We start from the raw sequence: 41,741 nt of genomic DNA, 5'->3' as shown, positions 1-41,741 counted from the left end.
AACTCTCCGTGAATGTTGTCCCGTAATCGGGAAACCATCACGAGAGCGGAACCCCCCGAGGAATAATCGGGAGATTCACAGCGTCCTCGCTGATGTGCCCACCAGGCAGAACCTGATAGGACTTTTTCAAAGGAACCTCGTCCCAACCCATACGGATTGGAGACGGGGTATCAACATATCTGGCGTTGATTTTTGGCACGCTGTTGAGTTCTCAAGGAACGGACGCTTCCTTTGTACTCACCCTCTCGGGCTTTCCTCCGGGCGCTTCCCTTCGGTCTTGCGTTTCCGACTCTATCAGACCGTTTCCGGCTCCGATTCCCTGTCGGGGGGTTTGTCTTTGGCCTGAGACTTTCCGTCCCGCGGCCTTTCGACATTCACTACGTTAGCCGATTCCCAGCGCAACTCATAATCGAGTCCGCGAGTTCGAAATTCGGCATGCGAACATGACGAATTCGCCCCCGCTGAGGGGAAGTCGTAGGTAGTGGTTTGGCCGCCTCCGGCTGCTGGCTGAAGGCCGTACCCGGTTCAAGCGGCTTGGGCCACGTTACGGATCCCGTGGAAGCGAGTCAAGTTGGGCGGCGACGGGGCGTATGGGCCCGATAAGGGCTGACGGTCGGGTCGTTGGCGATCCAGAAGCGCCACGGGTGGACGCCCCCTTCACCGGCCACTCCGGTCCGAGGACCACTGCATACCTGGTCGGGGGGTGCCGGTGTACCCGCGAGCACACGGAACGGCCCGTCCTCGGGGCCGCAGGCATCCGCTCCGTCGAGGGCGCGGTCCACCCCCAGGGCCGTGGCCAGCCGGGCCGGCCCTTTGGCCAGTTCCTTGTCATTTCGGGCCGAGAGTCGACGTTTGCGGGCGTGCTCGACCCCTTCGGTGATCTCGCCGGCCCGGAGCAGGACCCCGCTCGCGCTCCCCTCGGGGCCGCAGACGAAGTTCATGCAGTGCCACATGCCGTAGGTGAAGTAGACGTACACATGGCCGGGCGGACCGAACATCACCTCGTTGCGTGCCGTGCGGCCGCGGTAGGCGTGTGATCCGGGGTCGCCGGGGCCGTCGTAGGCCTCGACCTCGGTGAGGCGCACTTCGATCGGCCCGTCCGGGGTCGTGCGTACAAGGGTGCGCCCCAGGAGGTCCTGGGCCACGTCCAGGACAGGGCGGTCGAAGAAGTCCCGGCTGAGGGGCGTACGGTCAGGGGCCGCGATCATGGCGTACGAGCGTAGTCGAGACCCGCTGTCTGTCAGCGGGGTGGTCAGGGGGCGCCTCGCTTGGAAGGGTGAGGGCGCGGAACCGACCGCGGTCGGATTGCGTTTGTAGGGATCAAGGAATGCAGACGGCATCAGGACGTAACAGGCGTTGCCTGGGGAGGAAGTGACATGGGGTTCAAGCGGCTGCTTGCGAGCATGGGAGCCGGTGGGGCTTCGGTCGAGACGGTGCTGACGGAGGTCAACACCGTTCCGGGCGGCGTCGTGCAGGGCGAGGTGCGGATCCAGGGCGGGTCCGTGAATCAGGCGATCGAGGGTCTGTCGGTCGGTCTGCAGGCCAGGGTCGAGGTCGAGGGCCACGACGACCAGGAGCACAAGCAGGACATCGAGTTCACCAAGGTGCGGCTCGGTGGCGCTTTCGAGCTGCAGGCCGGTGCGGTGCACGCGGTGCCGTTCGGGCTGGAAATCCCCTGGGAGACCCCGGTCACGACGATCGACGGGCAGCAGCTGCGCGGGATGAACATCGGTGTGACCACCGAGCTGGAGATCGCGCGTGCGCTGGACTCCGGTGACCTGGACCCGATCAACGTGCACCCGCTGCCGGCGCAGCAGGCGATCCTGAACGCGTTCCTCCAGCTGGGCTTCCGCTTCAAGAGCGCCGACATGGAGCGCGGCCACATCCGGGGTACGCGGCAGAAGCTGCCGTTCTACCAGGAGATCGAGTTCTTCCCGCCGTCGCAGTACCGCGGGCTGAACCAGGTCGAGCTGAGCTTCGTCGCCGACGAGCGCGAGATGGACGTCATCCTGGAGATGGACAAAAAGCCGGGTCTGTTCAGCGAGGGCAGCGACTCGTTCCGCGCCTTCAAGGTGGGCCTGAACGACTACCAGGGCACGGACTGGGCCGCGTACCTGAATCAGTGGCTGTCGGAGGTCGGCAGCAAGCGCAGCTGGTTCTAGGCTCGGCCGGGAACCGTCGCAGACAGATCAGGAGGTACTGAGGTGTCCGAGCTCAAGAGGCCGCCGCTCCCGCATGACTTCCATCCGCCCGTGCCGTCCTTCACGGTCACGAGTGAGGACGTCGAGCCGGATGCGGTGCTGAAGGACGCTCAGGTCCAGGCGGCCGGGAACACCTCGCCTCAGCTGCGCTGGGAGGGCTTCCCGCCGGAGACCAAGAGCTTCGCCGTGACCTGCTTCGATCCGGACGCCCCCACGGGGAGCGGCTTCTGGCACTGGGTCGTGTTCGACATTCCGGCCACGGTGACGGAGCTGCCGACGGGTGCAGGCACCGGAAAGTTCGAGGGGCTGCCCGACGGCGCGATCCAGGCGCGTAACGACTACGGATCCAGGGACTTCGGTGGGGCCGCCCCGCCGCCCGGTGATCCGGCGCACCGCTACGTCTTCACGGTGTACGCGGTGGATCAGGAGAAGCTCGGTCCGGACTCGGACGCGTCGCCCGCGGTGGTGGGCTTCAACCTGCGGTTCCACACGCTCGCGCGGGCCCAGTTGCTCGGTGAGTACGCGGCTCCCGCGGCAGACTGACGTTCGCTGAACGTTTGCCCGCCTCTGGTCTTGGAATTGATCAGGGGCGGGCATTTTTTTATTGCGTTGTCCATCTCGGCGTGCCCGGCCAGAGTTGATCCAAGCCCGCCAGGGGGTGGGCCGGTGCGCATGGGAGGTGGGCTGGATGCGGGACACGCTGGTGCTGAACGCGAGCTTTGAGCCGCTGTCGACGGTGACGTTGAACCGAGCCGTCGTTCTGGTGCTGCAGGACAAGGCCGTCGTCGAGCAGGCCCACCCCGAACTGCGTATGCGCGGAGCCGAGCTCGACATACCCGTGCCCCGGGTGATCAGGCTCTGCCGCTATGTACGGGTGCCGTTCCGAAGACAAGCGCCGTGGTCACGGCGGGGTGTCCTGGTGCGGGACCGGCACCGGTGCGCCTACTGCGGCAGGCGGGCGACGACCGTGGACCACGTGGTGCCGCGGGCGCAGGGCGGTCAGGACTCCTGGCTGAACACGGTCGCCTCGTGCGCGCAGGACAATCACCGCAAGGCTGCCCGTACGCCGGAGCAGGCCGGGATGCCGCTGCTCAGGCAGCCGTTCGAGCCGACGCCCGCGGACGCGATGCTGCTGGCCCTCGGCCAGGACGACTTCGAGGCGCTGCCGGAGTGGCTGGGGCAGCCCGCCGCCTAGGCGTGTACGTGACTGGGGCCCGCCTTCCGTGGAAGGCGGGCCCCAGTCACGTACACGCTCAGTCGGTGATGGGCGGCTTCTCGCGGCGCTCGGTCCCGCCGGAGCCGGAGCCGCCGGAGGAACCGCCGCTGCCCGAACCGCCGCCGATTCCACCGAAGTTGCCGAAGGCCCCCGACAGGCCCTTGAGCGCGTCGCCGATCTCGCTGGGCACGATCCAGAGCTTGTTCGCGTCGCCCTCGGCGATCTTCGGGAGCATCTGGAGGTACTGGTAGGCGAGGAGCTTCTGGTCCGGGTCGCCGGCGTGGATCGCCTCGAAGACCGTACGGACGGCCTGGGCCTCACCCTCGGCGCGCAGGGCCGCGGCCTTGGCCTCGCCTTCGGCGCGCAGGATCGCGGACTGCTTCTCGCCCTCCGCGGTCAGGATCTGCGACTGGCGGATGCCTTCCGCGGTGAGGATGGCGGCGCGCTTGTCACGGTCGGCGCGCATCTGCTTCTCCATCGAGTCCTGGATGGAGGTGGGCGGCTCGATGGCCTTGAGCTCGACGCGATTGACGCGGATGCCCCACTTGCCGGTGGCTTCGTCGAGGACGCCGCGCAGGGCCGCGTTGATCTCCTCACGGGAGGTGAGGGTCCGCTCCAGGTCCATGCCACCGATGATGTTGCGCAGCGTGGTGACGGTGAGCTGCTCGATCGCCTGGATGTAGCTGGCCACCTCGTACGTGGCCGCGCGGGCGTCGGTGACCTGATAATAGATGACCGTGTCGATGTTGACGACCAGGTTGTCCTGGGTGATCACCGGCTGGGGCGGGAACGGTACGACCTGTTCACGCAGGTCGATGCGGTTGCGGATGGTGTCGATGAAGGGGACGACGATGTTCAGGCCCGCGTTGAGTGTCCGCGTGTAGCGGCCGAAGCGCTCCACGATCGCGGCACTGGCCTGCGGGATGACTTGGATGGTCTTGATCAGGGCGATGAAGACCAGCACCACCAGAATGATCAGGACGATGATGATCGGTTCCATCGTTGCTCCCCGTACCCTTCTCGCCTCGGTTTTTCCGGAAGATCTTATGAGTGTTGAAGATCTTGCTCGTGAGTCTGACAGACCGTCGTCTGCCGCGTAGGGCGTTCGGTTCACTTGCGTCGTGCGAGGTCACATGACGATCGCGGTGGCTCCTTCGATCTCCACGACGTCCACTTCCTGGCCCACCTCGTAGGCCTGTCCGGCGTCGAGGGAGCGTGCCGACCAGACTTCTCCGGCGAGCTTGATCCGGCCGCCCGCGCCGTCGACGCGTTCCAGAACGAGGGCCTGTTTGCCTCTCAGGGCGTCCACGCCCGTGGCGAGTTGGGGCCGCTGGTGGCTATGGCGGGCCGCGATGGGTCGTACGACGGCGATGAGGGCGACCGAGACGGCGGCGAAGACGAGTACCTGGAGTACGACGTCACCGCCGAGCCCCGCAGTGCCGGCCGCGGCGACGGCGCCCACGGCGAACATTCCGAACTCCGGCATCGCCGTCACCACGAGCGGGATTCCGAGCCCGACCGCGGCGATCAGCCACCACACCCATGCATCGATGTCGTCCACATGGTCATGGTAGGACCGCGGCTCACTGGCGGACAGGGCGCGCGATCACGCCCGTCCGCGCGGGCGCGGCGCGGCCGCGCGCGGATCGGGCGTAAGAGGCGGCGGATCCGCGCGTCAGGAGAGCGGAAGGCCGTGCGCCGTCCAGCGCTCGCCGACCTGCTCGACGACGAGCGGCAGGCCGAAGCAGAGCGAGAGGTTGCGCGAGGTGAGTTCGAGCTCCAGCGGGCCGGCGGCGAGCACCTTGCCCTGCCGGATCATCAGGACGTGGGTGAAGCCGGGGGCGATCTCCTCGACGTGGTGCGTGACCATGATCATGGAGGGGGCGATCGGGTCGCGGGCCAGCCGGCCGAGGCGGCGGACGAGGTCCTCGCGGCCGCCGAGGTCGAGGCCGGCGGCCGGCTCGTCCAGGAGCAGCAGCTCGGGGTCGGTCATCAGCGCGCGGGCGATGAGGGTGCGCTTGCGCTCGCCCTCGGAGAGGGTGCCGAACTTGCGCTCCAGGTAGTCGCTCATGCCGAGGCGGTCGAGGAAGGCGCGGGCGCGCTGCTCGTCGATGTCCTCGTACTCCTCCTGCCAGCCGGCCGTCATGCCGTACGCGGCGGTGAGCACGGTCTGCAGGACGGTCTGGCGCTTGGGGAGCTTCTCGGCCATGGCGATGCCGGCCATGCCGATGCGCGGGCGCAGCTCGAAGACGTCGACCTTGCCGAGGGTGTCGCCGAGGACGGTGGCGGTGCCCGAGCTGGGGAAGAGGTAGCTGGAGGCGATGTTCAGGAGGGTCGTTTTTCCGGCGCCGTTCGGTCCGAGGATGACCCAGCGCTCGCCTTCCTTGACCGACCAGGAGACCTGGTCCACCAGAGCCCGGCCCTCTCGGACCACGGATACGTCCTCAAGCTCCAGAACATCGCTCATGAGCGCGCTGTCTCCCATTGCAGTCTCGGCCGTCGCTTACGTCTGTGGACGCAGCCCCCAGGGAAAACCTACGCCACCGGTCGGGCGGTCCCATCCATCGGTCGGTCCTTAGGCTGGGGGCATGCTCTCGGAACCACGCTCAGGACGCCTGGCCGCATGGGGAAATGCCCTCTTGGCCGGACTTGTTTCGCCGGACGACGCCGTCCTCGCCATCGTCGGTGAGGACGCCGTGCACCGGGTCGAGGGGCTGCCCGGTGAGGCGGCGCCCGTCGGACTGACGCTCGCCCTCGGCCGGCTGCGCGCGCTCGGGGTGACCGGGCTTCGGGTGGCGCTGCCCGCGCCGGGCCATCCGCTCGGGCTGAGTGGACCGCCCGACTTCAATGCGCGAGCGCTCGACGCCGAGGAGGCGGTCGTCTGCCACGGGGTCGGGCTCGGGCTGGTGCCGGAGGTGTACGAGGCGGGGCCGGACGGCGATCTGCATGTCGAGGTCGTCTGGCACTGCCTCGACGTGCGGGAGGCGCCGCCGGCCGATGTGCCCTCCCTCGGGGAGGCCGAGCGGGAGCTGGCGGAGGCGCTGCGGGAGGCGACGGAGGTGTTGTCCCGGCTGGACGTGGCCGGCTCGGGACCCGTCGCGGAGGCCGCGGTCGAGGCGTACCGGGCACGGGCCGAGCAGGGACGCGAGGTGCTGGCGCCCGGCTATCCGCCGCGTGCGGTACGCGTGTTGGAGCTCGCCCAGCGAGTGGGGCTGCTGATCTCGGTCGCCTACGAGAACGGGCCCGGCGGGGCGGTGAGCGCCTCGGAGATCGCCGCGAGGTCGCTGACGCTGCGGCCGGTGGAACGGACGGCTCGGCGGGCGCAGGTGGCCGCGTACAACGCGTTCGTGGAGGAGCGGGAGCGGGGCGTGCGGTGAGGTTCGCCGCCTGAGCGCCGAGGGCTTCACCCCGGGGTGGACTTTTCGAGCTGGGGTGCGCTGAACGCGGGGCGGCTGCGGTCCTTCGCGCCGGGCCCGGGGTGCTCTGAGGGTGGGGCCCCTCGCGTCCGGGTGCCCGGAGCGGAGGCAGCTGTTGCCGGATCCGCGTACGGAAGCGCCCCCGGGAACCGAGGGTTCACGGAGGCGTTCGCCGGTGGAACGGGTCAGTCGTTCGCGTTCAGGTTGCCGAACGTCGGGTTCAGCAGGCCGATGACATTGGCGCTGAGGCCCGAGACGGTGACCGGGACGTGGACGGGGACCTGTGCGACGAGGCCCGAGCCGACGCCCGGCGACTTCACGGCCGCGCCGTCGGCATCCGAGTCGGCGACAGCCGAGCCGGCGGAAGCGCCTGCGGCGATACCGGCGACGGTCAGGGCCACGGCTGCCTTCTTGGCGATGTTCATGAAAAGCGTTCCTCCTGGAATGGCGGGTCCGACCCGGCCGCGGGTCGTACGTGGAGAAACGCCTGGAAGATCGCAGATGGCACGGAGGGCCGCGGTGAAGGGCCCGTTCGGGCCATTGCGATGATCGGCCGACAACCTGACCGGCCTCCCAGGAGCGCCTGGGAGGCCGGTGGTCACCGCGAGGTCCGGACGGACGTCAGCGGTTGACGCCCAGGTTGCCGAAGGCGGGGTTCAGAACGCCGATGACGTTCACGCTGTTGCCAACCGCGTTCACCGGGATGTGGATCGGGGCCTGCACGAGGTTGCCCGAACCGACACCCGGGGAGCCCACGGCCTTGCCGCCGGCCCACGCACCACTGTCCGTGGCGGAGGCCATACCGGCACCGGCGGCGACGAGGCCGCCCGCAACCATCGCGACAGCCGTGGCCTTCTTCAGGTTCTTCACTTCTCAAGCCCTCCCTAGCGATCACCGCGGCAAGTCGCCGCAGCACGCCCTGAAGAACGGCCGGAGGTCGCGGAGGATGCGCCATTCGGGGGACATCCACACGACGGTATGAATCTCAGTCCGGAGCGAAACCCTCCCAATTGCTGCACTCCGGCCACTCCCGAGGGAGTGCGCCGGAGTGCGGATCAACAGGTAATCAGCTGGTGATCAGCCTGCCGCCCCATGCCGTACGGCCCACAGGGCGGCCTGGGTGCGGTCGGCGAGGTCGAGCTTCATCAGGATGTTCGACACGTGGGTCTTGACGGTCTTTTCGGAGAGGACGAGTGCGCGTGCGATTTCCCGGTTGGAGCGGCCGTCGGCGATCAGACCGAGCACCTCGCGCTCCCGCTCCGTGAGCGAACCGCCTCTCCCCTGGCTCGAGTTGGCCTCCTCCTGGGAGAGCAGGGCACCCGCGACCTCGGGCTGGAGCAGGATGTGCCCGGCGTGCACCGAGCGGATGGCACCGGCCAGGGCGTCGGGGTCCACGTCCTTGTACACGTACCCCGCGGCGCCGGCACGCAGGGCCGGGACCACCGTGCGCTGCTCGGTGAAGCTGGTGACGATCAGCACGCGTGCGGGGTTGGCCAGTTCGCGGAGCTTGCGCAGCGCCTCGACGCCGTCCATACCCGGCATCTTGACGTCCATGAGGACGACGTCGGGTTTCAACTCCTCGGCGCGGGCGACGCCTTCGGCGCCGTCGGAGGCCTCTCCCACCACCTCGATGTCGTCCTGCACTTCGAGGAACGTGCGCAGGCCCCGGCGGACCACCTGGTGGTCGTCGACCAGCAACACCTTGATTGCGTCAGCCACCAGGGACCTCCATCTCGATCCTCGTGCCCTTCCCGGGCGCCGATTCCACTGTGAGTGCTCCGCCTACGCCGTTCGCCCGGTCCCGCATGGAGACCAGGCCGAGGTGGCGTCCCGCGCTGCGTATCGCGTGCGGTTCAAAGCCCCCGCCGTCGTCTGCGATGCGCAGGACGGCGCCCGGGCCCCGCTTCAGCAGGGTCACGTCGACCTGGACCGCTCCGGAGTGGCGCAGCGCGTTGTGCAGCGCTTCCTGGGCGACGCGCAGCAGGGCCTCCTCCTGCGCGGCCGGCAGGGCGCGGACCCCGCAGCTGGTGAAGGTCACGCGCGCGGAGTGGGCGCGGTCGAGGACCTGGACATGGGTGCGCAACGTGGCGACCAGGCCGTCCTCGTCGAGTGCCGCGGGGCGCAACTCGACGACTGCGGCGCGCAGTTCGTCGGCGGCTTCCGCGGCGAGCGCGGCCACCTGCTGGAGCTCGCCCTTGGCACGCGCCGGGTCACGGTCGACGAGGGCGGCGGCGGCCTGCGCGGTGAGGCGGAGCGAGAAGAGCTTCTGGCTCACCGCGTCGTGCAGTTCATGGGCGAGCCGGGAGCGCTCCTCGGCGATCGTGAGCTCGCGGCTGCGCTCGTAGAGGCGGGCGTTGGTCAGGGCGATCGCGGCGTGCTGGGCCAGGATGGTGAGGAGCTCCTCGTCCTCCTCGGTGAAACCGCAGCGGCCGTCCGCGCGCGAGCCCCGGGGATCGGCGGCCTGCGCGCCGGCCGGCCGCACCTTGTTGGCGAGGAACAGGGCGCCCATGACCTCGTCGCCGTCCCGGATGGGCAGGCCCAGGAAGTCGGACATGTTGGGGTGGGCCGCGGGCCAGCCCTCGAAGCGGGGGTCCTTGCGCACGTCGGCCAGGCGCTCGGGGCGGGCCTCGTGCAGCATCGCGGCGAGGATGCCGTGCTGGCGCGGGAGCGGGCCGATGGCCTTCCACTGGGCGTCGCTCACGCCGTCGACGACGAACTGCGCGAAGCCGCCGTGGTCGTCCGGGACGCCGAGTGCCGCGTACTCGGCGTCGAGCAGCTCGCGGGCCGAGGCGACGATCGTCTTGAGGACGTCGCGCACCTCCAGATGCCTGCTCATGGCCAGCAGCGCGGAGCTCACCGCGTACAGGCCGGACCTGGGGCCTTGACTCATGACCTCAAGGTACCGGCGGGGTGTGACAGTGCGTATCCGACCTGTGGGGGCGGTTGCCTAGGCCGGTGGCCCTAGGTCTTGCGACGGTCGGCGGTCCTAGGGCGAAGGGCCCTGGATCATTGCGGCCCGCGCACGACGCGGCGGAAGCGTCCCGGTCCCTACGTTGAGGAGACGTTGAAGAGGCGTGGAAACCACGTCGGGGACACCCGCCGGAGCGGCGGTCGCGGGACGAGGGGACGGATGTCATGCCGGTAGCGATCATCACAGGAGCGTCGAAGGGGCTGGGACGTGCGCTGGCGGCGGCCCTGGCGGAGCGCGGCTGGGATCTGGTGCTCGACGCCAGGACCGCGGACGTACTGAAGGAGACGGCGAAGGACCTGTCCGCGTACGGGACCCGGGTGGAGGCGCTGGCCGGGGATGTGACGGACGCCGGGCACCGTGCCGAGCTGGTGGCGGCGGCCCGGCGGCTCGGGGGCGTGGACCTGCTGGTGAACAACGCGAGCGCGCTGGGCGCAGAGCCGCTCGTCCGGCTGGAGGACCTGACCCTGGACGGGCTGCGGCGCGCCTTCGAGGTGAACGTGGTGGCCGCGCTGGGCCTGATCCAGCAGGCACTGCCGGCGCTGCGGGACGCGGCGGCGGGCGCGGTCGTCGACATCAGCTCGGACGCGGCGGCGGAGGCGTACGAGACATGGGGCGGCTACGGGGCGTCCAAGGCGGCTCTGGACCATCTGTCGGCGGTGCTCGGGGAGGAGGAGCCCGGGGTGCGGGTCTGGGCGGTCGACCCCGGCGACATGGGCACGGACCTGTACGCGGCGGCCGTACCGGACGACGATGATCCGCGGCCGGCGCCCGCCGAGGTGGTCCCGGCCTTTCTGCGGCTGCTCGACGCGCGCCCGGCCAGCGGCCGCTATGGCGCTCCGGCCCTGCTGGCGGCGCGGTGACGACCGCGATGGGGGTCTCGCCGTTCGAGCACAGCCGGGCGAGGGTTCCGGAGGAGCTGTCGGCCCGGGTGCCGGCCGAGCAGCGGGGGCCCGGCCTGGAGCGCGACGCGGTGCGCCTCCTCGTCTCGCGCGGGACCCGGGTGTCGCATCACGACTTCGTCGAGCTGCCCCGGCAGCTCAGGGCCGGGGACCTGCTCGTCGTGAACACGTCTCCCACGCTGGCCGCCGCCGTCGACGGGCGTCTCGGGCACGCGCGCGTGGTGGTGCATTTCTCCACGCGGGGCGATGACGGGCGGTGGGCCGTCGAGCTACGGGATCCGGACGGGCGGGGCACCACGCGCGCGCGTGCGGGTGGGCCCGCGGGGACGAAGGTGCGCCTTCCCGGGGACGTACGCCTGGTGCTGGAGGAGCCGCTGGCGGCGCGGAGTGAGCGGCTGTGGTGGGGGCGCGTGTCGGATCCCGATGTGCCGGGGCTGCTGCGGCGGCACGGGCGGCCCATTCGCTACTCCTATACGGAGAGGGATCAGCCGCTGTCGGCGTACCAGACGGTGTTCGCGCTGCCCTCCGGTGACGGTGCGGGCAGCGCGGAGATGCCGAGCGCGGCGCGGCCCTTCACCGCGCGCCTGGTGGCGGAGCTGGTGAGCCGGGGTGTGCAGTTCGCGCCGATCACCCTGCACACCGGTGTGGCGTCGGTCGAGGCGCATGAGCCGCCGTATCCGGAGAGGTACGAGGTGTCGGCGACGTCGGCGCGTCTGATCAACGCGGCGAAGGCTGCTGCCGGGCGGATCATCGCGGTCGGTACGACGGCGGTGCGGGCCGTCGAGTCGGCGGCCGGACCGGACGGGGTGGTCGGGGCGCGGCGGGGCTGGACCGATCTCGTGGTCACTCCGGAGCGCGGGACGCGCGTGGTCGACGGGCTGCTGACCGGGCTGCACGAGCCGGAGGCCTCGCATCTGCTGATGCTGGAGGCGGTCGCCGGGCGGGCGGCGATCGACCGCGGCTACGAGGCGGCGCTGCGCGGGCTCTACCTCTGGCACGAGTTCGGGGACGTGCACCTCATACTTCCGGACGACTCCCCTCACGCAGTGCATTGCTCCAGCAACCCCTGGTGAGACTGTTACCCGGCCGATGTGAGCCCGCGCATAGGACGCACATCACGTACGAACGGGCATAGGAGATAAAGGGGACCTTGTGAGCGGGGCAGACGTACTGTTCTGCCCTATTTTGACCCTCTGTGCTCCACTACCCGGCTTCGTACGTCACACCTTTGCCTCAGGATTTTGCTGCCGCTAAGAATGGCTGCCGTCGCTCAACGCCGCGGGTTTCGCCCCGCGGCGTTTGTTCCGGAAACACTCTGTCCCCACCGGACCGAGAGCGACCTCCGCGCTATTCGAAGAGGTCCATCAGTCATGCCCAAGAAGATCAACACTCCTGGTCATAGTCCCGCGCTGACCAAGACCCACAAGCTTTCGATCGCCGGTGTCGCGGCCCTCGGTGCCGCCGCCCTCGCGTTCACCGTGGTGCCGGCCAACTCGCACACCACGACCACCGACGCCGCCGCCTCCTCCGCCTCCGTGGCCTACAGCGAGGGGCAGATCAAGGACGTCAAGGCCAGCGTCACCGACCAGCTGGCCGGCGCCAGCGTCAAGGCCGAGGCCGTCGCCGCGAAGAAGAAGGCCGCGGACGACGCGGCCAAGAAGAAGGCTGCCGACGCGGCAGCGAAGAAGAAGGCGGCCGACGCGGCCGCCAAGAAGAAGGCCGACGACGCGCGCAAGGCACAGGCCGCGAGCCGCTCCGCCGCGCGCCCCCAGATCAAGGCCGTCGCCGCCAAGACGTACACGAACAACCTCGACGGCTGGATCCGTCAGTCGCTCGACATCATGAAGCAGAAGGGCATCCCGGGCTCCTACAACGGGCTGTACCGCAACATCATGCGTGAGTCCTCGGGCAACCCGAACGCCATCAACAACTGGGACGTCAACGCGATCAACGGCATCCCGTCGCAGGGTCTGCTCCAGGTCATCCCCCCGACGTTCAACGCGTACCACGTCTCCGGCACGTCGACGAAGATCACCGACCCGGTCGCGAACATCACGGCCGCCGCCAACTACGCGGCCGACAAGTACGGCTCGATCGACAACGTCAACAGCGCCTACTGAGTCTCGCGGGCATCGCGCGGACCTCTGAGGGTCTCGGTACAGACGCGGAAGGGCGGCACCCCGGTGGGGGTGCCGCCCTTCAGTCGCGCGTACGGCTACTTGCGCATGACCTCGGGCTCGTGGCGGCGCAGGAAGCGGGCCACGAAGAACCCGCAGAGCGCGCCGAGGGCGAGCAGGGCCACCATGTCCATGCCCCAGGCTCCCGCGTCGTGGTCCCAGAGCGGGTCCGTGCTGCCCGGGTCGTCCGCGTTCGGACTGATGTTGTTGAAGTCCAGCGTGGCACCGGCGGCGCCGACCGCCCAGCGGGACGGCATCAGATACGAGAACTGATCGACGCCGACCGTGCCGTGCAGGATGAACAGGCAGCCGGTGAACACGACCTGGATGATCGCGAACATGACCAGCAGTGGCATGGTCTTCTCGGCGGTCTTCACCAGCGAGGAGATGATCAGGCCGAACATCATCGAGGTGAAGCCGAGCGCCATGATCGGGATGGAGAGCTCGAGCAGCACCGCTGTCTTGCCCTCGCCCAGGATCAGGCCCTTCTCGGGGATGGTGCGGCTGGAGAAGCCGATCGCGCCGACCATCGCGCCCTGCAGCACCGTGACCGTGCCGAGCACGATCACCTTGGACATCAGGTACGCGGAGCGTGACAGGCCGGTCGCCCGCTCCCGCTCGTAGATCACCCGTTCCTTGATCAGTTCGCGGACGGAGTTGGCGGCGCCCGCGAAGCACGCGCCGACCGCGAGGATCAGCAGCACGGTGGTGGCCGTGCCGTTCGGGATGTGCGCGCCGGTCTTCGGGTTCACCGCCGGGTTCACCAGCAGGGTCTTGTCCGGGTCGATGAGCAGGCTCACCGCGCCGAGCACGGCCGGCAGGATCACCGTCAGGGCGAGGAAGCCCTTGTCGGACGCGATCACCGAGACATAGCGCCGGACCAGGGTCATCAGCTGCGAGCCCCAGCCCTGCGGCTTGGGCGGCTTCATCGCCTGCGGCGGTGGCATGTGCACCGACTGCGGAGCGACGGCGTCGATGTCCGCGGCGTACATCTGGTAGTGCTGCGAGCCCTTCCAGCGGCCCGCCCAGTCGTAGTCGCGGTAGTTCTCGAAGGCGGAGAAGACATCGGCCCAGGTGTCGTAGCCGAAGAAGTTCAGCGCCTCCTCGGGAGGTCCGAAGTAGGCCACCGAACCGCCGGGCGCCATCACCAGGAGCTTGTCGCAGATCGCCAGCTCGGCCACGGAGTGGGTGACCACGAGGACCGTACGGCCGTCGTCGGCGAGGCCGCGCAGCAGCTGCATGACATCGCGGTCCATGCCCGGGTCGAGGCCGGAGGTCGGCTCGTCCAGGAAGATCAGCGACGGCTTGGTGAGCAGCTCCAGGGCCACCGAGACACGCTTGCGCTGGCCACCGGAGAGGGAGGTGACCTTCTTCTCCTTGTGGATGTCCAGCTTGAGCTCGCGCAGCACCTCGTCGATACGCGCCTGGCGCTCCTGGCCCGTGGTGTCCGCGGGGAAGCGCAGCTTGGCCGCGTACTTGAGGGCCTTCTTGACGGTCAGCTCCTTGTGCAGGATGTCGTCCTGCGGGACCAGACCGATGCGCTGACGCAGCTCGGCGAACTGCTTGTACAGGTTCCGGTTGTCGTAGAGGACGTCACCCTGGTTGGCGGGGCGGTAGCCCGTGAGCGCCTTCAGGAGCGTCGACTTGCCGGAGCCGGACGGGCCGATGACCGCGACGAGCGACTTCTCCGGGACGCCGAAGGAGACGTCCTTGAGGATCTGCTTGCCGCCGTCGACCGTGACGGTCAGGTGGCGGGCCGAGAAGGACACCTCACCGGTGTCGACGAACTCTTCGAGACGGTCCCCGATCAGGCGGAACGTCGAGTGGCCGACACCGACGATGTCGTTCGGGCCGAGCAGCGCCGAGCCGCCCTTGGTGATCGGCTGGCCGTTGACGTACGTGCCGTTGTGCGAACCGAGGTCACGGATCTCGTAGCGGCCGTCGGGCGTCACGTGGAACTCGGCGTGGTGCCGCGAGACCTGGAGGTCGGAGACGACCAGCTCGTTCTCCAGCGCACGGCCGATGCGCATCACGCGGCCGAGGGAGAACTGGTGGAACGTGGTCGGGCTGCGGTCGCCGTAGACCGGCGGCGCCCCCGCGCCACCACCGGGTCCCTGCTGCTGCGGCACGCTCGCGGCCCCCTGCGGCGACTGCGGCCAGCTCTGCTGCGGCGCCTGTTGCTGCGGCGGTGCCTGCTGAGCCCAGCCGGGTGCCGCGCCCTGCGCCGCGTACGGCTGCTGCTGGGGCTGCGCCTGCTGCGGTGCCGCGACCGCCGCGGCGGAACCCGAGAGGTTCACGCGCGGGCCGTCGGTCGCGTTGCCGAGGTGTACTGCCGAGCCCGGACCGATCTCCATCTGATGGATCCGCTGGCCCTGCACGAAAGTGCCGTTGGTACTGCCGTGGTCCTCGATGACCCAACTGCGGCCGCCCCAGCTGATCGTGGCGTGACGCCAGGACACCCTGGCGTCATCGAGCACGATGTCCCCCTGCGGATCACGTCCGAGGGTGTATGGCCTGGACGCGTCGAGCGTCCAGGTCCTGCCATTCAATTCCAGTACGAGTTCAGGCACTCCATGCCCCACTGAGTTGTCCCCCGAAGTTCCCCCATCACAGGGAGTCTAGGGATGTCGAACATCGTGGGGAACTATTTCAGTAGGAGCCCCCTGACCGAAAGTCGGGCCCTGTGAAGACTGGGTACGGGCGGCTTGTCCGTTCCCGTTGACGGGGTTGAAACCGGCCCGGAGAGTGGTAATCCCACGCGAGGGGGACATCCGCGGTGGATCGCCGCGGCGCGGACCGGGGGGCTGACGATGGGCATCGAGACCGCGCAGCACAGCAGGGGGGTGCCGTGGGGAGACGTCCTGTTGTCCGCGGTCGCCGCGGTGAGCTGGGCATTGATCGGGATGGCGGGTACGGCCGCGCTGGGCCTGCATCTGCTGGAGGCGGACTCGGCCGGCTCGCTCGGGCCGATGACCGCGGCGGTGGTGGCCCTGGGGGCGGGTGGTTCGGTGACACCGTCCGGGGACGTCTCCGCCTTCGGTCTGAAAGGGGCGGAGGCCACGACCGCCCTCCAGATCACGCCACTGGGCGTGGGGCTGGTGGGAGCGCTCCTGCTCTCCTGGTTCTTCCTGCGTTCCTTGCGCGGAGCGGGAGTTGTGATCGCCCCGTCCGAACTCCTGGCGCGCGCGGGCGCCGTGGTCGCCCTGTTCGTGGCCACGCTCGGTGGGCTCGCCTGGGCCGGCCACGACGTCATCACGATCGATGGCGGAAAGCTCGGGCTCGACAAGGTGCCGGACGGCGGCCTGGGTGACATCACCGACAAACTGCCCGGCGGACTCGGTGACATCGGCGGGCTGCTGCCCGACAAGATCGGCGATCTCGTGAACGCGGAGGCGGCCGTCGGCTTCACCGTCGACACGGCACGCACCCTGCTCGGCGGCCTGGTCTGGGCAATCGGAGTGCTGGTGATCGCCCTCCTCGCCTCCCGCCGCACTCCCCTGCCGCGCGGCTGGGAAGCGGTGCACCGGACGGTGCGGCCGGCCGCGTCCGCGCTGGTGGCGGTCCTCCTCATGGCGGTCGTGGCGGGGCTCGCGGCCGCGGCGTACGCGGCCGTCGGCGACGACCATCCGAAGCGGGTCGCCGGCGCCGCGCTGCTCGGCGCGCCCAACGGGGTCTGGCTGGGCATTCCGGTCGGCCTGCTGGTGCCGTGGGACGGCAAGGCCACGGGCGAGCTGGCCAAGCTGCTGCCCGACCCCCTCGACGAACTGCTGAGCGTGCGGTCCGACCAGCCCGTCACCCTGGGCCGGCTGGCCGAACTGGACAGCCGGGTCTGGCTGTTGGGAGTCGCGGCCGCGGTCATGATGCTGTTCGCCGGGGTGCTCGCGGCGACGCGTACGCCTCTTGTACGTCGTGTACGGGACGTGGGCGCCGGCGAGTCCGGGGTGCCGGTCGTACGCAGGCCGGGCGCCCTTCCCTTCGCTGGGCGCTGTGCCCTGCGGCTGGCGGTCGTTACGGCGTTGGCCCTGCCGTTGCTCGCCTGGCTGACCGACGTGTCGGTCGACGCCTCGCTGTCCGTCCTGGGGTTCGACGCCTTCGGCGCCGGGATCGAACTGCACGGGCACCTGGGCATGGCGCTGCTGCTCGGTGCCGTGTGGGGTGCGGGCGCGGGGGCGGTGGGGGCGTTGCTCGCGTACGCGAGTGGGGCCGCCGGACGGCGGGTGGCACCCCTGGCACAGCCGGTGGCACTCGGTGACGCCGGCGCGCCGGCGCCTGAGGCGTTCCCGGAGCAGGCCGGGGAGCCGGGGCCCTACCACCCGGCCCGGCCCTTCCGCCCGGCCAACCCCGACACCAATCCCTATCTCCGGGTACCCGACCAACTACGGGACCCGGAGGACGCGCGTCCGGCGGAGGGGCTGGGGTGGCGCGGGAGGGGGCGGGCGCAGTCCGGGGGGCCCGGGGCGGCGGGCCGAGGACGACCGCAGCCCGGGGGTTCCGGGGCGGCGGGTGGGAAGTGGTCACAGCCCGAGGGGCCGGAGGTGGGCGGTCGGTCGGGGTCTGCGCGGGGGGCGAGTTCCCCGGAGGGCTCCGGGGTAGCGAGCGGAGCGGGGGCCGGGCAGGGGTCCGGGAGCGGACAGGGATCGGGGAGCGGACAGGGGTCCGGAAGGGGGGCGCGGCCGCCGCACGACGTGTATGGGGCGCCCACGGTGATCGGGCCGATCTCCCCGGCGCCGCGGGCGCCGCGACCGCCGCGGCAGGGGCCAGGGGCACGGGGTGGGGATCTGCCTCCGCCACCACCACCGCCGCCACGGCTGCGGCCCGGGGCGCGGGGCGGGGATCTGCCGCCGCCACCACCGCCGGAGGAGGAGGGGCCGCCTCCGCCGAGGGGGCGCCGAGGGCGTGAGTGACCTTGGTGCCGGGTGCCGGGTGCCGGGGGCTGGGTGTGGGGTGTGGGGTGCCGGGAGCTGGGCGTGGGGCGCCGGGCGCCGGGCGCCGGGCGCCGGGCGCCGGATGACGCTGCACGCATCGGGCCCCGGACGCGCCGGCATTGGGCGACCGGCCTCGGGGCGGAGCGGTCGCGGGGCGGAGCGGGCTCAGGGCGGAGCGGTCGCGGGGCCACTGGCCTCGGAACACAACCGTCCCCGGGTGCCCTCGCTGTCATTGTCGGCCTCGGCTCAGCCCATAGGGCGACCCTGGCCCTGGGCAGCGGGCACCGGGCCCTGGGCACCAAGGCCATGGGGCGACCCCTGCCGAGCGCGCGCCGAGCCCGGGCAGGTACCCGGCCAGGAGAGCGCCCCCGGCGCTTCGCCGGTGATCAAGGTGGGCGTCATACGCGCGTCATACAGAGTTCCCTGTCCGCCAGCCGGACCTCAGGGGCGCAAGGCACTGGGTGCCGGATACGGTGGGAACACCATGAGCGCTTCGCAGACCTCTGACGTTCCCACTCTCCTCGTCAAGATCTTCGGCAAGGACCGGCCCGGAATCACGGCCGGACTCTTCGACACCCTCGCCGCCTTCTCCGTCGACGTGGTCGACATCGAGCAGGTCGTCACCCGTGGCCGGATCGTGCTGTGCGCGCTCGTCACCGAGCCGCCCCCCGGGCTCGAAGGTGATCTGCGGGCCACCGTCCACAGCTGGGCGGAGTCGATGAAGATGCAGGCCGAGATCATCTCCGGCCACGGCGACAACCGCCCGCGTGGCCTGGGGCGTTCACTCGTCACGGTCCTCGGACACCCGCTGACCGCGGAGTCGACGGCCGCGATCGCCGCCCGGATCACCGGCACCGGCGGCAACATCGACCGAATCTTCCGGCTCGCCAAGTACCCCGTGACGGCGGTCGAGTTCGCCGTGTCGGGTACGGAGACCGAGGCGCTGCGCACCGCTCTGGCCACCGAGTCCGCGGCGCTCGGCGTCGATGTCGCGGTGGTCGCGGCCGGGCTGCACCGCCGGGCCCAGCGGCTGGTGGTGATGGACGTGGACTCGACGCTCATCCAGGACGAGGTGATCGAGCTCTTCGCCGCGCACGCCGGGTGCGAGAAAGAGGTCGCCGAGGTGACGGCGGCCGCCATGCGCGGCGAGCTGGACTTCGAGCAGTCGCTACACGCGCGCGTGGAGCTGCTGAAGGGCCTGGACGCCTCGGTGGTCGACAAGGTGCGCAGCGAGGTGCGCCTCACCCCCGGAGCCCGCACACTGATCCGCACCCTCAAGCGGCTCGGCTTCCAAGTCGGCGTCGTCTCGGGCGGGTTCACCCAGGTCACCGACGATCTGAAGGAACGGCTCGGACTCGACTTCGCGCAGGCCAACACGTTGGAGATCGTCGGCGGGAAGCTGACCGGCAGGGTTACCGGCGAGATCGTGGACCGCGCGGGCAAGGCGCGTCTGCTGCGCCGGTTCGCCGCCGAGGCGGGCGTACCGCTGAGCCAGACGGTGGCGATCGGAGACGGCGCCAACGACCTCGACATGCTCAACGCCGCTGGTCTCGGAGTCGCGTTCAACGCCAAGCCGGTCGTCCGCGAGGCCGCGCACACGGCGGTGAACTTTCCGTTCCTGGACACCGTGCTGTATCTCCTCGGGGTCACCCGCGAAGAGGTCGAGGCGGCCGACACGCACGACGACACCGACTAGCCGGTCCCTTGTACGCCGACGGGGGCCGGGCACCTTCGTGGTGCCGGACCCCCGTCCTGGTCAGGGGTGGGTTACTTACTCCGACGGCGCCCAGTAGTCGGTCAGCGTGGCCACACCGGGCTCCAGGGTTTTCCAGGAGCCGGTGAAGGTGAGGACCGCGAAGGCGGCGGTGGGGAAGCCCCGGCTGCTCATCCGGGCGCGGGCATCACCCTCGGAGGGGCCCGCCAGGATGTCGGCGAGGCCTTGGACTCCGGGGTTGTGACCGATCAGGACCACGTTCTGCGCGTCGTCCGGGGTTTCGTTGAGCACGGCGATCAGCTCACCGGGCGAGGCCTCGTAGAGCCGCTCCTCGTAGACCGTTTTCGGCCGGTGAGGGAGCTCGTGGACGGCGAGCTTCCATGTCTCGCGGGTCCGGGTCGCGGTGGAGCAGAGGGCCAGGTCGAGGGCGATGCCCGTATCGGCCAGCTTGCGTCCGGTGGTGGCAGCATCCAAGCGGCCCCGGTCAGCGAGCGGCCGCTCGTGGTCGGACACCTGGGGCCAGTCGGCTTTCGCATGCCGGAAGATGACAATCCTGCGGGGTTCTGCGACGCTCATACGTCCCAGCTTCGCATGAAACACGCCATGGGGCGCAGGGAGTTGACCCGCTCCGATGACTGGGTTGACGGGACCCCGGCAGGCCGCCGCCGGACCGCGCGGACGCCACGGGCGCGGAGTCCGGACGGGCCGCGTCCTCCCCGCTCGGGCTCGGTGCTTCCTTCCACGCTCGCCGACCGTCACGCCTCGCGCCAGCCGGGATGCTCCGACCTCCACGGCCCGGCACCGGCCGCCACGGCCCGATCCCGGGGAGGCGGCGCTCCTCACCCAGGTCAGGTCAGGCCGCCGGAGCAAAGCCCGGTCGGCTCAGAGCCAGCCCAGCACCGTCTGCTGGATGTGCTCGACGACGCGGGAGATCATCGGGTCCCCGGCCGCGGCGTGCGCCTCCGAAGGGTTGGCTATCAGCGCCAGGAGCACGATGAAGGCGAGGGCGGGAAGGGCCAGCGCCCACCAGGGCAGTCGGCTGTCTACGCCGCCCGTGGTCGCCGGGAGGGGCGGGGTGTGCGTGGGGGCCGGCATGACGCCTCCGTGAGTCTCCGAGTGGTCCGTGGACCGCGTCCTCGCGACCACATCTCGAAGCTACGGAATCCGCGGCCCTCAACCCATCCGGAGATCCACCCACTTGACCCTGACACTCGCCCCCTAGGGGATGGGGGGCTAGCCCCACCGTCGACGGCGGCGACCGGGAGTCAGGGCGAGGCGATCGACGCGATGACGCCGATGATCACGGTGATGGCCAGCATCGCGCCGAGCACGAGCAGCAACTTCTTCTGGCCGTTCTGGGGATTCGGATCGAGCACAGGCATGCGGCCAGTCTCGCACCCTCGGCACGGCCCACCGCCGCCGGGGCCGGGTACCGCCAGGCCCCGGCGGGCCCCGCCGGGCCTCCGGCCCACCGGTCTCAGCCCGTGGTCCCAGCCCGCCCGGTCCGGCCCACCGGCCGCGGTCTCAGCCCGCCCGGTCCAGTCGACGGTCGACCAGGCACAGGCCCCGATCCCGGCCCAGGCCCCGGCCCCGACTCCAGCTCAAGCCCCGACTCCAGCTCAAGCCCAGGCACCGGCCCCGCGCTCCGGCTCCGGCTCCGGCTCCGGCTCCGGCTCCGGCTCAAGCCCAGGCCCCGGCTCCGTCCCAGCCCACCGGTCTCAGGCCGCCGCCTCGTCCTCCACCGTGCGGTTGCGGCCTGCGAAGACGCCCACGACGATCTGCGGGACCATCAGCCCCGCCATGAGGGCGATCGGCAGTCCCCAGCCGCCGCTGTGCTGGTAGAGCACGCCCACCAGGAGCGGGCCGGGGATCGAGATCAGATAGCCGGTGCTCTGGGCGAAGGCCGACAGCTTGGCGACGCCCGCGCCGGTCCTGGCCCGCATGCCGACCATCGTGAGAGCCAGCGGGAAGGCGCAGTTGGCGACACCGAGGAGGACCGCCCAGGCCCAGGCGCCGCCCGCCGGCGCGAGATACAGGCCCGCGTATCCGGCGAGGCCGCTGAGGCCGAGCACGACCACGATCGGCCCTTGGTGCGGCAGCCGGGTGGCGAGGCGCGGAATGACGAAGGCCAGCGGCACGCCCATCACCATCGTGACGGCGAGGAGCAGCCCCGCGGTGCCGGCCGGGACTCCCGCGTCACGGAAGATCTGCGCCATCCAGCCCATCGTGATGTACGCGGCGGTCGCCTGGAGTCCGAAGAAGACGGCGAGTGCCCAGGCGGTACGGCTCCGGGTGATCCGCAGCCCGTCGGGCTCGGCACCCACGGCCGCACTGGCGGGCCTTCCAGCACCACCGAACGCCCCGAACTCACCGCTCACGTCCTCCCCGCGCCGAGCACGCAGAAGCGCGATCCACGGCAGTACGGCGACCCCCGCGAGGCCCGCCCATACCGCGAGCCCGGACTGCCAGTTCCCGCCCAGGGCGTCGGTCATGGGCACGGTCACCGCGGCGGCGGCCGCGGTGCCGAGCGCGAGTGCCATCGAGTAGAGGCCGGTCATGGAACCGACCCGGTCCGGGAACCAGCGCTTGACGATCACCGGCATCAGCACGTTGCTGACCGCGATGCCCATGAGCGCCAGCGCACTGGCGACCAGGAAGCCGGCCGTGTTCCCCGCGTACGGCCGGATCAGCAGGCCCGCCGTGATGGCGAGCATGCCGGCGCAGACGACCGCACCCGGGCCGAACCGGCGGGCGAGGCGCGGTGCCATGACCCCGAAGGCGGCGAAACAGAGCGGGGGTACGGAGGTGAGCAGCCCGGCGACACTGCCGCTCATACCGAGCCCGTCGCGCACCTCTTCGAGGAGGGCGCCGAGGCTGGTGATGGCCGGTCGCAGGTTGAGGGCCGTGAGGACGATGCCCACGACCACCAGACGCGTCGTCCACGCGCGCGTGGTGGGCGTGACGCCCTCGGGCTCCGTGATCGCGGAGCTGCGTATCGGTGGGGACGACATCGTCCGGGTCTCCTCGCTTGCCATGACGCCATCATAGAATCATGGGATGATTGGCTGTCCAATCCTCTTGCGTTAATCTCCGGAGCCTCCGGCCCCGCAGGAAGGCCCGTACGAAGGACCGTCATGCCGCTGAGCCACCCCCGCCGTTCGGCGCTGGCCGAGCAGGTCATCGCCGAGCTCCGGAACCAGATCACCTCGGGCGAGTGGCCGGTCGGCTCCCGCATCCCCACCGAACAGGAGCTGGTCGAGCAGCTGGGCGTCGCCCGCAACACGGTCCGCGAGGCGGTCCGCGCCCTCGCGCACAACGGCCTGCTCGACATCCGCCAGGGCTCGGGCACCTATGTCGTGGCGACCAGTGAACTGGCGGGCGTCATGCACCGGCGGTTCGCGGACGCCGACCCGCGCCACATCGCCGAGCTGCGGTCCACGCTGGAGTCGAGCGCGGCCGAGCTGGCCGCGCGGCGCCGCACCGAGCGCGATCTGAAGCAGCTGGACGCCCTCCTCGTACGCCGCGAGGAGGCCTGGGAGTCGGGCGACGCGGAGGCCTTCGTGACCGCCGACGCGACCTTCCACCTGGCGGTCGTGGCCGCGTCCCACAACGACGCCATGACGGCGATGTACGCCGACCTGGGCGAGGTGCTGCGCGACTGGCTGCGCGCGGACGTCGGCGAGAAGCTGACGCCGGAGACGTACATGGACCACACCCGGCTCGTCGACGCGATCCGTGCGGGCGACGCGACGGCGGCCGCCACGGAGGCCGCGAGCTATCCGTTCCTGTGCCGCCCGGGGCGGTTCGACGGGCGGACGGGCAAGGTCACGTCCGGTGACTGACGGGACACGAGGGGATCTCACCGCGGAGCCCGGCCCCCCAAGAAGCTGCGGTCACCCGTCGCCGGCGCGCACCCTCACTTCTCGTGACTGACCCAGACCGAGCGGATCTCCTTCCAGCACCGGCCCGTCAGCCGTACGGTCTCGGCGGGCCCGGCGCCGACCCGGTCGCCGTCGCTGTCCACGTCCCACCAGCGGTCGCACTCGACGTGCAGGCTGACGCGGTCGGTCTCGGGATACGGGTTGTGGCAGTAGGCGGTCACGTGCGATCCGTGCACCGCGGTGCGGCAGGAGGCTCCGAACGGCCTCTCGTCGGGCACGCGCGCGTGGGGGCTCTTCATCGGATGGTGCGACGTCTGCGAGGCCGCGTCGTCGGCGAGAGCGACGAGGAGTACCAGCGCGGCCAGTACCGGGGCGGAGCGGTGGGACAGGCGCACAAGGGAGACCTCCTCGGCCGTGCTCGGGAGGGAAACGCGTCCTCAGTGCGGACTGAGTGCGTACGTGACGCGTACTCCAGAGTGCGCTGTCACCGGCCGTCTCCGCCCGGCCGGTGAGGCCGAACGGGTGACGCCCCGCTCACCGCACGTGGCGGGAAACGGGGCGTCATCGGCGTACGGACAGAACGCGTCGGCACCCTACGGAGGGCACGTGCCGACACCGTACGGAGGCCTGGGCGCCGACGAGGGCGGCCCGGCCCGGCGGCTACGCGCCGATCGCGTGCAGACCGCCGTCGACGTGGATGATCTCGCCGGTGGTCTTCGGGAACCAGTCGCTCAGCAGGGCGACGATGCCCTTGCCGGCCGGCTCCGGGTCCTTGAGGTCCCACTCCAGCGGGGAGCGGTTGTCCCACACGGAGGCCAGCTCGCTGAAGCCGGGGATGGACTTGGCGGCCATCGAGCCGAGCGGACCCGCGGAGATGAGGTTGCAGCGGATGTTCTGCTTGCCCAGGTCGCGGGCGAGGTAGCGGCTGGTGGCCTCCAGGGCGGCCTTGGCCGGGCCCATCCAGTCGTACTGCGGCCACGCGAAGGACGCGTCGAAGGTGAGGCCGACGACCGAGCCGCCGTTCTGCATCAGCGGCAGACAGGCCACGGTCAGCGACTTCAGGGAGTACGCCGAGACGTGCATGGCGGTGGCGACGGACTCGAACGGCGTGTTGAGGAAGTTGCCGCCGAGCGCGTCCGGCGGCGCGAACCCGATGGAGTGGACGACTCCGTCGAGGCCGCCGAGCTCCTCGCCGACGACCTCCGCAAGACGCCCGAGGTGCTCGTCGTTGGTGACGTCGAGCTCGATGACCTTGGTGGGCTTGGGGAGCTTCTTGGCGATGCGCTCGGTCAGCGTGGGCCGCGGGAACGCGGTCAGGATGATCTCGGCACCCTGCTCCTGGGCCTGCTTGGCGGCGTGGAAGGCGATGGAGGATTCCAGCAGCACACCGCTGATCAGGACGCGCTTGCCCTCGAGAATTCCGCTCATGGTGATCAGTGACCCATTCCCAGTCCGCCGTCAACCGGGATGACGGCTCCAGTGATGTACGAGGCGTCGTCGGAGGCGAGGAACCGCACCGTAGCGGCGATCTCCTCCGGCTGCGCATACCGGCCCAGCGGGACCTTCGACACGATGTTCTCGCGCTGCTCGTCGTTGAGCGCCTTGGTCATGTCCGTGTCGACGAAGCCGGGCGCGACGACGTTGAAGGTGATGTTGCGCGACCCGAGCTCTCGGGCGAGCGAGCGGGCGAAGCCGACCAGGGCGGCCTTGGAGGCGGAGTAGTTCGCCTGGCCCGCGGAGCCGAGCAGCCCGACGACCGACGAGATCAGGACGACGCGGCCCTTCTTGGCCCGCAGCATGCCGCGGTTGGCGCGCTTGACGACGCGGAAGGTGCCGGTGAGGTTGGTGTCGATGACCGAGGTGAAGTCCTCCTCGGACATCCGCAGCAGGAGCTGGTCCTTGGTGACGCCCGCGTTGGCGATCAGCACCTCGACCGGACCGTGCTCGGCCTCGATCTCCTTGTAGGCCTGCTCCACCTGCTCGCTGTCGGTGATGTCGCACTTGACGGCGAGGCAGCCCAGTTCCGTGAGGGCGGCCGGCGGCTCACCGGAGCGGTACGTGATGGCGACCTTGTCGCCGGCATCGGCGAACGCGCGGGCGATGGCGAGGCCGATGCCCCGGTTGCCTCCGGTGACGAGAACCGAGCGGCTCAACGGATCACCCTTTCGATAGCGGACTTGAACCCCTGCAAGACAGGCGCCTTCTTCGAAAACCTATCGGTCCTCTCCACCTCGCGGAGAATCGGGCATCGACAGTGGCTTACTGCGGCTCCTGTCGGATCCCTACAGAATGCCGTGGTCACCGACAGAAAGGTGTGGTCCCCGGGCCGGTCGGCGCGACATGATCGGTACCCACAGGCCACGACAGCAGGGAGACCCTCGGTGCCTCATTCCATCGACGAAGCCTTTACGGCGCTACCGCTGCGCGCCCTGGCCGACGCGGCGCTCGCGCGGGCGCGCGCGCTGGGGGCCGACCACGCGGACTTCCGGTTCGAGCGGGTGCGCAGCGCGTCCTGGCGGCTGCGGGACGCCAAGCCCGCCGGCTCCTCGGACACGACGGACCTCGGCTACGCGGTGCGGGTGGTGCACGGCGGCACGTGGGGGTTCGCGTCGGGCGTGGACCTGACGATGGACGCCGCCGCGAAGGTCGCGTCGCAGGCCGTGGCGATGGCGAAGCTCTCGGCCCAGGTGATCAAGGCGGCGGGATCCGACGAGCGGGTGGAGCTGGCCGACGAGCCGGTGCACGCCGAGAAGACCTGGATCTCGGCGTACGACATCGATCCCTTCTCGGTGCCGGCCGAGGAGAAGGCCGGGCTGCTGGCCGACTGGAGCGCACAACTGCTGGCGGCCGGCGGCGTCAACCATGTCGACGCCTCGCTGCTGACGGTGCACGAGAACAAGTTCTACGCCGACACCGCCGGGACCGTCACCACACAGCAGCGGGTACGGCTGCATCCGCAGCTGACCGCGGTCGCCGTCGACGAGTCCAGCGGCGAGTTCGACTCGATGCGGACCATCGCACCGCCGGTCGGGCGCGGCTGGGAGTACCTGACGGGCACCGGCTGGGACTGGGAGGCCGAGCTCGCGCGGATCCCGGAGCTGCTGGCCGAGAAGATGCGGGCGCCGAGCGTCGAGGCGGGCGCGTACGACCTCGTCGTCGACCCCTCCAACCTGTGGCTGACCATCCACGAGTCGATCGGGCACGCCACCGAACTGGACCGCGCGCTGGGCTACGAGGCCGCGTACGCCGGGACCTCCTTCGCCACCTTCGACCAGCTCGGCAAGCTGAAGTACGGCTCCGAGCTGATGAACGTCACCGGGGACCGCACCGCCGAGCACGGACTCGCGACCATCGGATACGACGACGAGGGCGTGGCCGGACAGTCCTGGGACCTCGTCAGGGACGGGACGCTCGTCGGCTATCAGCTGGACAGGCGCATCGCCAGGCTGACCGGGTTCGACCGGTCCAACGGGTGCGCGTACGCCGACTCCCCCGGGCATGTGCCCGTGCAGCGCATGGCCAACGTGTCGCTGCAGCCGGATCCCGCCGGGCTGTCCACGGAGGACCTGATCGGCAGCGTCGACCGCGGGATCTACGTCGTGGGCGACCGGTCCTGGTCCATCGACATGCAGCGCTACAACTTCCAGTTCACCGGGCAGCGGTTCTTCAGGATCGAGAACGGCCGGATCACCGGCCAGCTGCGCGATGTCGCCTACCAGGCGACGACCACCGACTTCTGGGGTTCGATGGCCGCCGTGGGCGGCCCGCAGACGTACGTCCTGGGCGGCGCCTTCAACTGCGGCAAGGCCCAGCCGGGCCAGGTCGCGGCGGTCTCGCACGGCTGCCCGTCCGCCCTCTTCAAGGGTGTCAACATCCTCAACACGACCCAGGAGGCCGGTCGATGAGCGCCCGTACGAACAAGCCGCATGAGATCGTCGAGCGCGCCCTCGCCCTGTCCCGCGCCGACGGTTGCGTGGTGATCGCCGACGAGAACTCGACCGCCAACCTGCGCTGGGCGGGCAACGCGCTGACCACGAACGGCGTGACGCGCGGACGCACGCTGACCGTCATCGCCACGGTGGACGGCCGCGAGGGCACCGCGTCCGGTGTCGTCTCGCGCTCCGCCGTGACCGCGGACGAGCTGGAGCCGCTGGTGCGGGCCGCGGAGGCGGCGGCACGCGGCGCGGGTCCGGCCGAGGACGCCCAGCCGCTCGTCTCGGGCGTACCGGAGTCCCCCGACTTCACGGACACGCCCGCCGAGACCTCGTCCGCGGTCTTCACCGACTTCGCGCCGTCGCTCGGGGAGTCCTTCGCACGCGCGCGTGCCGGCGGCCGCGAACTGTACGGGTTCGCCAACCACGAGGTCGTATCGAGCTATCTGGGTTCGTCCACGGGGCTGCGCCTGCGGCACGACCAGCCCAACGGGACGCTGGAGCTCAACGCCAAGTCGCCGGACCGTACGCGCTCGGCCTGGGCGGGGCGCTCCACCCGGGACTTCAAGGACGTCGACCCGGCGGCGCTGGACGCCGAGCTGGCGACCCGGCTCGGCTGGGCGGAGCGGCACCTCGACCTGCCCGCCGGGCGCTACGAGACGCTGCTGCCGCCGACCGCCGTCGCGGACCTGCTGATCTACCAGATGTGGTCGGCGGCGGCCCGGGACGCGGCCGAGGGCCGCACGGTGTTCAGCAAGCCCGGTGGCGGGACCCGCGTCGGCGAGCGGCTCACCGAGCTGCCCCTGACATTGCGCAGCGACCCGCACGAGCCGGGTCTGGAGAGCGCCCCCTTCGTGCTCACGCACTCCTCGGGCGACGACGCGTCGGTCTTCGACAACGGGCTGCCGCTGACCGCGACCGAGTGGATCGGCGCGGGCGAGCTCAAGCATCTGTCGACCACCCGGCACAGCGCGGCCCTGACCGGTCTGCCGCTGGCGCCGTCGATCGGCAATCTGATCCTGGACGGCGGTGCGGACCGCTCGCTGGAGGAGATGGTCGCGGAGACCGGCCGCGGTCTGCTGCTGACGTCCCTCTGGTACATCCGCGAGGTCGACCCGGCGACGCTGCTGCTGACCGGACTGACCCGGGACGGCGTGTACCTCGTGGAGAACGGCGAGGTGGTGGGCGAGGTGAACAACTTCCGGTTCAACGAGTCGCCGGTCGGCCTGCTGGGGCGGGCCACGGAGGCCGGGCGCACGGAAAAGACGCTGCCCCGCGAGTGGAGCGACTGGTTCACTAGGGCTGCGGCGCCCGCCCTGCGGGTGCCCGACTTCAATATGAGCTCTGTCAGTCAGGGCGTATAACCTCGTAGCTGGTTGTCACCCGACTGCCCGGACATCATCCAAGGAGATACGAGAACCGTGACGGACATCGTCGACGAGCTGAAGTGGCGCGGGCTGATCGCCCTCTCCACTGACGAGGACGCATTGCGCAAGGCGTTCGCGGACGGTCCTGTCACGTTCTATTGCGGCTTCGACCCGACCGCGTCCAGCCTGCACCTCGGCAACCTCGTGCAGATCCTGACGATGCGCCGGATCCAGCAGGCGGGCAACCGCCCGCTGGGCCTGGTCGGGGGCGCCACGGGCCTGATCGGCGACCCGAAGCCGAACTCGGAGCGCACGCTCAACGCCCCCGAGGTCGTGGCCCAGTGGGTGGAGCGGCTGCGCGCGCAGATCGCGCCGCTGCTCGACTTCGAAGGGCCGAACGCGGCGGTCATGGTCAACAACCTGGACTGGACCCAGGGCATGTCGGCCATCGAGTTCCTGCGTGACGTGGGCAAGCACTTCCGGGTCAACAAGATGATCGCCAAGGAGGCCGTCTCCCGGCGGCTCAACTCCGACGCGGGCATCAGCTACACCGAGTTCAGCTACCAGATCCTGCAGGGCATGGACTTCCTGGAGCTCTACCGCAGGTACGGCTGCACGCTGCAGACCGGCGGCAGTGACCAGTGGGGCAACCTCACCTCGGGCACCGACCTGATCCACCGGGTCGAGCCGGAGGCCGTGGTGCACGCGCTGGGCACCCCGCTGATCACCAAGGCGGACGGCACCAAGTTCGGCAAGACGGAGTCCGGCACGGTCTGGCTCGATCCCGAGATGACCACGCCGTACGCCTTCTACCAGTTCTGGCTGAACGCGGACGACCGGGACGTCTCCAAGTTCCTGCGGATCTTCAGCTTCAGGTCCCGCGAGGAGATCGAGGAGCTGGAGCGGCAGACCGAGGAGCGCCCGCAGGCCCGGGCGGCGCACCGCGCGCTGGCCGAGGAGCTCACGACGCTGGTGCACGGCGCCGACCAGACGGCGGCCGTGGTCGCCGCGTCCAGGGCCCTCTTCGGGCAGGGCGAGCTCGACGGCCTGGACGGGGCGACGCTGGCCGCCGCCCTCTCCGAGGTGCCGCACATCCAGGTCGCCGAACTGGGCGCCGTGGTGGACCTCTTCGCCGAGGTCGGCCTGGTGGCCAGCAAGTCGGCCGCGCGGCGCACGGTGAAGGAGGGCGGCGCGTACGTGAACAACGTCAAGGTCGCCGCCGAGGACGCCGTCCCCGCCAAGGAGGATCTGCTGCACGGTCGCTGGCTGGTGCTGCGCCGGGGCAAGAAGAGCCTGGCGGCGGTGGAGGTCACCGGCGGCTGAGCGGGCCCCGCGCACGGACATACGAAGGGGGCGGCCCCGTCACGGGCCGCCCCCTTCGCCATGCGGTGCACCGTTTCGCCGGGCCATCCGCCCTGCGCGGGTACGGTGCCTGCGACCGGCGGAGGCTTGGCCCCTGCGCCGGTCGGTCAGCCGGCCCTCAGGCCCGTTGGTGTTTGTTGCCCCGTACGGCCATGTACAGCATGTCGCCGAGGAAGACGATGACGATCGCGGCGGCGAGCTGGAGGCCGTGCCGGCCCCAGTCGATGCCCTTGGTCTCCGCGATCCCGATCGCACGCGCGATGGCGTTGCCGACGATGGCTCCGAGGATGCCGAAGATCGTGGTCAGCCAGAGTGGACTGTGCTGCTTGCCCGGAATGATCGCCTTGGCCAGCAGGCCCAGCACGAACCCCACGATGATCGCCCACAACCAGCCCATCGCTGCCTCCTAGTACGGCTCCCAGCGAGCATTACGCCCAGTCTCGGCCGGTCCGCCATACGGCGCATGTCGGGCAGAGCCATACGCGGTACGACGCAGCCGGTCCCCCGGACCGGGGGCGCCCCCGGTCTCGTCGACGGCGCAGCCGCGGCGTAACGTGGAGCGAGTTCGGGCCCTGGTCCCTGACCGGGTTCGGGCGGGCGCGGGCCGGGGAGAGTCCGATACAGGCGGGCGGTGGAATGTGCTGCGGAAGCAGAGCAAGGGCGAGGTCTTCCGGATCACAGGAGCCAGACAGGGACTCGACGACGACGTACGCGGCCGACAGCGCCGCTACATCATCTCGATGAGCGTGCGCACGGTCGCGGTGGTGCTCGGCGCCGCCCTCTGGAACGTCGAACGGCACGTCGCGCTGGTCGCCCTGGTGCTCGGGATGCTCCTCCCGTATGTCGCGGTGGTGATCGCCAACGCCGGCCGGGAGAACGCCCCTTCGCTTCCGTCCACGTTCGTCGCCGCCCCGGTGCGCCCGATGATCGCGCCGCCCCGGGCGGAGGACTTCGCGGAACCCGTCCCGGGGTCCGTGCCGCAGGACGTGTGGACCGAGCCGGAGGCTGGTCTTCGGGGCGAACCGCGCGAGCGGACCTGACCCCTGCGGATCACCCGAATCCGGTTCCGTACGGGGTGGGCAAGCTGTGTACCAAGCTCAAGAAAAGCTCAGATCAATCATGTTGTTCCGGTGCCGGGCACCGGGTCCCCCATGACATACTTCGTACGCGCTCCGCATCCCCCGTCGGAGCGACGGACCGACGCCGGGCAGCTCCCCCCGTGGCTGCTCGGCGTCGCCCATGAGGAGCCGTTTAGGGTTGAGGCGTGACCTTCCCGCTCCCCGATTCGTCCCCCGCCACCGCGCAGTGCTCCGCCAAGGGCTGCCGCACCGACGCGGCGTGGGTACTCGCCTGGAACAACCCCAAACTGCACACGCCCGAGCGCCGCAAGACGTGGCTCGCGTGTGAGGAACACCGTGAGCATCTCTCCCAGTTCCTGGGTGTGCGCGGGTTCTTGAAGGACGTGGTGCCGCTGGCCGAGTGGGAGTCCGCGGAGCACTGACCGCCCGGCGGGATCCGACCGCCGCACGGCAGCATCGGCCGTCGGCATCGGCCGCTCCGGCCGCAGCATCGGTCGCCGAAGCCGGCATGGACCGCGCGGGCCGCAGCATCCGTATCCGACAGCCGACATCGGCCGGGCCGCAGCATCAGCCGCCGGCCACCGACATCGGCCGCTCCGGCCGCAGCGTCAACCGCCGATCGCCGACATCGGCCGCTCCGGCTGGAGGAACGACGGGTCGTCGAGGCCCGAGCCCGCCTTCTTGCCCCACATCGCGAGGCGCCAGATACGGGCGATCTCCTCGTCCGGAGCTTCGGACCGCAGCGCGGCCCGCAGGTCGGTCTCCTCGGTGGCGAACAGGCAGGTGCGGACCTGGCCGTCGGCCGTCAGTCGCGTACGGTCGCAGGCCGAGCAGAAGGGGCGGGTGACCGAGGCGATCACGCCGACGCGATGCGGGCCGCCGTCGACGAGCCAGCGCTCGGCGGGCGCGGAGCCGCGCTCGGCGGTGCCCTCCTCGGTGAGCTCGAAGCGCGTACGCAACGAGGTGAGGATGTCGCCCGCGGTGACCATGCCGTCGCGCTTCCAGCCGTGCTGGGCGTCCAGGGGCATCTGCTCGATGAACCGCAGTTCGTAGTCGTGCTCGACGGCCCAGGCCAGCAGGTCGGGGGCCTCGTCCTGATTGAGCCCCGGCATCAGGACCGTGTTGACCTTGACCGGGGTCAGGCCGGCGTCACGGGCGGCCGCCAGGCCGTCGATGACGTCCTTGTGGCGGTCACGGCGGGTGAGGGTCTTGAAGACGTCCGGGCGGAGGGTGTCCAGCGAGACGTTGACCCGGTCGAGGCCGGCCTCCTTCAGGGCGGTCGCCGTGCGCTTGAGGCCGATGCCGTTGGTCGTCAGGGACATCTGGGGGCGCGGCTCCAGGGCGGCGACCCGTTCGACGATGCCGACGAGGCCCGGGCGGAGCAGGGGTTCGCCGCCGGTGAAGCGGACCTCGGTGATGCCGAGGCCGGTGACGGCTATCCCGATGAGGCGGACGATCTCGTCGTCCGTGAGCAGGTCCGGCTTGGCCAGCCACTGCAGGCCCTCTTCGGGCATGCAGTACGTACACCGAAGATTGCAGCGGTCGGTCAGCGAGACACGCAGGTCGGTGGCCACCCGGCCATAGGTGTCGATGAGCACGTGGCCCCCTCCCTCGATACCGGATCACATTCATCTGACACCAGCGAGCCTACGTGACGGGGCTGACAGTGGGGGCGGCCCGATCCCACGAGGTACGGCGAGGCCCCGTCGTAGAGACCTACTAGTGGTGATCCACCAGCGTCCACGACGGGGCCGTCGAGCGGGCAGCGTCAGTGCGCGCCGGTGCCCGTGAGCGAGCGAACCTCCAGCTCGGCGTACTTGCCGGTGTCGGGCTCCTCCTTGGACAGGATCGTGCCGAGCCAGCCCAGCAGGAAGCCGACCGGGATGGAGATGATGCCGGGGTTCTCCAGCGGGAACCAGTCGAAGTTCGCCCCCGTGAACATCGAGGTGGGCTTGCCCGAGACCACCGGCGAGAAGAGCACCAGGCCGACCGCCGTGATCAGACCGCCGTAGATCGACCACAGGGCGCCCTGGGTGGTGAACCGCTTCCAGAAGAGGCTGTAGAGGATCGTCGGCAGGTTGGCGGAGGCGGCGACCGCGAAGGCGAGCGCGACCAGGCCGGCCACGTTCAGGTCGCGGGCGAGGGCGCCGAGGCCGATGGACACCACACCGATGGCGATCGTGGCGTAGCGGGCGGCCCTGATCTCCTCCTTCTCGGTGGCGGCGCCCTTCCTGATCACGTTCGCGTAGATGTCGTGCGCGAACGACGAGGACGAGGCCAGTGTCAGACCGGCGACGACCGCGAGGATCGTGGCGAAGGCGACCGCGGAGATGCTGGCGAGCAGGATCGCCCCCCAGGTCGAGTCGACGCCGCCGAGATGCAGCGCGAGCAGCGGGGCCGCCGTGTTGCCCGCCTTGTTGGAGGCGATGATCTCTTCCGGCTTGATGAGGGCGGCGGCGCCGAAGCCGAGCGCGATGGTCATCAGGTAGAAGCCGCCGATGATGCCGATCGCCCAGTTCACCGACTTACGGGCGGCCTTGGAGTCGGGGACCGTGTAGAAGCGGATCAGGATGTGCGGCAGGCCCGCCGTGCCCAGCACCAGCGCGATGCCCAGCGAGATGAAGTCGATCTTGGACGTCGAAGTGGCGCCGTACTTGAGACCCGGCTCCAGGAAGGCACTGCCCTTGCCGCTGTTCTCGGCCGCCGTGCCCAGCAGGTCGGAGATGTTGAAGTTGAACTTCAGCAGCACCAGGAAGGTGATCAGGATGGTGCCGCAGATGAGCAGCACAGCCTTGACCATCTGCACCCAGGTGGTGCCCTTCATGCCGCCGATGGTGACGTACACGATCATCAGGACGCCGACCAGGGCGACGATGCCGATCTTGCCGCCGTCGCTGGTGATGCCGAGGAGCAGCGAGACCAGGACGCCCGCGCCCGCCATCTGGGCCAGCAGATAGAAGATCGAGACGACGATCGTGGAGGTGCCGGCCGCGGTGCGCACGGGACGCTGGCGCATGCGGTACGCGAGGACGTCACCCATCGTGTACCGGCCGGAGTTGCGCAGCGGCTCGGCGACCAGCAGCAGCGCCACCAGCCAGGCCACGAGGAAGCCGATGGAGTACAGGAAGCCGTCGTACCCGAAGAGGGCGATGGCTCCCGCGATGCCGAGGAACGAGGCGGCGGACATGTAGTCGCCGGAGACGGCGAGTCCGTTCTGGAAGGCGCTGAACTGGCGCCCGCCCGCGTAGAAGTCGGCCGCGCTCTTGGTCTGCCGGCCGGCCCACACGGTGATGACGAGGGTGGCCGCGACGAAGACGGCGAACAGGGAGATGATCAGCGGGCGGTGCTCGCTGGCCTCTCCCGCCGCGAGCTGGACCTGAGTGATCGCGGGGTTCATGCGCCGCCCTCCATCCGGGTTTTGATCGCCTCTGCCTTGGGGTCGAGCTGGGTGGCGGCGTGCCGCGAGTACCACCAGGCGATGAGGAACGTGGTGAGGAACTGGGCGAGACCGAGCACCAGGGCGACATTGATGTTGCCGAAGAGCTTGGTGCCCATGAAGTCGCCCGCGTAGTTCGAGAGCAGGACGTACAGCAGGTACCAGAGGATGAAGCCGACGGTCAGCGGAAAGGCGAACGACCGGTGGGAGTGGCGCAGTTCACCGAACTCGGCGCTCGCCTGGACCTCGACGAACTCCTCGGTGGAGGGGAGAGTGGGCTGGGGTTTCGAGGGGGGCGGTGCGTCGGTGGCCACGGAGTCTCCTCGCGTTGCGGGTGCGGTTGCGGATGGGGGCGGGGTCGTTGGGGGGCTTGCCGAGGGTGCTGGGGACGGGCTGGACACGGACATGGACGGCTCTGACCTCACATTGATGCGGATCACGTGAACCTGTGGCGGTGTCAGGGCCCCGGGGTGTGATCCGACAGGGGGCTCGATCGTGCTCGCGCTCCCTGCTCAAGGTCACGGCGCCACGCGTGGACCGGTTCAACTCACTGCATTTCTTTCGGAAGTCATCTCCGGATTTCATTGCTGGCCAGGTGGGGCGGGGGATAGCTTCGCCCTGCACCACCCCGTCATGTACCTGCCCGAGCACCACCTGTGTTCGGGCAGTTCCGTTTTCGGATGATGTGGAGACCCCATGGTTCATCTGCGTTCCAGACGCCGCCTCGCGCTCGCCGTTCCGGTCGTCCTGTCGCTCACCGCCTCGCTCGGCTTCCTGCCGACCGCCGCGTCCGCGGCCTCGGACGCCCCGTCCGCCGTGACGAGCGCGGACGCTCCGACCGTGCCGTACGTGGTCAACACCAAGGCGGACCACCGCACGGTCGAGTCGGTGAAGAAGGCGATCGCCGCGGCCGACGGCAGCGTGGTCTACGCGTACGAGAAGATCGGTGTGATCGTCGTCCAGTCGGCCAACCCGGACTTCGGCCGGCAGATACGCGCGGTGCGCGGGGTTCAGTCGGCGGGTGCGACGCGGACCGCGCCGCTGACCGCGGCGGGGACGACGGACGAGGGCGCCGCGCAGCCGCTGTCGGCCAAGGAGGCCGCCAAGGTCTCCGGGACGGCCGCCGCGGGCGAGGAGCCGCTGGAGAACGAGCAGTGGGATCTGCGCGCGATCGGCGCCGACAAGGCCGCGCGGATCAACCCGGGCAGTCGCAAGGTGACCGTCGCCGTGATCGACAACGGCGTCGACGACACCCACCCGGACCTCGCCCCGAACTTCTCCGCGGCACAGTCCGCGAACTGCGTGGGCGGCAAGGCCGACACCACGTACGGCGCCTGGCGTCCGGCGGAGCCCGAGCACTACCACGGCACGCACGTCGCCGGTGAGATCGCCGCCGCCCGCAATGACATCGGCGTCGCCGGTGTCGCCCCGAACGTCAAGGTCGCCGGCATCACGGTGGCCGACCCGGTCAGCGAGCTGTACTTCCCGGAGAGCGTCGTCTGCGCCTTCGTGTTCGCCGCCGACCACGGCGTCGAGATCACCAACAACAGCTACTACGTGGACCCGTGGCTGTACAACTGCATGGACGACCCGGACCAGCGGGCCATCGTCGACGCGGTGAACCGGGCCCAGCTGTACGCCCAGAAGAAGGGCACCCTCAACCTGGCCTCGGCCGGCAACTCCAACCACGACCTCGACTCGGACGCCATCGTCGACGACTCCAGCCCCGACGACACGACGCCGGTCCCCCGCACGATCGACCCGCACGAGTGCTTCGACGTGCCGACCCAGCTGCCGGGCGTGGTCACCGTGAGCGCAACGGGCGTGCAGAACCTCAAGTCGTACTACTCCTCGTACGGCAACGGCGTCATCGACATCGCGGCGCCGGGCGGCGACCGGCTCTACCAGATCCCGGACACCCCGTCGAAGAACGGCCGGATCCTGTCCACCATGCCCAACAACGCCTACGGCTATCTGCAGGGCACCTCGATGGCGTCGCCGCACGCCGCCGGTGTCGCCGCGCTGCTGAAGTCCACGCACCCGTGGGCGACTCCGGCCCAGTTGCAGGCGCTGCTCAAGGCCCAGGCCGACAACCCCGGCTGCCCCGCCTCGTACGACCAGGACGGCGACGGCACGCAGGACGCGGTCTGCAAGGGCGGCAAGCGCGTGAACGGCTTCTACGGATTCGGCATCGTCAACGCTCTGCGTGCGGTCAAGTAGCCGCGGCACCACCCCTTGAGCCTCCCGCACGGCTTGTACCGCTCGTACCGCGAACGAACTGGAGATTTCTCATGAACGCGCCTCACCCGCGCTCCCGGCGCGCGATAGCGATCCCGCTGGGGATGGCCGTGGCGACCGCCCTCGCCTTCCTGCCGAACGTGAGCGCGTCGGCGGCCGACAGCGCCGCTCCGCAGGCCACGGCGGCGGACGCGACCTCGCTCAGCTACATCGTCAACGTCCGCCCCGGGCACGGCCCTTCCGCGCACGTGAAGCAGGCCGTGGCCCAGGCGGACGGCACGATCGTGGCGTCGTACGACCGGATCGGCGTACTCGTCGTCCACTCGTCGAACGCCGACTTCGCCAAGACGATCCGTGGCGTCCGCGGGGTCGAGTCGGCCGGTGCCACGCGCAACGCGCCACTGCCCGCGCAGTCGACCACCGACGAGGGCACGCCTAAGGCGCTGACCGCACAGCAGGTCGCCGACGCCCAGTCCGCCGCCGGGCAGGACCCGTTGGAGTCCCTGCAGTGGGACCTGGCCGCCATCAAGGCGGACAAGGCGCACGAGAAGACGCTCGGCAGCAAGAAGGTCACCGTCGCGGTGATCGACACCGGCGTCGACGACACCCACCCCGACATCGCGCCGAACTTCGACCGCGACGCGTCGGTCAACTGTGTGTCGGGCGCGCCGAACACGGCCGACGGAGCCTGGCGGCCCAGCGCCGCCGAGAGCCCGCACGGCACGCATGTCGCGGGCGAGATCGCCGCCGCCAAGAACGGCATCGGCATGACGGGTGTCGCTCCCGGCGTGAAGGTCGCTGGCATCAAGGTGGCCAACCCGGACGGCTACTTCTATACGGAGGCGGTGGTGTGCGGTTTCGTGTGGGCCGCGGAGCACGGCGTCGACGTGACGAACAACAGCTATTACACCGACCCCTGGTACTTCAACTGCACGGACGACCCGGACCAGAAGGCCCTCGTCGACGCGATCACCCGCGCCACGCAGTACGCGGAGAAGAAGGGCGCGGTCAACGTCGCGGCGGCGGGCAACGAGAGCTACGACCTGGCGGCGGACGAGATCACGGACCCGTCGTCCCCGAACGACTCGACGCCGTCGGACCGGGTGATCGACCCGTCCAAGTGCTATGACATCCCGACCCAGTTGCCGGGTGTGGTCACCGTGGCGGCGACGGGCGCGAAGAACCTCAAGTCGTCCTTCTCCAACTACGGTCTGGGCGTCATCGACATCGCCGCACCCGGCGGCGACTCCACCAGTTACCAGCCGCCCGCCCCGCCCGCGACGAGCGGCCTGATCCTCGGCACGCTCCCCGGCGGCAAGTGGGGTTACATGGCCGGTACGTCGATGGCGGCGCCGCATGTCGCGGGTGTCGCCGCCCTGATCAAGTCGACGCACCCGCACGCCTCCGCCGCCCTGGTGAAGGCGCTGCTGTACGCCGAGGCCGACGGCACACAGTGCACCGACCCGTACGACATCAACGGCGACGGCAAGGTCGACGCCGTGTGCGAGGGCTCGAAGAACCACAACGGGTTCTACGGCTGGGGCATCGCGGACGCACTGGACGCGGTGACGAAGTAACCACCCCGCCGGAGACGGCGGTCAGATGACCCAGGGGCCGGGCGGCGCAGTGCCGCCCGGCCCCTGCGCTCTCCTCGAGCTCACCCCGTGGGCGCTCGCCGAGCGGCGACCGGGTCCCGGTGGTGGCCCGACTGTCGGCCCGGGGCGCGGGCCCGGGGCGCTGGACCTGAGGCGCGCGGCCGCCGGAAGCGTCCGCGGGGCGTCAGGGTGCGCCCGGATGTGCACGGAAGGGCGGGGCGGGAGGGCCCGCAGCACCCGGGGCCGACGGGACGGCCGGAAACCCGGATTTGGGCAGAATGCCGTTCCTCCAGCTGTTTTCCTGGAGTTGCCCGGATCTGTGGCGTCTGGTGAAGATCTTGAGGTGACCTTGATACGACCGACGGCCGAGGTGGGCGACGCGAGCGGTCCCGCGCGGCGCCCGGCCGCCGGGCGTGCCGTCGCCGTCCTCGTCCTGGTGGCACTGGCCGCGCTGATTCCCCTGCTCGGCCCGTCCGCCGCGCTGCGGGGCACCGGCGAGGCGGCCGCGCCCGGCGCGGGTGGTGTCGCCCTGCTGCGGACGGTCCTGTTCGCCGCGGTGTGCGTCTGCGCGGGGGAGCTGTTCGCCGCCCGGCTGGCCCGCCGGGTGCCGGGGGCGCCGCCGGTGGACCCGCCGCGCAGCTGGACCCTCTTCGCCACGCTCGCCGGTTCCGTCGCCGCGCTGGGGCTCGCCTCCGTCGTGGCCACCGGCAATCTGGTGCCCCATCACCTCGCGGACATCGACGTGGGCGGCCTCTACCGCACGCGGGAGGGCGCGCTGGCGCTGCTGGAGGTCAACGCGTTCGTGGTGGCCGGGCTGTGCGCCCTCTCGCGCCGGCCGGCCAGGCAGGTGTGGCCGCTGGCCGCGGTCGTCGTGGCGGAGGCGCTGCGCGCCCACCCCCAGACGGAGCACAGCCCACTGACCGGCTCGGGACTGACACTGATCCACCTCGTCTGCGCCGCGCTGTGGGCGGGCGGACTCCTGCACGTCCTGCGGCTGCTGCGCGCCTGGCGCACCTCCGAGGCGGGCGCGGCCCTGCTCGGGCGCTACGCGCGCGTGGCGGCCGTCCTGCTCGCCGCGATCACCGCGTCCGGGGTGTGCAGCACCCTGCGCCGGATGCCTCCGGGCACCGTCCTGGACCAGCTGACGACGACGGCGTACGGGCGCATCCTGCTCGCCAAGGTGCTCCTGGTGGCGGGCGTCGCCGTCCTCGCCCTGTGCGCCCGCCTCCGGCTGCGCCGCGAGGCCGACCCGCTCAGCGCCTGCGTCCCCGCGCGGGCGGAGGTGGTGGCGCTGGGCGTGGTCGTCGCGGTCTCGGCGCTGCTCACGGCGGTGCCGCTGCCGATCCGGTGGTGAGCCCGGCCCGGGGCGGCCCGCGTCGGCCGGGTGTGCGGCGCGCCACCGTCAGGTGTGCGGCCGGCGTCCGTCAGGTGTGAGCTGCTGCAGGCCTCAGTTGGCGACCATGACCTTGAGCGCGGTGCGCTCGTCCATCGCCCGGTAGCCCTCCGGTACCTCTTCCAGGGCGACGGTCCGGTCGAAGACGGGCGACGGGTCGATGGTGCCGTCCAGCACGTCGGGCAACAGCTCCGGGATGTACGCGCGCACCGGCGCGACACCGCCGCGCAGGGCGATGTTCCGGTCGAACATCACACCGAGGTCGAGGCCGGTGCCGCTGCCGTGCGGGACGCCGACGAAGCCGATGGCACCGCCGTCCCGGGTGATGTTCACGGCGGTCCGCATGGACTGCTCGGTGCCCACCGCCTCCACGACACAGTGCGCGCCCTGTCCGCGGGTGAGTTCACGTACGGCCTCCACGGCCGCGTCTCCCCGCTCGGCGACGACGTCCGTGGCGCCGAAGCGGCGCGCGATGTCCGTGCGCACCTCGTGGCGCCCGAGCGCGATGATCCGCTCGGCGCCGAGCCGGCTCGCGGCCAGCACCGCGCACAGCCCGACGGCCCCGTCCCCCACGACGGCCACGGTCGCACCGGGCCGCACCCCCGCGCCGAGGGCGGCGTGGTGCCCGGTCCCCATGACGTCGGAGAGGGTGAGCAGGGCCGACAGCAGGTGGTCGTCGGAGGCCGCCTCCTTGGGCAGCCGCACCAGCGTGCCGTCGGCGAACGGCACGCGCACGGCCTCGCCCTGTCCGCCGTCGTACCCGACGGCGCCCCAGAAGCCACCGTGCTCGCAGGAGGTGGTGAGCCCCTCCCGGCAGTAGTCGCAGACGCCGTCGGACCACATGAAGGGCGCGACGACGAGGTCACCGCGCCGGACGCCGGCCACGTCGGAGCCGGTCTCCTCGACGATGCCGAGGAACTCGTGCCCGATCCGCTGCCCCGGCTGCCGCTTCGCCTCACCGCGGTACGCCCACAGGTCGCTGCCGCAGATACAGGACCGCAGGACCCGTACGACCGCGTCGGTGGGCAACTGGACGAGGGGGTCGGGCACGTCCTCCACGCGCATGTCGAACGGGGCGTGGATGGTGGTGGCGCGCATGGCGAGGATCCTTCTCGGCTGATCGGCGACGGATGCGCTCAGGGGGTGGTCGAGCGCACTTCACCGTACGCCGCCGTCGGTGCGGGTCGCTCGCCGAGGGCACCCAGCACACCGCGGACCAGCAGATACTGTGCCGCGGCATAGGTGAGCATGATCCAGAAGTCGGGCCGCGGGAGCTGCGGCCAGTCGGCGACCCCGGTGGCGATCAGGGTGTCCGAGAGCAGGAAGAGGGCGCCGCCGGCACCGGCCACGGGTCCGAGCCGCGTGGCTCCGTACGCCATCGCCGTCAGCAGCAGGCTGTAGCCGCCCACGGGCAGGCGCAGACCGGCGGGCAGGTCGGGCCACAGCAGGGCGACGGTGACGACGAGGAGGATGCCGTACGCGCCGGCGAGCCATGCTCCACGCGCGCGTGGACGGCTTCTGGCGGACACCTGCGCGGTCCTCCGGAAGAGCACGAGGTAGCACACGTGCCCGGCCGCGAAGGACGCCATCCCGGCGAGGAAGGCGCCATCGGCGTCGAAGAGGAGCAGGGTGTCGCCGCCCCACCCGAAGAGCAGCGCCGCGACGAGCGGTCCCGGGCCGCGCCGCACGGCCGTGTGGGCGGCGAGCAGCGGCATCAACAGGGGCTTGGCAACCGTGTGTCCGGCGTCGTACCCGGCCGCCAGGGAGACGAGGTCGACGGCGGCCACCAGACCGAAGGCAGCGAGCAGCACACGCGCGTGGCGTGGGTTCACGCGACGGGCTCCTGGACCGGCGTCCGCGCGGCGGCCGTCCGCGCGGGCTGCCAGCCGGGCCCCCGGAAGACCCGCCCGGCCCGCTCGCGCCAACTCACCGCCGCCCG

General features: G+C 70.7%; 41 protein-coding genes (1 of these 41 only partly in view). 18 read left to right on the top strand and 23 right to left on the bottom strand.

What is annotated here, in order from left to right; genetic code table 11:
• Positions 1–566: 566 nt before the first annotated feature.
• Positions 567–1,208, bottom strand: a complete 642-nt coding sequence (locus ACFWM2_RS19660) for a DNA-3-methyladenine glycosylase (protein ID WP_383281053.1) — start codon at positions 1,206–1,208, stop codon at positions 567–569.
• Between the two features lie 168 nt (positions 1,209–1,376).
• On the opposite strand from ACFWM2_RS19660, the gene ACFWM2_RS19655 reads away from it, so the two are divergent.
• The 3 genes from ACFWM2_RS19655 (at position 1,377) to ACFWM2_RS19645 (ending at position 3,396) form a co-directional block, all read left to right on the top strand.
• Positions 1,377–2,162: a sporulation protein gene (locus ACFWM2_RS19655; protein ID WP_383281050.1), complete on the top strand. Its 786-nt coding sequence runs from the start codon at positions 1,377–1,379 to the stop codon at positions 2,160–2,162.
• A gap of 42 nt (positions 2,163–2,204) precedes the next feature.
• Complete coding sequence (locus ACFWM2_RS19650; RefSeq protein WP_383281048.1) at positions 2,205–2,744, top strand: YbhB/YbcL family Raf kinase inhibitor-like protein; 540 nt, start codon at positions 2,205–2,207, stop codon at positions 2,742–2,744.
• A gap of 145 nt (positions 2,745–2,889) precedes the next feature.
• Positions 2,890–3,396, top strand: coding sequence for an HNH endonuclease (locus ACFWM2_RS19645; protein WP_383281045.1), 507 nt, complete (start codon positions 2,890–2,892; stop codon positions 3,394–3,396).
• A 58-nt stretch (positions 3,397–3,454) separates the two neighbouring features.
• On the opposite strand, the gene ACFWM2_RS19640 is transcribed toward ACFWM2_RS19645, so the two are convergent.
• From ACFWM2_RS19640 to ACFWM2_RS19630, 3 genes are all read right to left on the bottom strand, one after another.
• Positions 3,455–4,417, bottom strand: coding sequence for an SPFH domain-containing protein (locus ACFWM2_RS19640; protein WP_383281042.1), 963 nt, complete (start codon positions 4,415–4,417; stop codon positions 3,455–3,457).
• 129 nt (positions 4,418–4,546) lie between these two features.
• Positions 4,547–4,978: an NfeD family protein gene (locus ACFWM2_RS19635; RefSeq protein ID WP_383281039.1), complete on the bottom strand. Its 432-nt coding sequence runs from the start codon at positions 4,976–4,978 to the stop codon at positions 4,547–4,549.
• A 114-nt stretch (positions 4,979–5,092) separates the two neighbouring features.
• Positions 5,093–5,884: an ABC transporter ATP-binding protein gene (locus ACFWM2_RS19630; protein ID WP_383281036.1), complete on the bottom strand. Its 792-nt coding sequence runs from the start codon at positions 5,882–5,884 to the stop codon at positions 5,093–5,095.
• 121 nt (positions 5,885–6,005) lie between these two features.
• Here ACFWM2_RS19630 and ACFWM2_RS19625 point away from each other — a divergent pair, with 121 nt between their 5' ends.
• Complete coding sequence (locus ACFWM2_RS19625) at positions 6,006–6,794, top strand: hypothetical protein (protein ID WP_383281033.1); 789 nt, start codon at positions 6,006–6,008, stop codon at positions 6,792–6,794.
• A gap of 224 nt (positions 6,795–7,018) precedes the next feature.
• Here the strand turns inward: ACFWM2_RS19625 and ACFWM2_RS19620 are convergent, their stop codons facing one another.
• The 4 genes from ACFWM2_RS19620 to ACFWM2_RS19605 form a co-directional block, all read right to left on the bottom strand.
• Positions 7,019–7,258: a chaplin gene (locus ACFWM2_RS19620; RefSeq protein ID WP_383281030.1), complete on the bottom strand. Its 240-nt coding sequence runs from the start codon at positions 7,256–7,258 to the stop codon at positions 7,019–7,021.
• Positions 7,259–7,454: 196 nt separating this feature from the next.
• Complete coding sequence (gene chpE, locus ACFWM2_RS19615) at positions 7,455–7,703, bottom strand: chaplin ChpE (RefSeq protein ID WP_383281027.1); 249 nt, start codon at positions 7,701–7,703, stop codon at positions 7,455–7,457.
• Positions 7,704–7,910: 207 nt separating this feature from the next.
• Positions 7,911–8,552 (bottom strand): response regulator, encoded by a 642-nt coding sequence (locus tag ACFWM2_RS19610; RefSeq protein WP_383281025.1) that lies wholly within the window; start codon positions 8,550–8,552, stop codon positions 7,911–7,913.
• Positions 8,545–9,723: a GAF domain-containing sensor histidine kinase gene (locus tag ACFWM2_RS19605; RefSeq protein ID WP_383281022.1), complete on the bottom strand. Its 1,179-nt coding sequence runs from the start codon at positions 9,721–9,723 to the stop codon at positions 8,545–8,547. The genes ACFWM2_RS19610 and ACFWM2_RS19605 overlap by 8 nt, the downstream gene beginning before the upstream one ends.
• Positions 9,724–9,968: 245 nt before the next feature.
• Here ACFWM2_RS19605 and ACFWM2_RS19600 point away from each other — a divergent pair, with 245 nt between their 5' ends.
• From ACFWM2_RS19600 to ACFWM2_RS19590, 3 genes are all read left to right on the top strand, one after another.
• Positions 9,969–10,664 (top strand): SDR family NAD(P)-dependent oxidoreductase, encoded by a 696-nt coding sequence (locus ACFWM2_RS19600; RefSeq protein ID WP_383281019.1) that lies wholly within the window; start codon positions 9,969–9,971, stop codon positions 10,662–10,664.
• A gap of 8 nt (positions 10,665–10,672) precedes the next feature.
• Positions 10,673–11,776 (top strand): S-adenosylmethionine:tRNA ribosyltransferase-isomerase, encoded by a 1,104-nt coding sequence (locus ACFWM2_RS19595; RefSeq protein ID WP_383281124.1) that lies wholly within the window; start codon positions 10,673–10,675, stop codon positions 11,774–11,776.
• A 297-nt stretch (positions 11,777–12,073) separates the two neighbouring features.
• Entirely contained in the window at positions 12,074–12,823 is a 750-nt protein-coding gene (locus tag ACFWM2_RS19590) for a transglycosylase SLT domain-containing protein (RefSeq protein ID WP_383281016.1), read from the top strand.
• Positions 12,824–12,918: 95 nt separating this feature from the next.
• Here ACFWM2_RS19590 and ACFWM2_RS19585 read toward each other — a convergent pair whose 3' ends face one another.
• Positions 12,919–15,450, bottom strand: coding sequence for an FHA domain-containing protein (locus ACFWM2_RS19585; RefSeq protein WP_383281013.1), 2,532 nt, complete (start codon positions 15,448–15,450; stop codon positions 12,919–12,921).
• A gap of 240 nt (positions 15,451–15,690) precedes the next feature.
• On the opposite strand from ACFWM2_RS19585, the gene ACFWM2_RS19580 reads away from it, so the two are divergent.
• Together ACFWM2_RS19580 and serB are read left to right on the top strand one after the other, a co-directional pair.
• Positions 15,691–17,784 carry a streptophobe family protein gene (locus ACFWM2_RS19580; RefSeq protein WP_383281010.1) on the top strand — a complete coding sequence of 698 codons (2,094 nt, stop codon included), beginning with the start codon at positions 15,691–15,693 and terminating at the stop codon, positions 17,782–17,784.
• A 505-nt stretch (positions 17,785–18,289) separates the two neighbouring features.
• On the top strand, positions 18,290–19,501 hold the full coding sequence (gene serB, locus ACFWM2_RS19575) for a phosphoserine phosphatase SerB (protein WP_383281007.1): 1,212 nt from the start codon (positions 18,290–18,292) through the stop codon (positions 19,499–19,501).
• Positions 19,502–19,576: 75 nt separating this feature from the next.
• Here serB and ACFWM2_RS19570 read toward each other — a convergent pair whose 3' ends face one another.
• The 4 genes from ACFWM2_RS19570 to ACFWM2_RS19555 form a co-directional block, all read right to left on the bottom strand.
• Entirely contained in the window at positions 19,577–20,095 is a 519-nt protein-coding gene (locus ACFWM2_RS19570; protein ID WP_383281004.1) for a SixA phosphatase family protein, read from the bottom strand.
• Between the two features lie 306 nt (positions 20,096–20,401).
• On the bottom strand, positions 20,402–20,614 hold the full coding sequence (locus tag ACFWM2_RS19565) for a hypothetical protein (RefSeq protein ID WP_383281001.1): 213 nt from the start codon (positions 20,612–20,614) through the stop codon (positions 20,402–20,404).
• A 170-nt stretch (positions 20,615–20,784) separates the two neighbouring features.
• Positions 20,785–20,901, bottom strand: coding sequence for an SGM_5486 family transporter-associated protein (locus ACFWM2_RS19560; protein ID WP_358853437.1), 117 nt, complete (start codon positions 20,899–20,901; stop codon positions 20,785–20,787).
• A 336-nt stretch (positions 20,902–21,237) separates the two neighbouring features.
• Positions 21,238–22,554, bottom strand: a complete 1,317-nt coding sequence (locus ACFWM2_RS19555; protein WP_383280998.1) for a CynX/NimT family MFS transporter — start codon at positions 22,552–22,554, stop codon at positions 21,238–21,240.
• A gap of 99 nt (positions 22,555–22,653) precedes the next feature.
• Here ACFWM2_RS19555 and ACFWM2_RS19550 point away from each other — a divergent pair, with 99 nt between their 5' ends.
• On the top strand, positions 22,654–23,361 hold the full coding sequence (locus ACFWM2_RS19550) for a FadR/GntR family transcriptional regulator (RefSeq protein WP_383280995.1): 708 nt from the start codon (positions 22,654–22,656) through the stop codon (positions 23,359–23,361).
• 74 nt (positions 23,362–23,435) lie between these two features.
• Here the strand turns inward: ACFWM2_RS19550 and ACFWM2_RS19545 are convergent, their stop codons facing one another.
• From ACFWM2_RS19545 to fabG, 3 genes are all read right to left on the bottom strand, one after another.
• Positions 23,436–23,795, bottom strand: a complete 360-nt coding sequence (locus ACFWM2_RS19545) for a hypothetical protein (protein ID WP_383280992.1) — start codon at positions 23,793–23,795, stop codon at positions 23,436–23,438.
• Between the two features lie 265 nt (positions 23,796–24,060).
• A complete protein-coding gene (gene fabI / locus ACFWM2_RS19540) occupies positions 24,061–24,828 on the bottom strand; it encodes an enoyl-ACP reductase FabI (protein WP_383280989.1) in 768 nt (255 codons plus the stop codon).
• 5 nt (positions 24,829–24,833) lie between these two features.
• Complete coding sequence (gene fabG, locus ACFWM2_RS19535; RefSeq protein ID WP_383280986.1) at positions 24,834–25,553, bottom strand: 3-oxoacyl-[acyl-carrier-protein] reductase; 720 nt, start codon at positions 25,551–25,553, stop codon at positions 24,834–24,836.
• A gap of 228 nt (positions 25,554–25,781) precedes the next feature.
• On the opposite strand from fabG, the gene ACFWM2_RS19530 reads away from it, so the two are divergent.
• The 3 genes from ACFWM2_RS19530 to tyrS are packed head-to-tail and all read left to right on the top strand — an operon-like array spanning position 25,782 to position 30,022.
• Positions 25,782–27,305: a TldD/PmbA family protein gene (locus ACFWM2_RS19530; RefSeq protein ID WP_383280983.1), complete on the top strand. Its 1,524-nt coding sequence runs from the start codon at positions 25,782–25,784 to the stop codon at positions 27,303–27,305.
• The gene (locus ACFWM2_RS19525) at positions 27,302–28,696 is read left to right on the top strand and encodes a metallopeptidase TldD-related protein (protein WP_383280980.1); all 1,395 of its coding nucleotides are present in this window, start codon (positions 27,302–27,304) and stop codon (positions 28,694–28,696) included. Before ACFWM2_RS19530 ends, ACFWM2_RS19525 begins: the two co-directional genes overlap by 4 nt.
• A 57-nt stretch (positions 28,697–28,753) precedes the next feature.
• Positions 28,754–30,022 carry a tyrosine--tRNA ligase gene (tyrS, locus tag ACFWM2_RS19520; RefSeq protein ID WP_383280977.1) on the top strand — a complete coding sequence of 423 codons (1,269 nt, stop codon included), beginning with the start codon at positions 28,754–28,756 and terminating at the stop codon, positions 30,020–30,022.
• 157 nt (positions 30,023–30,179) lie between these two features.
• Here tyrS and ACFWM2_RS19515 read toward each other — a convergent pair whose 3' ends face one another.
• On the bottom strand, positions 30,180–30,458 hold the full coding sequence (locus tag ACFWM2_RS19515) for a GlsB/YeaQ/YmgE family stress response membrane protein (RefSeq protein WP_383280974.1): 279 nt from the start codon (positions 30,456–30,458) through the stop codon (positions 30,180–30,182).
• Between the two features lie 244 nt (positions 30,459–30,702).
• On the opposite strand from ACFWM2_RS19515, the gene ACFWM2_RS19510 reads away from it, so the two are divergent.
• Entirely contained in the window at positions 30,703–31,101 is a 399-nt protein-coding gene (locus ACFWM2_RS19510; RefSeq protein WP_383281121.1) for a DUF3099 domain-containing protein, read from the top strand.
• Between the two features lie 224 nt (positions 31,102–31,325).
• Positions 31,326–31,562 (top strand): hypothetical protein, encoded by a 237-nt coding sequence (locus ACFWM2_RS19505; RefSeq protein ID WP_383280971.1) that lies wholly within the window; start codon positions 31,326–31,328, stop codon positions 31,560–31,562.
• A 186-nt stretch (positions 31,563–31,748) separates the two neighbouring features.
• Here the strand turns inward: ACFWM2_RS19505 and moaA are convergent, their stop codons facing one another.
• The 3 genes from moaA to ACFWM2_RS19490 all read right to left on the bottom strand — a co-directional run bounded on the left by moaA (position 31,749) and on the right by ACFWM2_RS19490 (position 34,890).
• Entirely contained in the window at positions 31,749–32,738 is a 990-nt protein-coding gene (gene moaA / locus ACFWM2_RS19500) for a GTP 3',8-cyclase MoaA (protein ID WP_383280969.1), read from the bottom strand.
• A gap of 170 nt (positions 32,739–32,908) precedes the next feature.
• On the bottom strand, positions 32,909–34,537 hold the full coding sequence (locus ACFWM2_RS19495) for a cation acetate symporter (RefSeq protein ID WP_383280966.1): 1,629 nt from the start codon (positions 34,535–34,537) through the stop codon (positions 32,909–32,911).
• Positions 34,534–34,890, bottom strand: coding sequence for a DUF485 domain-containing protein (locus tag ACFWM2_RS19490; protein WP_383280963.1), 357 nt, complete (start codon positions 34,888–34,890; stop codon positions 34,534–34,536). The genes ACFWM2_RS19495 and ACFWM2_RS19490 overlap by 4 nt, the downstream gene beginning before the upstream one ends.
• Positions 34,891–35,272: 382 nt before the next feature.
• Between ACFWM2_RS19490 and ACFWM2_RS19485 the strand changes: the two genes are divergently transcribed.
• The 3 genes from ACFWM2_RS19485 to ACFWM2_RS19475 all read left to right on the top strand — a co-directional run bounded on the left by ACFWM2_RS19485 (position 35,273) and on the right by ACFWM2_RS19475 (position 39,763).
• Positions 35,273–36,796 (top strand): S8 family serine peptidase, encoded by a 1,524-nt coding sequence (locus ACFWM2_RS19485; RefSeq protein ID WP_383280960.1) that lies wholly within the window; start codon positions 35,273–35,275, stop codon positions 36,794–36,796.
• A gap of 71 nt (positions 36,797–36,867) precedes the next feature.
• Positions 36,868–38,391: a S8 family serine peptidase gene (locus tag ACFWM2_RS19480; RefSeq protein WP_383280957.1), complete on the top strand. Its 1,524-nt coding sequence runs from the start codon at positions 36,868–36,870 to the stop codon at positions 38,389–38,391.
• A gap of 361 nt (positions 38,392–38,752) precedes the next feature.
• On the top strand, positions 38,753–39,763 hold the full coding sequence (locus ACFWM2_RS19475; protein WP_383280954.1) for a CopD family protein: 1,011 nt from the start codon (positions 38,753–38,755) through the stop codon (positions 39,761–39,763).
• Positions 39,764–39,856: 93 nt separating this feature from the next.
• Here the strand turns inward: ACFWM2_RS19475 and ACFWM2_RS19470 are convergent, their stop codons facing one another.
• The 3 genes in view from ACFWM2_RS19470 to ACFWM2_RS19460 are tightly spaced (at most 38 nt apart) and all read right to left on the bottom strand, a layout consistent with a single transcriptional unit that may run on beyond the window.
• Entirely contained in the window at positions 39,857–40,900 is a 1,044-nt protein-coding gene (locus ACFWM2_RS19470; RefSeq protein WP_383280951.1) for a zinc-dependent alcohol dehydrogenase family protein, read from the bottom strand.
• A gap of 38 nt (positions 40,901–40,938) precedes the next feature.
• Positions 40,939–41,634, bottom strand: a complete 696-nt coding sequence (locus tag ACFWM2_RS19465) for a lysoplasmalogenase (protein ID WP_383280948.1) — start codon at positions 41,632–41,634, stop codon at positions 40,939–40,941.
• Positions 41,631–41,741, bottom strand: partial view of a sterol desaturase family protein gene (locus ACFWM2_RS19460; RefSeq protein ID WP_383280945.1) — the 3' portion only. Its footprint extends 762 nt past the window's final position; the window shows 111 of its 873 coding nt (coding positions 763–873); its start codon lies beyond the right edge, outside the window; the stop codon is at positions 41,631–41,633. Before ACFWM2_RS19460 ends, ACFWM2_RS19465 begins: the two co-directional genes overlap by 4 nt.

This window comes from Streptomyces sp. NPDC058371 (genome assembly GCF_042723265.1).
GTDB lineage: Bacteria > Actinomycetota > Actinomycetes > Streptomycetales > Streptomycetaceae > Streptomyces.
This window is presented reverse-complemented; position numbering and strand designations above follow the sequence as displayed.

Bases quoted from the DNA above. Each gene is read 5' to 3' on its own strand.
- ACFWM2_RS19660 (WP_383281053.1), bottom strand. From the start codon at position 1,208: ATGATCGCGGCCCCTGACCGTACGCCCCTCAGCCGGGACTTCTTCGAC.
- ACFWM2_RS19655 (WP_383281050.1), top strand. From the start codon at position 1,377: ATGGGGTTCAAGCGGCTGCTTGCGAGCATGGGAGCCGGTGGGGCTTCG.
- ACFWM2_RS19645 (WP_383281045.1), top strand. From the start codon at position 2,890: ATGCGGGACACGCTGGTGCTGAACGCGAGCTTTGAGCCGCTGTCGACG.
- ACFWM2_RS19640 (WP_383281042.1), bottom strand. From the start codon at position 4,417: ATGGAACCGATCATCATCGTCCTGATCATTCTGGTGGTGCTGGTCTTC.
- ACFWM2_RS19630 (WP_383281036.1), bottom strand. From the start codon at position 5,884: ATGAGCGATGTTCTGGAGCTTGAGGACGTATCCGTGGTCCGAGAGGGC.
- ACFWM2_RS19625 (WP_383281033.1), top strand. From the start codon at position 6,006: ATGCTCTCGGAACCACGCTCAGGACGCCTGGCCGCATGGGGAAATGCC.
- ACFWM2_RS19620 (WP_383281030.1), bottom strand. From the start codon at position 7,258: ATGAACATCGCCAAGAAGGCAGCCGTGGCCCTGACCGTCGCCGGTATC.
- ACFWM2_RS19605 (WP_383281022.1), bottom strand. From the start codon at position 9,723: ATGAGTCAAGGCCCCAGGTCCGGCCTGTACGCGGTGAGCTCCGCGCTG.
- ACFWM2_RS19600 (WP_383281019.1), top strand. From the start codon at position 9,969: ATGCCGGTAGCGATCATCACAGGAGCGTCGAAGGGGCTGGGACGTGCG.
- ACFWM2_RS19595 (WP_383281124.1), top strand. From the start codon at position 10,673: ATGGGGGTCTCGCCGTTCGAGCACAGCCGGGCGAGGGTTCCGGAGGAG.
- ACFWM2_RS19590 (WP_383281016.1), top strand. From the start codon at position 12,074: ATGCCCAAGAAGATCAACACTCCTGGTCATAGTCCCGCGCTGACCAAG.
- ACFWM2_RS19580 (WP_383281010.1), top strand. From the start codon at position 15,691: ATGGGCATCGAGACCGCGCAGCACAGCAGGGGGGTGCCGTGGGGAGAC.
- serB (WP_383281007.1), top strand. From the start codon at position 18,290: ATGAGCGCTTCGCAGACCTCTGACGTTCCCACTCTCCTCGTCAAGATC.
- ACFWM2_RS19570 (WP_383281004.1), bottom strand. From the start codon at position 20,095: ATGAGCGTCGCAGAACCCCGCAGGATTGTCATCTTCCGGCATGCGAAA.
- ACFWM2_RS19565 (WP_383281001.1), bottom strand. From the start codon at position 20,614: ATGCCGGCCCCCACGCACACCCCGCCCCTCCCGGCGACCACGGGCGGC.
- ACFWM2_RS19560 (WP_358853437.1), bottom strand. From the start codon at position 20,901: ATGCCTGTGCTCGATCCGAATCCCCAGAACGGCCAGAAGAAGTTGCTG.
- ACFWM2_RS19555 (WP_383280998.1), bottom strand. From the start codon at position 22,554: ATGGCAAGCGAGGAGACCCGGACGATGTCGTCCCCACCGATACGCAGC.
- ACFWM2_RS19550 (WP_383280995.1), top strand. From the start codon at position 22,654: ATGCCGCTGAGCCACCCCCGCCGTTCGGCGCTGGCCGAGCAGGTCATC.
- fabI (WP_383280989.1), bottom strand. From the start codon at position 24,828: ATGAGCGGAATTCTCGAGGGCAAGCGCGTCCTGATCAGCGGTGTGCTG.
- ACFWM2_RS19525 (WP_383280980.1), top strand. From the start codon at position 27,302: ATGAGCGCCCGTACGAACAAGCCGCATGAGATCGTCGAGCGCGCCCTC.
- ACFWM2_RS19515 (WP_383280974.1), bottom strand. From the start codon at position 30,458: ATGGGCTGGTTGTGGGCGATCATCGTGGGGTTCGTGCTGGGCCTGCTG.
- ACFWM2_RS19495 (WP_383280966.1), bottom strand. From the start codon at position 34,537: ATGAACCCCGCGATCACTCAGGTCCAGCTCGCGGCGGGAGAGGCCAGC.
- ACFWM2_RS19485 (WP_383280960.1), top strand. From the start codon at position 35,273: ATGGTTCATCTGCGTTCCAGACGCCGCCTCGCGCTCGCCGTTCCGGTC.
- ACFWM2_RS19480 (WP_383280957.1), top strand. From the start codon at position 36,868: ATGAACGCGCCTCACCCGCGCTCCCGGCGCGCGATAGCGATCCCGCTG.
- ACFWM2_RS19470 (WP_383280951.1), bottom strand. From the start codon at position 40,900: ATGCGCGCCACCACCATCCACGCCCCGTTCGACATGCGCGTGGAGGAC.